Source organism: Asticcacaulis sp. DW145 (assembly GCF_037101385.1).
Lineage (GTDB): Bacteria > Pseudomonadota > Alphaproteobacteria > Caulobacterales > Caulobacteraceae > Asticcacaulis > Asticcacaulis currens.
Window position 1 is genome coordinate 47,501 of sequence record NZ_AP029025.1, and the last position, 57,671, is coordinate 105,171.

The window sequence follows — 57,671 nt, forward strand, 5'->3', positions numbered from 1 at the left end:
AAGTAGTGGCGAGCGAAATCGGACCAGGCCAGTGATCTTGTGATATAAAGCCGAACAGCCTGGAAAGGCTGACCATAGCGGGTGATAGTCCCGTAGGCGTCAACTAGCAAGATCCTCGAGTAGGGCGGGACACGTGCAATCCTGTCTGAATATGGGGGGACCACCCTCCAAGCCTAAGTACTCCTCTGCGACCGATAGTGAACAAGTACCGTGAGGGAAAGGTGAAAAGCACCCCGACAAGGGGAGTGAAACAGAACCTGAAATTGGAAGCCTACAAGCAGTCGGAGCCCCCAAGCGGGGTGACGGCGTACCTTTTGTATAATGGGTCAGCGACTTCATGTGCCGAGCAAGCTTAAGCCGATAGGTGTAGGCGTAGCGAAAGCGAGTTTGAACAGAGCGTTAAGTTCGTCGCATGACGACCCGAAACCAGGTGATCTATCCATGAGCAGGATGAAGGTAGGGTAACACCTACTGGAGGTCCGAACCGGTGTCTGTTGAAAAAGACTCGGATGACTTGTGGATAGGGGTGAAAGGCCAATCAAACCTGGACATAGCTGGTTCTCCGCGAAATCTATTTAGGTAGAGCGTCGGATGTATTCCTTGGGGGGTAGAGCACTGGATGGATGCGGGCGGCGCGAGCTGTACCAATTCTAACCAAACTCCGAATACCCAAGAGAACTGTCCGGCAGACACACGGCGGGTGCTAACGTCCGTCGTGAAAAGGGAAACAACCCTAACCATCATCTAAGGCCCCCAAGTTATGGCTAAGTGGGAAACGATGTGGGATTGCATTGACAATCAGGAGGTTGGCTTAGAAGCAGCCATCCTTTAAAGAAAGCGTAACAGCTCACTGATCAAGCGATCCTGCGCGGAAAATGTAACGGGGCTCAAGCCATACGCCGAAGATATGGGTTCACGTAAGTGAGCGGTAGCGGAGCGTTCCGTAAGCCTGAGAAGGTCAATCGTGAGGTTGGCTGGAGGTATCGGAAGTGAGAATGCTGACATGAGTAGCGATAAAGAGTGTGAGAGACACTCTCGCCGAAAGACCAAGGGTTCCTGCGTAAAGCTAATCTGCGCAGGGTTAGCCAGCCCCTAAGGCGAGGCCGAAAGGCGTAGTCGATGGGAATCCGGTGAATATTCCGGAGCCAGTATGAAGTGACGGATGGTGTAAGTTGTACGTGCTTATTGGATTGTACGTGCAGCGAAGCTGTCCCTGGAAATAACTCATACATAGACTGTACCCGAAACCGACACAGGTGGTCAGGTAGAGCATACCAAGGCGCTTGAGAGAACTATGCTGAAGGAACTCGGCAAATTACACGCGTAACTTCGGGATAAGCGTGACTCACCTTGCGCAAGCAGGACTGAGTGGCACAAGCCAGGGGGTAGCGACTGTTTATCAAAAACACAGGGCTCTGCGAAGCTGTAAAGCGACGTATAGGGTCTGACGCCTGCCCGGTGCCGGAAGGTTAAAAGGAGGGGTGCAAGCTCCGAATTGAAGCCCCGGTAAACGGCGGCCGTAACTATAACGGTCCTAAGGTAGCGAAATTCCTTGTCGGGTAAGTTCCGACCTGCACGAATGGCGTAACGACTTCCCCACTGTCTCCAGCATAGGCTCAGCGAAATTGAATTCCCCGTGAAGATGCGGGGTTCCCGCGGTCAGACGGAAAGACCCTATGAACCTTTACTATAGCTTCGCCTTGGCGTTAGCAGCAACATGTGTAGGATAGGTGGGAGGCTATGAAGCAGGGGCGCCAGTCTCTGTGGAGCCATCCTTGAAATACCACCCTTATTGCTGTTGGCGTCTAACCGCGGCCCGTCTATCCGGGTCCGGGACATGGCGTGGTGGGTAGTTTGACTGGGGCGGTCGCCTCCCAAAGTGTAACGGAGGCGCGCGATGGTGGGCTCAGAACGGTCGGAAATCGTTCGCTGAGTGCAATGGCATAAGCCCGCCTGACTGCGAGACTGACAAGTCGAGCAGAGACGAAAGTCGGCCATAGTGATCCGGTGGTCCTGCGTGGAAGGGCCATCGCTCAACGGATAAAAGGTACTCTAGGGATAACAGGCTGATTTTGCCCAAGAGTCCATATCGACGGCAAAGTTTGGCACCTCGATGTCGGCTCATCACATCCTGGGGCTGGAGCAGGTCCCAAGGGTATGGCTGTTCGCCATTTAAAGTGGTACGTGAGCTGGGTTCAGAACGTCGTGAGACAGTTTGGTCCCTATCTGCCGTGGGTGTTCGAGACTTGAGAGGATCTGTCCCTAGTACGAGAGGACCGGGATGGACATACCTCTGGTGGACCTGTCGTGGCGCCAGCCGCGCAGCAGGGTAGCTAAGTATGGAATAGATAACCGCTGAAAGCATCTAAGCGGGAAACTAACCTCAAAACAAGGTCTCGCTGAGGATCGTGGTAGACGACCACGTTGATAGGCTGGGTGTGGAAGCTCCGTGAGGAGTGAAGCTAACCAGTACTAATAATCCGATCGGCTTGATCGTTCCCTCAAATAAACGCACCCTACAGTGCTCGTTCTTCATACAATGTCTTCTCAGCTTGAACGTTATTGACCTGGTGGCTATGCCGGCCGGTCCCCACCCGATCCCATTCCGAACTCGGTCGTTAAGCCTGCCTGGGCCAATGGTACTTCGTCTTAAGGCGCGGGAGAGTAGGTCGCCGCCAGGTCTATAACGTTCAAGTAACCAAACCCTTCATGCACATCACTCAACACAAAGACCGGTCCACACACTCAGGCCGGTCTTTCGTTTAACCAGACCCCTCTGGTTATCACGTGTCGCGGGATGGAGCAGCCCGGTAGCTCGTCAGGCTCATAACCTGAAGGTCGTCAGTTCAAATCTGGCTCCCGCACCCATTCTTCACTTACACGAAAGCCCGCCACAAAACGGCGGGCTTTCGTGCGTATGGCGCTCAGAATAGACACAAAAAAAGCCCACCCAACCGGTGGGCCTTCTTCGATAGTCAGGAGAGGTGTCTTCTTCCCTGTAGCGGGATGATTTTAAGCCGCGACGGTTTTGAGGAAGTCGTCGATCGTCTCCACCAACCCGGCCTTTTCATCTTCCAGTTCCTGAGTGCTCTGACCCACGCGGGAGGCGGAGTGTTTGGTGCGTTCGACGGATTGCGCCATCATCTGCACGCTTTGCTGGGCATTGGCGGTGCAGCCCGCGGCCTTGGCGACATTTACCGCGATTTCCTGCGTCGCCCGGCTTTGTTCCTCTACGGCGGCCGAGATGGCGACGGTAAAGTGCTGCACCTCCTCCATCTTGCCGGCGATGGCCTTGATCGAGTCCACAGCGGTCTGGGTTTCCGACTGGATCTCCGCGATCTGCGCCGAAATATCCTGCGTCGCGCGGCTCGTCTGATCCGCCAGCGCCTTGACCTCGGTGGCCACCACCGCGAAGCCCTTACCGGCGTCTCCGGCACGGGCGGCTTCGATGGTGGCGTTGAGGGCCAGCAGATTGGTCTGAGAGGCGATGTTCTGGATCAGGTTGACGACGTCGCCGATCCGTTCCGAAGAACGGGCCAGACGGTCGATTTTTTCCTGACTTTCGGCGCTGACGCGCGTCGTGTCCTGTACGACGGTCTGCGACAGCGAAATCTTTTCGCTGATGTCGGCAATCGACGCCGCCAGTTCTTCGGCGGCAGCGGCCACGATCTGCACATTGTCCGTGGCTTCGAGCGTCGCGGCCGAGGCGCTTTGCGATTGTTCCGCCGTCTGGGAAGAAATGTCCTCGAGGGTGGCGCTGACATCCTGCATCCCGCGCGTGCTGTGGTGCAGGGCGGACAGGGCCTGATCTATGCGCGCCTTGAACCTCTGGATCGCATTTTCAAGGCTTTCGCGGCGCGTGCGTCGTTCGATACGACCGGCTTCGGCCTGGGCTTCGGCGGTTTCGCGGTCGCGCTGAGCCAGACGGAACCCGTCTATCGCCCGCGCAATGGCACCGATCTCGTTCTGCTTTTGTGTATGGCCCACCTGCGTATCGAGGGCGCCGCCGGCAATACGGCCCAACTGGTCGCTGAAGTCGCTCAGGGGGCGGATGATGAAGCGCAGCACAAACCACAGGCCGCCCGCCACCAGCAGGGTCAGGAGCGCGCCCGCCAGCAGCATATAGAGTTGGGTCGCATGGGCGCTGCGCACGCTGGTCTCGCTGGCGACCCTGGCCGTGTTTGAGATGGACTGGTTCTCGGTGTCAACGAGGCTCAGAACTGTATTGAGGGCCTCATATTCGGCCTTGGCCGTTCCGTCGAACGTCCCCATGAAGGCATTGCCCGCCGATGTGCCGCCCTGAATATAGGCGTCGGCCATGGCCTGCCCCGTCTGATAATAGGCCGGGAACTTCTGTTCCACGGCCTCCAGAGCCGACTGGATATCTGCGAGATGGAGGTCCCTGGCCAGCGCCTTGGCGTGGGCGATGCGCTCTTTGAACTCGGTGGCATTTTTGGCGGCCTCACCCGGCCCGTCGTCCAGTCCGTCCAGTCCCCGCGTTGCGGACACATCAGTCAGGAACTGCTGGACCTGAACCACATTGACCTGAATCTGCTTGGCGGTGAGGGACAACTCGCCCATCAGGGCCTTGCGAGCATTCGCTTCCTGCGCGATTCGCGCCAGCCGGATTTCGTGCTGGAGCGAAAAGAAGAGCAGGGCGCAAAACAGGCCCAGACTGCCGATCAGCAAGGCCCCCGCAATTTTTATCTGTGACGACAGCAAACGCAAACTACTCTCCCCATGGTTGATAAGCCATTGTTATTTGGTTTATTTTCTAGGAGACACCGGTTAATCCCGAATTAAATCGATTTCATGCCGCGTTATTTTTGCAAATAAGGGGCTCAGCCTGCGGCTGTTTATGTTCTCGTTTAAATTGAAATTGTGAGACTTGACGCGTTTTTACTTTTTTGATTTTCGGGCCAATATTTCTGAGACATTTCCTTTTTCGTGTAATTCGTGCGTATTCATTTTCAGAGGCATGTTTAAGTGCGCCTGATTTGGGTTTTTTGGGGGGTTAATCTGCATCAAGAGTTGTGAACTGGACTGAGGGGGAAGGGTTTTGTTTTCTGCGTCGCTTGTTGATGAAATTTATGAGGCCAGTATTTGCAGCGATAAGTGGCCGATGGTGCTGGATGCACTGGCGAAAAGCTGTGAGGCCCAACTCGCCGTCATCGCGTCGTTTCACGGGGGGCACCTGAACCGCCTTGTCGGCAATCCGAAGGGCGTGGCAATGGTCAATGCGTGCTACGAGCAATACGAACGTATGCCGGTCAAGCCGCCACCGCGTAACATCCGGGCGCTCAGGCTGTTTGAGCGCCGGCATTTCGGCTTCGTTGCCGAACCGGACTTTTTACCCGAGGCCGAGGCACTGGAGGATTTCGAACTCCGCACCTTCGTCATTCCGCAAGGCCGCTATCCGGGGGTGGGTACCTTTATCGACGGGTTTGTCGATCATAATGTGCTGATTTCGGTTGAGGGCTTTGAGGATCCGGCGCACTGCTACCGGCTGGTTTCGCCTCTGGACGTCCTCCGACCCCATCTGTGTCGCGCGGCCGCCCTGTCCACCCGTCTTCAGATGGAGCGGGCAGGGGGCATGACCGAGGCCCTGGAGCGGATCGGATTGTCTGCGGCGGTCGTGACCCGGTCAGGGAAGGCGCTCAGCGTCAATGCGGGCTTTAATGTCCGCATGGGGCCTTATCTCGATGATGTTCAGGGGCGGATCAGGCTCCGGGATGCGGAGATGGACGGGGTGTTCCGGACCAATCTCACGGCCTTGCTGGACCATTCACCGCGCGCGAAGTCCGTTCCCCTGCTGTCGGACAAGGACGAGCGCCCGCTGATCATGCACCTGTTTCCGGTGACGGGCGATGTGCGCGACCTTTTCGCCTCGGACACGGTTCTGATCGTCATCGCCGGTGAAGCGCGCGAACAGTTGACGGCGCCTCTGGTGCAGCAACTGTTCGATCTGACGCCGGCGGAGGCGGGGCTGGCCCTGCGCATTGCGGGGGGCGACTCGCTGGAAGAGATTGCGGTCGAAAGCGGTAAAAGCATTCATACGGTGCGCAATCAGACCAAATCCATCCTGATGAAAACAGGCATCCAGTCTCAGAAAAAGTTGGTTTCGGTTCAGAGGGATCTGTCGATCTGAGGGCGTGACCGGAGACGCAAAAGACCCCGGCAGCGACTGGTTCCGCTGCCGGGGTCTGCCGCTTCGTCTGGATCAGGGCACGAAGCTGGGGTTCACGACGGCCCAGAAGGCCGATTTCGGCTTACCCGTCGTATCGAACAGCAGAGGATGGTTCAGCCGGTTGACGGGGTAAGAGGTCAGCCAGGTATGATTGTCGGCCACGCCCCAGGTGGTGACAGACTTGACGCTCGGCTGGCTGGCGAACAGGTCGTACATGGCCCGGTATTGCGCTGCCTGCGCTCGGATGCTGTCCCAGTAGGCGGTCGTGCCTTCGGTCAGGCTCGGGGCGCAGCCGGTGGCGGGCGTACCGTAGCAACTGCCGGGGTCAGAGCCGTAGAGCGACACATCCAGCTCCGTGACATGGTTGATCAGGCCGCGGGTTTCTACGGCCTGAAACGCGGCGCGGACATTGGCCACCGGCGGCCAGGTCGTGGTGATGTGCAACTGATGACCGATGCCGTCGAGCGGCGCTCCGCGCGTCAGCAGCGTGTCCACAATGCTCATCAGGCGCGCCAGCTTGTCTGTATTTTCGGTGCTGTAGTCATTGATAAACAGCTTGACCGTCGGATCGGCGGCGCGGGCGGCCCGCAAGGCGATTTCGATATAGTCGGCCCCCAGCACCTGATACCAGCGGCTGTTGCGATAGGGGCTGCCGGCCGAGTCGCTGGTCGGTTCATTGACCACGTCCCACGCATAGACCTTGCCTTTGAAATAGGTCACCACGTCGGCGATATAGCGCTCAAGCCGCGCCTGCACCGTCGCCCTGTAGGTGGCGCTGGTGCTGTCGCCCGCAAAGAACCAGTCCGGGGCTGACTGATGCCACAGCAGGGTGTGGCCGCGCACGGCGATATTGTTGGCGCTGGCAAAGGCGATGACCTGATCGGCGAGGGTGTAGTTATAGACCCCGGCGCTGGTACCGATGGCCAGCGGCTTCATGCAGTTTTCGGCGGTCATCGAATTGGCGTGCGTTTTCAGCACGGGCTGTGAAATCGCATTGTTGATCTCGCTCGGTTCCGCCGTCATGCCGACCAGAAACTTGCCGTTGAAATAGGTCTTGAGCGCCGGGGCCGTGGCCGGGTCGGGCAGGGTGGGGCCGCTGGCGGAGGCGGTGCTGGAACTGGAGGAGGCAGAGCCGGACGATACGGGGGAAGAGACGCCGCCGCCCCCTCCGCCGCCACCGCCACAACTGGCCAGTGCCGACGCACCGGCCACCCCCATCAGCAGGCCGCGCCTGCTGAGCTGTGCAGAGATATTCATGTTCACTCCCGGTATATCTTTTTGTTTTTGTTGAAGACAGGACGCGCTTGCCTCCACATGATGAGAATGACACAGAATATTTGATAGCGGTACCATAAAAAATGAAGGCCGGAGGGGTTGCCTCCGGCCTGTGATGTTTCTGCCCTGAGGTTACCGTGTGCGGGCTATTTCAGCAGGGCCGCGTCCCCCCAGGTGACGGCAGCGGGAGTGGCGCTCGGGCTGGCGCTGGTGGCCACCAGTTCGACAAGGCGGACCCCTTTCAGATCGGCGGAAAGCGCCTGCGGGGCCTGCCCGAAGCGCAGCGGCTGAGACTTTACCAGCAGCTTGCCATCGCCATAGACGGCGAAGGTCACGGCCTCAGTGGTGTTGAGCGTGGAATCGTCCACCCCGACACGGGCTTTGAAGCGGCGATCGGACGGTTGCACCCGCACCTCCAGCCGCGAATTGGCAAGGATGCCGATACCGCTGCGGAAGGCCTTGCCGGCGACCTGAAGCTGGCGACCATAGGGGGAGGCATCGGCCTGCGCCCCGCCCCAGCCGGTGTAGGCCGGAATGTCGCCGCGCCCGCGCGTGCCGTTCCACGGGCTTTTCATGCGATAGATGAAGGGGTCGGCCTGCGGCACCACGACGCCATCGACCGCCGGGTTGACGCGGCCGGGCAGGTCGGAGAGATATTGCCCGTTGCTCAGCACAGGCGTTCCGCTGGCCATGAAGATCAGGGTCTGATGCGGAGCGAGGTGAAATTTGGCCTCGCCGGTGAAGGGGGCCTGATCGGCCTGCGTCCACAGATCGCGCAGTTTGACCGGCTGAGTGCCCAGATATTTCAGGTGCTCGGCGGTCAGGATGACGTCCTTGCCCTCCGCCGTGCGGTTGAACAGGGCCACGGCCTTGCGCGTCGGGTCTGTGCCCACGGTCTTGATCAGGATCTGCACATCGTCACTGTCATAAGCCAGGACCGCCTGATGGCCGCCCGCATCCTGATTGAGCGCGATGATCGCCTCATTGCCAAAAATCTGCATCAGCTCCGGCGAGGCCTGACTGAGGTCGTAACCGATCAGCAGAGGCGCGTTGATCATGGCCCACAGGGCGAAGTGTGAGCGCGCTTCGACCAGGTGGTTCGCATCGAACTCACCATGGCCGATAAACAGCATGTCCGGGTCGTTCCAGCTTCCCGGATGGGCATAGAGGGCGCGGGTGGCCGCCGAATCGAAATTGGTCAGCAGGCGCGACCAGGAGGGGGTCAGGTCGTCGCTGGTGCGCGACAGATTGCCGACATCCTTGCCCCAGGCGCGCACATCGGCGGAGCCCCAGGCGCACAGCGAAAACACATAGTCGCCGTCCGGATTGCTGGCCTTCAGGCTGGTGCCGATTTGCTTATACAGCGCTTTGACGGCCGGAATATTGGTGCGGCTGATCGACTGGAAATCAATCAGCGGCGGCAATTCGCGATAGGTGCCGGCCTTGACGCGCTCGGAGTCGGCCCCGAAGGCGCGCACGCCGCAGCCATCGACCTTGATAAAGTCGAAGCCCCAGTCCTTGAAATAGAGCGAAATGTCCTGCTCGATATGGCCGTAAAGCCCGACTTCGCGCTCCAGCACCGTGCCTTCGGGCAGGTTCGGGGTGTTGGGGCCGCCAAAGGCCTGAGAACAGGCATTGCGGCCAAGATCGGAATAAATACCCGCCTTCAGGCCCATCTTGTGGATGCGGTCGGTAAAGGGGCGCAGGCTGGTTTCTTCGGCGCCACCGACGGCGGCGGAGGGAAAGAGCTGGCTGCGCACCTGCATCCGGCCGTCCGACTGACGCCGCTTCAGCCACCAGCCGTCGTCTATATTGATGTAGCGGTAGCCCTTGGCCGCCAGCCCACTCTCGACAATGATCCGGGCGGAATCGAGCACCCGCGCCTCGGTCAGGTCGGTGCCAAAGGCGTTCCACGAACTCCAGCCCATGGGCGGGGTCGCGGCGCGCCCTTCGCTATAGGCGCTCCACTTACCCGTGGCGGCCAGAGGGTCGGCCGCAGTCTCGGCGTGAGCGGCGGCGGTCAGGGCAAGACCAACGGCCAGCGCCACGGGGGCGGCGTGTCTCGCAAGGCGACGAAGTGCAGGCGTCATGGAAAACCTTTCGGGCGCAAAATCTGGGACGGTATGGCTTGAGCGGCCTGATCCCGGCGGAATCCGTCCGTTCAAGCCGCCAGTGAGGCGGCGGCCAGGGTGACGGGCAGGGACATGCCGGCGCGGTAATAAGCGCAAGGCGAAGAAGATGGCTGTCCCTGATCGTCGCAGGCTTATTATCAAGCGCGAATATCGCGTTTTGGCCGCCTGTTGCCCCAAGGCTATTATATCAGACAATTTCCGTCAATCGCCCAGAGGCCTATCGACCTTTTGACAGGTCTGGCCTCACACCATGCCCCATGCACCCGCTGAACGGCGTTTTTTGGCTTGATTCCCGCGCCTATTTGTCAGAGGTTTTAGTCTATAAACACACAACAACAGGGTGAGAGAGATGCGACAGTTCGGTATAGCGCTGGGGGCTTTGGCGCTGGTTTTCATGGCGGGTTCCGCAGCGGCACAAGCGGTCAGGACGGAACAGATCACCGTCCATAGCCGCGCTCTGGAAGGCAATCTGGAGGGCAATTCGGCGGACCGCAAGGTGACGGTTTACCTGCCGCCCGATTACGATTCTCATCCCAAAAAGCGGTATCCGGTCATCTATGCCCTGCACGGCTATTCGATCAATAACGAGATCTGGTCGAAGGAAATCCGCACCCCGCAGACGATCGACGGCGCCTATGCGGCGGGCGTCAAGGGCATGATTATAGTCCTGCCCAGCTCGCAGACCCTGCACAACGGCTCGATGTATTCCAGTTCGGCGACGACCGGCGACTGGGAAGGCTTTATTGCTAAAGACCTTGTGGCCTATATCGACAGCCACTACCGCACGCTGGCCACTCGTGACAGCCGCGGTCTGGCCGGGCATTCGATGGGCGGCTACGGCACGGTGCGTATCGGCATGAAGCACCCGGAAGTGTTCAGCGCCCTCTATGTGATGAGCCCGTGCTGCCTGTCGGCGCGCGGCAGTTTGCCGCCGGAAGAGGGACGCAAGCTGGAGGCTGTCAAAACCCCCGAAGAGGCGCAGAGCCTCGGCTTTATGGGACGCGCCACCTTCGCCGTGGCCTCGGCCTGGTCGCCCAACCCCAAAAAGCCACCCTTCTATGTCGATCTGCCGACGAAGGACGGCGAGACCCAGCCCGATGTGATTGCCCGCTGGGCCGCCAATGCGCCCCTGTCGATGGTGCACCAGTACATCCCCAATATGCGGCAGTACAAGGCCATTGCCTTCGATGTCGGTAATCGCGACGGGCTGAAGACCGATACGGAGGCGCTGCACGTCACGCTGGAAAACTACGGCGTGGCCAACAGTTTCACGCTCTATGACGGCGATCACGTCAGTGGCGTCGCCGACCGCTTCCAGAACCACGTCCTGCCGTTCTTCGCCAAGACCCTGTCCTTTGCACCCGCGAAAAAATGAGGGGGTTGCGCCGCACCGGTTTAGGTGCGGCGCAATAGTCTGACATTTGTTTTGACATTATGCGGTTTCGTGTTAGCGGTATCATAATGGCCGGATAAAAGGTCAAAACACCGCGCACGGCGCACGCCGTCCGCACCTAAAAATGACAGGGAGATATAATGAAACCGCTCGTTCTGACAGGCGTATTGTCTCTGCTTGCCCTGACCCTGCCTGCCGCTGCGCAGGAGCGGGTGTCGGTGACGGTGGACGCCACCAAGCCGGGAGCCAAGATCGACCGCCGCATCTTCGGTCAGTTTGCCGAACACCTCGGCAGCGGCATCTATGAAGGCGTGTGGGTCGGTAAGGACTCCGCCATTCCCAATACGCGCGGCATCCGCAATGACGTGGTGGCGGCGCTGAAAGCCATCAAGGTCCCGGTCGTGCGCTGGCCCGGCGGGTGCTTTGCCGACGAATACCACTGGCGGCGCGGCATCGGTCCGGAGCGCAAGCCGATGATGAACGCCAACTGGGGCGGCGTGATCGAGCCCAACACCTTTGGCACCGACGAATTTATGGACTTCGCCACTCAGGTGGGGGCCGAGGCCTATATCTCGGTCAATGTCGGCTCCGGCACGGTGGGCGAGGCGGCCGAATGGCTGGAATATATGACCTCCAGCACGCAAGACGGCATCGGGGCGGAACGCGCCCGGAACGGCCATGCGGAGCCCTATAAGGTGGCCTTTGTTGGGCTGGGCAACGAAAGCTGGGACTGCGGCGGCGCCATGACGCCGGACTTCTACGTCAGCCAGATGAAGATGTATGCGCGCTTTGTGCGCAACTATAACAAGGCCCAGCCGATGCAGCGCATCGCGGTCGGCCCCAGCGGTCCGGACACCGCCTATACCGAGGCGGTGATGAAGTCCTACAAGGGCCGCAGCTGGGCCTGGGATATCGAAGGCCTGTCTTTGCACTACTACACGACCGGCGGCGGTTTCCCCGTGTCGCAGAAGGCTACGGGCTTCGGCGAAAAGGAATATGCCGTCATCCTTCAGGATACGCTGAAGATGGACGAGCTGGTCAAGACCCACTCCGCCATCATGGACAAGTACGACCCGGAAAAGAAGGTGTCGCTGGTCGTCGATGAGTGGGGCGCGTGGTACGTGGCGACCCCCGGCACCGATCCCGGCTTCCTGATGCAGCAGAATACGCAGCGCGACGCCGTGCTGTCGGCGCTGAACCTCAACATCTTCGCCCGCCACGCCGACCGCGTGCGCATGGCCAATATCGCCCAGATGGTCAATGTCCTTCAGGCCATGATCCTGACGGACAAGGAAAAGATGCTGCTGACGCCGACCTATCACGTCTTCCGCATGTACGTGCCGTTTCAGGACGCCACCTTTATCCCGGTAACGCTGAATGCCGGCACCTACAGCTTTGGTGACATCAGCCTGCCGCGCGTCGATGCGCTGGCGGCGCGCGGGACGGACGGGAAGATCTATCTCTCCCTGACCAATCTCGACCCCAGGACGCCGGTGGATATCGACGTGGCCAGCCTGAACATCAAGGTGAAGACCGCGACCGGTGAGACCCTGTCGGCGGCGAAGTTCGACGCCTACAACACCTTCTCGGACCCGGAGACAGTGGCCCCCAAGCCGGTCACGGCGAAGATGAAGGATGGCAAGGTGATGGTCCGCCTGTCCCCCGCCTCGGTCACCGTACTGACCCTGCAACCCTGATCCTCTCCGCGCCGCATCAGTCAGACCCTGATGCGGCGCAACGGTTTTCAGTGCGTTTTCGCGTCCCCGGCCACGCCTGCCGTGGCCTGTCTTTGCACGCATCTCTATACTTTCAGAGGCTCCCATGTCCCACCCAACTCCCCCCTCCGTCTCGCGCCGGCAGGCTCTGGCCGCCTCGGTCGCCACCGGCCTGCTGACCGCCGCCCCTGTTCTGGCGCAAACCGCCAAGCCCATTGCCTCGACCCTGAGGGCCGGGCAGGAACGCCCCCCTATCAACCCGTTCATCTATGGGGGCTTCCTTGAGCATATCGGCGACCTCATCAACCACAGCCTGTGGAGCGAGGTGCTGGACGACCGCAAATTCTATAACCCCATCACCGCGACGCCGCCCGCCAAACCCGAAGGCCGGCCGGGCCGCAACCGCGACAGCAACCGCTGGGTACCCGTCGGCCCGGAGTCAGCGCTGAGCATGGACCGCAAGACGCCGTGGGTCGGCGCACAGTCGCCGGTCGTGCAGCTGAGCGCGACGGAGCCGCGCGGTATCGCCCAGTCGGGTCTGGCGGTCGCTGCCAAGGACTATGTGGGGCGAGTCGTCATCGCTGCCTACGGCAGGGCGGAAGTGGCCGCCACCCTGATCTGGGGCAGCGGCCCGGCGGAGCGTCAGACGGTCCGGGTCGAGGCGGGCGCGGACTGGCGCAAGGTGCCCTTGCGCTTTAGCTGTCAAGCGGCCACGACCGAAGCGCGGCTGGAAATTACGGGCACGGGCACCGGCACGTTCCGCGTCGGGGCGGTGTCGCTGATGCCCGCCGACAATGTCAAAGGCTTCCGCGCCGATACGCTGGCCCTGATGCGCGAGATCGACTGCAAGATCCTGCGTATCCCCGGCGGCAACTTCATCTCGGCCTATGACTGGAAAGACACGATCGGCGATCCGGATACCCGCCCGCCCGTCTGGGACCCGGTTTGGAGCTTCGCTCAGCCGAATGATGTCGGCGTCGATGAGCTGCTGCAAATGTGCCAGATGATCAATGCCGAGCCGTCGTGGTCGGTCAGCACCGGCTTCGACGGGCCGCGTTCGGGGGCCGAGCAGGTCGAATACATCAACGGCAGCGCCGACACGCCGTGGGGCGCCAAACGCGCCGCCAATGGCCATCCGGAACCTTACCGCGTCAAATACTGGAACATCGGCAATGAGATGTACGGCAACTGGCAGATGGGGCACATCCCCCTGAAGCAGTATGTCATCAAGCACAACCAGTTCGCCGACGCCATGCGCAAGGTCGATCCGTCCATCTACATCATCGCGCCCGGCGGCTTCGTGGATGAGATGACGACGGGGCAGGGCATCTTCGTGGCCGGTCAGCCCAATGTCGAGTTCGGCTCAGACCGCGACTGGGCCAATGGCATGATGACGCACGCCTGGGGGCGCTTCGATGCGCTGGCCACCCACGCCTATCCGCCGGAAAACAAAAAGTTCGACATGGCGACGGGCAAGCTGTTCGACGTGCAACGCCCGCTGGTCGAATGGGCGCGTCAGCCCGCCAACCGCGTCCTGACCATGGTCGAATGCTGGGAAGAGTATAAGCGCCGCCATCCGGCGCTGAACGACGGCAAGGTCAAGGTTTTCTTCGATGAATATGCCTACAGCTTCCGTCAGAACCTGAAGACCTGTCTGGCGCTGGGCATGTGCCTGCACGAATTCTTCCGCCACACCGACTTTATCGACATGGCCGGTTATACCATGGCGACGGGCTGGCTGGATTTCGACCGCACGCGCTCGGTCATCAGCGCCACCGGCCGCATGTACCAGATGTACAATCAGCATTTCGGCACGATCCCTGTCGAGGTCACGGGCGCTTCGCCCGTACCGAAGCCCGACTTCCCTGCGGGCGGGGATCAGCCCCGTGTCAATGCGGGCAGCGCCACCTATCCGCTCGACGTTTCCGCAGCCCTGACGGCGGACCGCAAGGCGCTGATTGTCGCTGTTGTGAATGCCACGGAGCAAGCCCAGAGCCTTGACCTCAAGATCGACGGCTTCAAGGCGCGCAAGGGCGGCCGCTGCTGGAAACTGACCGGCCCCGACCTTGAGGCGCAAAACGCGGTGGGTAAGCCGGAGCAGGTGGCGGTCGTCGCGGGCCGTTTCCCCGCCGGGCCGCTGCGCATCGCCCCCATCAGCATCGAACTGTATGAATTCGTCCGCGCGTAAGCCAAGGGAGGACACCATGACACCCAATCGCTATTTTACCGCAGCCGTACTGGCGGCCCTGATGTCCGCCGGGGCGCTGCAACCGGCGGCGGCACAAAACCCGCTCGATGCGCCCGGCTATCAGGATGCCTCCAAACCGCCTGAGGCGCGGGCCGCCGACCTTGTGTCGCGCATGACGCTGGAAGAAAAGACGGCGCAGCTGATCAACGATGCCCCGGCCATTCCGCGCCTCAATGTGCGCGAATACAACTGGTGGAACGAAGGCCTGCACGGGGTGGCCGCTGCCGGTTACGCCACCGTCTTCCCGCAGGCCGTGGGTCTGGCCGCCACCTGGGATGAGCCGCTGATCCACCGCGTCGCGGAGACGATCAGCGTCGAGTTTCGCGCCAAATACCTGAAGGAGCGCCACCGGTTCGGCGGTTCGGACTGGTTCGGCGGCCTGACCGTGTGGTCGCCCAATATCAACATCTTCCGCGATCCGCGCTGGGGCCGGGGTCAGGAAACCTATGGCGAAGACCCTTACCTGACGGCGCGCATGGGCGTCGCCTTCGTCAGGGGGCTTCAGGGCGATGATCCGGTCTATTACCGCACCGTGGCGACGCCCAAACACTATGCCGTCCATTCGGGCCCGGAAGCCGGTCGTCACCGCGATAATGTCAATCCGTCGCCCTATGACCTTGCTGACACCTATCTGCCGGCCTTCAGGGCCACCATCACCGAAGGGCAGGCCGGTTCGATCATGTGCGCCTATAACGCCATCAATGGTCAGCCCGCCTGCGCCAACGAAGACCTGCTGGTCAAATATCTGCGCAAGGACTGGGGCTTTAAGGGCTATGTCGTGTCCGACTGCGACGCCGTGGGCGATATCTATTACAAGACTTCGCACGCCTATCGCCCGACCCCCGAAGAAGGGGTAACGGCGGCCTATCAGGTGGGCACGGACCTCATCTGCGGTAATGCCAATGAGGCCGACCACCTGACGCGCGCCGTGCGTCAGGGCCTGCTGCCGGAAAAGACGCTCGATACGGCGCTGATTCGCCTGTTTACCGCGCGCTTCAAACTGGGGCAGTTCGATCCGCCCGCAAAAGTTTTCCCGAAGATCACAGCCGAGGATTACGACACGCCCGCCAATCGCGATTTCTCGCAAAGGGTCGCGGAGTCGGCCATGGTCCTGCTCAAGAACGAAAACAACCTGCTGCCGCTGAAGGGTGAGCCGCGCCATATCGCCGTCATCGGGCCCAATGCCGATTCGATGGACTCGCTGGTCGGCAACTACAATGGCGATCCCTCGCACCCGGTAACGGTGCTGTCCGGCATCCGCGCCCGTTTCCCCAAGGCGACCGTCACCTATGCGCCGGGATCGGGCCTGATCGACCCGGTGATGGCGGCCGTACCCGACAACGCCTTCTGCCGCGACGAGGCCTGCACCCAAACCGGCGTGACGGTCAGCCATTTCGCTACCCCCGATATGGGCGGCGCGCCGCAGACGACTGGCAGCGAAGGCGGGATGCGTCAGGTCTGGGCCGGTGAAAACCGCAGCGGGGCCGTGCGCTATGACGGCTATCTGACCGCACCGGAGACAGGCGAATACCGCTTCCGTTACGACGCGCACGGCGGCTATCGCATCTGGGTCAATGACAAGATGATCGTCGATGCCTGGCGGGTGGACTGGCGGCCTTCCATCGCCACCGGGACCGTGCGGCTTGAGGCCGGGTCGCGCAACCGCATCCGCGTCGAATCCTTCCAGCGCCAGCCGAAGGGCGAGGAGACGCTGATGTGGAGCCTGCCGTCGGATACGGGCGCGCAGGCGGCCGTGGCCGCTGCAAAAGAGGCCGATCTGGTGGTCTTTGTGGCGGGCCTGTCGCAGCGCGTCGAAGGCGAAGAGATGCGCGTCGAAACCGAAGGCTTTTCGGGCGGCGACCGCACCAGCCTCAACCTGCCGCCTGCCCAACAAAAGGTGCTGGAGCAGGTCAGCGCCGCCGGTAAGCCGGTGGTTCTGGTCCTGATCAATGGCAGCGCGCTGGGGATCAACTGGGCGGACAAAAACGTCCCGGCCATTGTCGAAGCCTGGTATCCGGGCGGGCAGGGCGGGGCCGCCGTGGCGCGTCTGATCGCCGGGGACTACAGCCCCGCCGGTCGTCTGCCCGTCACCTTCTACCGCTCGGTCGATCAGCTTCCGGCCTTCAACGACTACAGCATGAAGGGGCGCACCTATCGCTACTTCCAAGGCGAGGCCCTCTATCCGTTCGGCTACGGCCTGTCCTACACCACCTTCCGCTACGCGCCGCTGACCCTGTCGGCGCGTCAGGTGGCCGGTGACGGTCAGGTCAGCGTCTCGGCCGATGTGACCAATAGCGGGTCGCGCGACAGCGATGAGGTGGTGCAGCTCTATGTCAGCTATCCGGGCCAGAAGCTGGCGCCCATCCGGGCGCTCGCGCGCTTCGAGCGTATTCATCTGAAGGCGGGGGAGACGAAAACCGTGCGCTTCACGCTCGACCCGCAGGCGCTCAGCACCGTCAATGCCGATGGCTCGCGCTCGGTCAAGCCGGGCAAGGTCGAGCTGTGGCTCGGCGGCGGGCAACCCGTGACGCGCAAGGGGCTGCCGGCAGCCGCCGGCGTCAAGGGCACCCTGACCGTCACCTCGTCCCACCTCATCAAACCCTGATTCGGAGATCGTCCATGACACGCTTTCTGGCCCTGACCCTCGGCGTGGCTGCCGCCGCTCTGGCCTTCGCCGCCGCCGCCGAAGAGACGGGCACGGGGCCCTATCCGGCCGTGTTCGAAGAAGACCCGACTCTTCCGGCACACGTCGTCTATCACCCGCAGACCCTGTCGGCCCTGAAGGGAGAAAAGCTCGGTCTCTACGTCTTTGGCAACGGGGCGTGCAGCCGCGACGGCACCAGTTCCAAAAACCATCTGCTGGAAATCGCCTCGCACGGCTATCTGGCCATTGCGCCGGGCACCATACCCGGCCCCAAACCCGCGGAGGCCCCGCAAGGGCCGCTGCCGGGGGGCCTGAAGGCTGCGACCTCACCCGACGCCCTGACCGAGGCCATCGACTGGGCGCTGAAGGAAAATGCACGCAAGGGCAGCCCCTATTACCAGCGGCTTGATCCCAAAAAGATTGCCGTATCGGGCTTTAGCTGCGGCGGGCTTCAGGCCATCGCCATCGCCAAAGACCCGCGCATTGCCACACTGGTGGTGATGAACAGCGGCGTTTTCAATGCGGGCAATCCCATCGCAGGCCTGAACGTCGATAAGTCGATGCTCAATGACATCCACGGCTCGGTGCTCTACGTCCTCGGCGGGCCGACCGACATCGCCTATGCCAATGGCAGCGACGACTATAGGCGCATCACCCATATTCCGGCGGCGCATATCGACATTCCGGTCGGGCACGGCGGCACCTACATGGACCCGCACGGCGGCATCGGGGCCGAGGTGGTGACCCACTGGCTGAACTGGAAGCTGAGGGGCGACAAGGTATCTGCGGCCAAATTCGTGGGCGAGGCCTGCGGCTATTGCCAGGACAGCCGCCTGACCTACGCCCGCAAGAATTTCTAACCCCCTCAGAGCGGGATGATTTCTGACGGAGTCCTTCCGCTCTAGCGCAGGCGCACGCGCAGGGACTCCCCTGAATAGCTGACCTCCGTCCCTTTCCCCGGTGCCAGAGGCGGCTGATCCGGGGAGAGGAGATGCAGGCGTAACCGTTTGCGCTCGGCCATACCGTTGAAGCGGCCCTGCCGTGCCCCGATGTGCAATTCGCCGCGCCGGTCGTCCCAGCGCAGAGCGATCAGGCTGCGCGCCCCACCCTCATAGTCATAGGTCACGCCGTCATCCTCATAAAGGTCAAACCCGCCGTCGCGGCCGGGGAAGACGAGAATATCCAGCACCTCCCCGGTCAGGTCAGCCGTGGACTGCGCGACAGGCCCTAAGGGCAGGACGCTGCCCGCCCGTACATGCACCGGGATCTGCGTCAGGGGCGCGGGGACGCTGTGCGTCTTTCCGCCGGCGCGGTGCGCGCCGCTCCACAGGTCGAACCAGCCGCCGTCCGACTGTGGCAGATAGACCGGCCACGCACTGACGCCCGGTTCGACGACCGGTGCCACCAGCAGATGGTCGCCGAACATGTAGCTGTGCCCCTGATCGAGCGCCTGCGCGTCGCGGCGGAAATCGAACACCAGCGGACGAATCAGCGGCATCCCCGCCCGGTGGGCCTGCGCCGCCAGACTGTAGATATAGGGGAAAAGGCGGTAGCGCAGGTTGAGATAGGTGCGCGCCGCGCCTTCGACGGTTTCGCCATAGCGCCAGAATTCGGTATCGGTCATGTAGCCGTGCACGCGCTGCAACGGCAGGAAGGTGGCGTACTGGAACCAGCGGATAAAGCGCTCGTGATAGGCCGGGTCGGTATATTGCGACGGCCCCGGACGGAAGAAGCCGCCCGCATCGACCGTCCAGTAGGGATAACCGGCGGCGGCCATGTTGAGACCGGCAGGAATCTGCCGCTTCAGTGTCTCCCAGTCATTGCCGATATCGCCCGACCAGGTGGCGGCGGCATAGCGCTGCTGACCCACAAAGGCCGAGCGCGTCAGGATGAAGACGCGGCGATCCGGATAGTCGCGCCTTTGCCCCTCATAGACGGTGCGCGAGACCTGAAGCGGGTAGCTGAGTCGTACCCGCTCACCGGCCCCGGCATGGGTTTGCCGCCCGACCAGATCGTCATTTTCCGGCTCCGTCGCGTCCTGCCACCAAGCGTCAATGCCCAGCGACGCCAGACGCTGGCTCTGGTTCTGCCAGTAAAAGGCGGCCGCCTTCGGGTTGAAAAAGTCGATCCAGTCGGTGTCGGGGATATAGAAGCCCTTATCGGCCATAAGCTGCCCCAGTTCGGCCTTGCGATCGACCTTCGACCACACCGACAGCATCAGGCGCAGGTCCATGCCGTGCAGGGTGTTTATCAGCGCTGCCGGATCGGGGTAGTGCGCTTCGTCAAAGCGCATGGCGTTCCAGCCATACTTCCCCCAGTACTGCCAGTCCTGCACCATGACATCGACGGGCAACTGCCGACGGCGGAAGTCTTGCGCCGTTTCGAGGATCTCCTGCGAAGAGTGGAAGCGCTCCCGACAATGGAGGTAACCATAGGCCCATTTGGGCAGAATCGGGGTCGTTCCGACCAGTTTTCCATAGGTTTTGAATATGTCTGCGGAATCGGGCCCGGCAATGACCACATATTCGATGGCGTCGGCCACGTCGGCGCTGAGGACGGTGGTGTCCTGCGCGCGCTCATAAAGAAGGGTGGGGGCGTCTTCGGCATTGGCCTTTACGCGGAGGGTATGCGGACCGGCACTGAGATCGGCCAGGAAGCTGGTCGTCGGCGGCAACCACAGATTGGTCAGGTCCGTATAGGGCTTGCCGTCAATTTCGACATAATGACGCGAAGCCATCTTGCGCCCGATATCGAGCTGAAAGGCATAGCGCCCGGCCGCGCTCAGGTGGATGTGCGCTTCGAAGAGCGCCTCGGTACGTGCCTGCCGCGCATTGCCGCTGCCGGTGGTGACATCGACCATCTGACCCTGTGCCGCCACATCCACCTTCTGCAGGGCGACGCTTTGCGACGGCGGGTTCAGTTCGCACTTGCCGCTGTTCAGCCAAAGCAGGCCGTAGCCGCGGCTGGACAGCAAAAAAGGCAGGCTGATCTGTGTGTTGACCTGAGTCAGGCGGCGCGGAAGCTGGCGCAGATTGAGCGCGCCGTCCTGAAAACAGCCTGTACCGTAGAGATGTTCATCAGCGGGGGATTCGAAGGCCTGACGGGCGATCAACACCGTTTCCGCCCCCAGTTTCGACGGCGTCAGGCGGCGCGCCTGCGCCGTTTCGCTGAGCAAAGGGGTGTCCTGACCATCGAAGAATCGCAGGCGGCCGTTCGCGTCGATATCGCAGCGGATGCCGGGCAGGCGCAGGCTGACCCGCCCCGCGATTCGCTGCTGACGCGGCTTAGGACGGTGGCTTTGCGGCAGAAGCAGAGGGTGGGGATCGCTGGTCAGGCTCTGATTCGCCCGCGCAAAACGCACATGAAAGGCCCGGTCGCTCAGGGCCGTGAGTGACAGCGTCCCCTCTCGCGTCACAGCCATGTAATCCGCCCGTCGCCGGGGGGCGCTCAGGGCCGATCCGGCGGTTGCAGACAAGGCCGTAGCCGCTATTCCTCCGACTAATAGCTGTCGGCGGTCGTAAAGGCGCTCGGACAGATTTACTTTTTTCATAGGGCATCCTTTGAGACTGAGGGAGCGGAAAAATCATACGCGCGGCACTTGTCTTGCGGGGTGCACTCAACCCAATGGCACGGCACCCTTGCCCCCAGAAGGCGAAAATGCAGTCAGATAATTTAATTTAATCAGATACTTATACGCACATTACAGAAAATTTACATACGGGTCGCTCTGGGGATAGCCCACCCCGAAGTCGCATGATAAGGTTGTCATTGCGGTAAAGGTGGACATTCAGGGACTACGTCAAAGTGTCGCAATCTGGCAACTCACGTAATATTTGATAAGTTGTCCGACCTTTCCCATTGAAAAAATGGGACCGCTATCATACCGTCGTTACGTTCATACGTATCGGGTGCCAACACGGGGCAACTGGAAAGGGGCACAGCCCGGCACGTCAGAGTACACCAGAAGAAGTCAAAAAATCGCATCCCGTTCTACCGGGGCACAAAATACCTCGCGACCAAAGTAGTCAGTCGAGGCAGGGAGAGTTTAAAACATGAAACCAGTGAGCGGCACTATTGCCCGTAATCAATCCGTCGTGTCCGGACGTCAGGGCCTGAATGGCAAACTGCTCGGTTCCACGGCGCTGGCCGTGGCGCTTCTGTCGTCGCCGGCCTTTGCTCAGGACGCGGCCAAGACGCCCGCTCCGGAAGCGGCCAAGGATGATGTGCAGACCGTCGTCGTGACCGGTATCCGCGGCGCTCTGCAATCCGCCGCCCAGATCAAGCGCAAGTCGGCCACCTTCGTCGATTCCATCACCGCCTCGGACGTGTCCGCCCTGCCGGACCTGTCGGTCGCCGAAGCGCTGCAACGCGTCCCCGGCGTGACCGTGACCCGCTTCACGCTCGGCGGCAGCCCCGACTTCCCGTCGCCCGAAGGTCGCGGTAACCTGATCCGTGGTCTGGGCTTCGTGCGTTCGGAGTTTAACGGTCGTGATGCCTTCTCGGCCAATGGGGGCCGCGCGCTCGACTGGTCCAGCATCCCGCCGCAGCTCGTCGGCGCGGTCGATGTGTTCAAGAACTCTTCGGCGGACCTGATCGAAGGCGGCATCGGCGGCACGATCAATCTGCGCACGCTGGAACCCTTTGACCGTAAGGGCTATTTTGCTTCGGTTTCGGCGGACTTCAACTATGGCGATCTCGCCAAGAAGTGGTCGCCCTCCTACAATGCCGTGGTCAGCAACCGCTGGCAGACGTCGAATGGTGAATTCGGCCTGATGGGGTCGTATTCGACCTCGAACCTGAAGTCGATGATCCACGGCTGGCAGCAGCCGGCGCCGATCCCGCGCGGCCCGAATACCGGTAACGTGCTGGAATCGAACGAACCGGCCAGCGTCACCACCATCGTGCCGGGCAAGACCGTCGGGGCCATTCTCGGCTTCCAGATGCGTACCAACGAGGTCGAGCGTGATCGCTCGAGCACCTACCTGGCGGCGCAGTGGAAAAACGACACCATGCGCCTGACCGGTAAGTACATCCGGGTCATCAATGAGAGCCAGGGCCTGGAATATACGCTGGAATCCTTCCCGGATGGCGGCAATAACCAGCGCTATTCGGTCACCAACGCCACCTTCGATAATACGACTCTGTCGGGTCTGAATCGCTGTAACGTGCCGGCGGCCAGTGCAACCCGTCCTGTGGACTATTGCGAAACCCAGTTCCCGATCAATGGCGGCCTGATGACTTCGGGGCTGGTCACCAACGATTTTGACAGCTGGACCGGTGCCTATGGTCTGGGTGTCGCCGTTCTGGGGATCGGCAAGACCGAGCGCACCACGACGGACGATATCAGCCTGAACTTCAAGTGGCGTCCGTCTGATCGTCTGTATGTCGAAATCGACGCGCACAAGACGACGGCCAGCGCCACCTCCAATGAAATGTGGGGTGGTTCGCAAACCTATGCCAACGCCTTCATTGTGCCGGGCCTCGACAATCCGCAAGTGACTCTGACGGCCGATCCGCGCACCAAGATCAATGCGGGCCAGATTGCGGGCAATACCGTTGTCGGTACGGACGGCAGTGGCAATTCGGTCTATCGCATCATGCCCGGCTTCCAGAAAGGTATGAACGACCCGAACGCCGCCTTCTGGCTCTATGCCGGTGAAGGTCACCGCGACGGTGACGGTGAGCTGACCGCCGTGCGCGCAGACGTACAGTACGACTTCGAAGCCGATTCGTGGTTCAAGTCGGTGAAGTTCGGCGTCCGTCACTCGGAACGTTCGCAAACCAACAAGGAAATGGATGTCAACTGGGGCAGTATCGCTCCGGCGTGGGAGGGCACTGGCCTCGGCGTCTTCTCGTCGCAAAAGACGCCCGCCTATGATCAGAAGGATTTCAGCGACTTCTATCGGGGCGGCGTTCTGCAAGGACCGAACACCCAGTTCTTGGTTATTCGCTCCGACCTGCTGCTCGACCCGGTTGCCATGCGCAACTACGTCTATAACGAGCCGACCTTCGTCAATGCCGATGGCAGCCGCAAGTCGGGCTGGCGCACCCAGCTCGGCGCCGATGGCAAGCCAAACTACGATCCGGCGCGCGTTTCGGACATCGTGGAAACCACGAACAATGCCTACCTGATGCTGAACTTCGGTAAGGAGTTCGACAACGGCATGTCGGTTGATGGTAACTTTGGCGTCCGCTACACGACCACGAACCTCGATTCGAGCGGCTTCATGGCCTATCGCTCGATTGACGCCGATGCGCAAACCGCCTCAACCACGGCGGCTCCTCGCACAGCCGACGCTGAATCGCGTGACTCGGTTCAGGACTTCCTGCCCGAAACGACTCGCTATCTGTGTCCCGGTCTGCCGGCTACGGCGACACCGGCCTACTTCGCGGCTTGTCCGGCAGGTCAGATCGGCAAGTCTGAAGCCCGCACGGTGTCGGTAAAGGATGACGCTTACTGGCTGCCGTCCTTCAACATGAAGTGGAACCTGAACAGGGACATGCTGATCCGCTTCGGCGCCAGCAAGAATCTGAGCCGTCCGAACGTTCAGGACATGCGTGCGGCTCAACAGACGAGTGCGGTGACAACGCGTGTCGCGTTCCCGACCATCACGGACACGACCGACCCGCTGTATCGCGTGGACCGCGGGGCGCAAAACATCACACTTGACCAGATCCGGGTCACGGGGGGTAACCCGCTCCTGAAGCCGACGACCGCGATCAACTATGACCTGTCCTTCGAATGGTACTTCCAGGGCGGTACGGTCTCCGCAGCCGTCTTCAAAAAGGACCTGAAGAATATCATTCAGGGCGGTGACTACACCCTCGGCTCCATCAAGCTGGACGGCAAGACGGTGAACGTCGTTTACGGTGGTCCGGTCAATGCTGACCAGGCCAAGCTGCAAGGGATCGAACTGGCCTATCAGCAGTTCTATGACTTCCTGCCGGGCTGGATGTCGCACCTCGGTCTGCAGACCAACTTCACCTATATCGACTCCAGTGCCACCCCGCCGCCGGCCTATATCGACGCCAACGGCGATGGTGTGCCGGATGACTTTGGCACCATCTATCGCTTCGGCGTCGATGATCTGCTGGGTCAGTCCAAGTACATCTTCAACGTGGTCGGTATCTATCAGGACAGCAAGTGGGAAGGCCGTCTGGCTTACAACTGGCGTTCGGAAAACCTGACCTCCTATCGTGACTACATCACCGGCGACCCCATCTATAATTCGGATGTCGGTTTCCTTGACGGTTCGATCAAGTACAATGTCAACCGTCAGTTCCAGGTCAGCCTGAACGCCTCCAACCTGCTCGATACCAAGAACAAGGCGGAAGCACAGGTTAACAAGAACGGGGACCGCGTCGATCGCTTCAGCTTCCTGAACGACCGTCGCTTCGTTCTGAGCCTGCGTTACCAGTACTAAGGGTCGCAGCCCGAAACCCCGATACGGGCAAGGGGCGGAGTGTCTCCGCCCCTTGTTCGGGCAGGGCGTAAGGGGATGTAACCGTATGGATCATGACGGTGCAGTGCGTGCCCATATCAGCCCCCATAGGGTGGCGAACCGTTTTCAGTTCGTCCGTATGTCCACGCCGCACATCGCTCAGAGCGAAAGGGAGCTTCTCATGAAACTACTGGCCAAACTGGCTGTTGTCCTCGCCCTGGGCACGGTGGCTGTCGTGCCCGGTGTGGTGGCGGCCAAACCGCCGGTTTACAAGGCGGCCGGACCCAATGGCGGTCTGGGCTATACCAATACCAAGGTCGAAGAAAACCGCTACGTCATCACCTATACGGGGGATGCGCGGATGAAGGCCGATGTGGTGGCGAATTATGCCCTGTTGCGGGCGGCTGAGTTTACCACTGAGGCGGGCCATGAGTGGTTTGCCGTTCTGACGACCTCGGTGAAGGAAATCGAAGTCGGCAGCGCTGAAGACGTGGCGTCGCGCACGGGGGCCTTTATCGGCAATGTGACCGCCAGCAGCGGCGCGGGATCAAACCAGAGCGCGGGGAGTGACAGCAGTATTCCGATGGGCCCGTCCACGGGCGGCTTCGGCGGGGGCGATGTGCCGCCGGCGGTGCTGGAACGCTGGAAACCGAGAAAGGTCTCTCAGGCCGTTCTGCTGATTCAGGTCGGCAGCGGCGATCAGGCCAGCTTCCCCGGGGCGACCAAGCAACCGGAAATCTTCGAAGCCAAGAAGACGGCCGAAGAAATCCGCGCCTCGGTCAAGTAATGGCTCGGCTTGTCTTGAGGCGCAAGCGGGCTTTGACTTGAAGCGATGCGCGCCACCTTGCCTTGGACTTGAAAGGCCAAGCCGGTGATATCTGCCATCTGATTTCAGTGTTTATCCTGCGCGTGCGTTCGATTTAAAATATTATAAAAGTAACGCGTTTAACATTGAAAATATTTACGGTGCTTGTTATGTAATTATTGGCAGCAATTTGCCTCCCAAATTGACATGCCGCTCTTTCATACTGCGCCGCGCTCCCACAAGCGCGGCGCTTTTTTTTGTATATTTGCGCCGTTTCGACAAATGACCTGTTGAAATCCTGTATTCCGCGAATATGTTTCTTTAAAAAGAAAGACGTTCGGGCGTGCGGGTCACGCGTATCCGGAGGGCGAAAAGCAGGTTTCTCTGTTTGCCGCCGGGCCTGAGCGTCTTCGGGAGGTAGAGTAGGCATGGACGTAAGTGTGCAGCATATCGGGCAGTCCGGGGCGCGGGTGGTCGTTATCGACGACTTTCTCAATGAAGCGTCGCGCGTTGTCGATATGGCGGCGGCGTCCACGCCCTTTCCGCCCGAAGGTCAGACCGCCTATCCGGGCCGGCGGCGTCAGATCGGCCCCGAAGATCCTGCCTCGCCCTACGTGATGGGCGTGCTGCAGAAGGTGGCGCCCGTCATCGGTCAGGCCTTTGGCGTCAGCGGTTTTGGCATAGTCGAAGCCAGTTTTTCGATGGTCACCACGCCGCCTGACGCCCTGAGTCCCGTTCAGCGCCTGCCGCATTTCGACTGGGCCGATCCGCGTATGGTGGCGGTGCTGCATCATCTGCATCATCTGCCTGATACCGGCACGGCCTTTTATCGCCATATCGCCAGCGGCATAGAGCGCGTCGATGCCGAGAGCGCGCCGCGTTTGCGTCAGGCCATGCGCGATGAAGATGAGCGGCTGGGCGTGTCGTCCGGCTTCACCGCCGAGACCAATGACCGGTACGAAAAGATTTTCCACGTCGAAGGCCGCTTCAACCGCCTCGTTATTTATCAGGGGGCGCTGCTGCACTCCGGCTATATCCCGCCGGATTTCGCCTTCAGCGACGATCCGCGCACCGGGCGTCTGACCGGTAATATTTTCGTGCGGCTCAATGACACATAGCTCGTGCGGCCACTGCACACGTACCAATCGTTTTTCAGACCCGGAAACCCCCTGATCTCTCAGCCTCCACAGGACCCTGCGATGCGTGAAAACCCGGAAGCGATCAAAAGCGTCTGTATCCTTGGCGGAGGGACGGCGGGCTGGATGGCGGCGTCGGCTCTGGCGCACAAGCTACAGGGCCTGCCGGTGTCCGTGACCCTGATCGAGTCCGAAGAGATCGGCACGGTCGGGGTTGGTGAGGCCACCCTGCCGCATATCCGCAGTTTCAACGCGGCGCTCAATATAGACGAAGTGACCTTCATGAAGGCCACGGAAGCGACCTTCAAGCTGGGGATCGAATTCTGCAACTGGGGGCGTATCGGCGACCGCTATATCCACCCCTTCGGCGACTACGGCACGCCGATCGACGGCATCCCCTTCTATCAGTACTGGCTGCGCCTCAAACAGATGGGCGAAGCGGGCCGCCTTGATACCTATGCCTATCCCATCGCTATCGCCGAAGCCAATCGCTTTCGCCATCCCGCCAGCGACCCGGCCCAGATCGAATCCACCTTCGGCTATGCCTATCAGTTTGACGCCGGTCGCTATGCGGCGTTCCTGCGTCGCTTCGCCGAAGGGCACGGCGTGATCCGCCACGAAGGCAAGGTCGTCGATTGCCAGTTGAACCCTGACAATGGCCATGTCGCCGCGCTGAAACTCGATAATGGTGCGGTGATCGCGGCCGACCTGTTTGTCGATTGTTCGGGGTTTCGGGGCCTGTTGATCGAGCAGGCGCTGAAGACCGGCTATGACGACTGGAGCCAGTGGCTGCCGTGCAATCGCGCCGTCGCGGTGCCTACGGAATCCCGCGGCGGCCTGACGCCCTTCACCCGCGCCACCGCACTGGAAGCCGGCTGGCAGTGGCGCATCCCGTTGCAACACCGCACCGGCAATGGTCACGTCTATTGCAGCAGCTTCATCAGCGATGAGGCCGCCCATGCGCGTCTGCTGGGTAATCTCGACGCGCCCACCCTGGCCGATCCGCGTCAGCTCTATTTCACCACGGGCCGTCGCCGCCAGTTCTGGAACCGCAATGTCGTGGCCATTGGTCTGGCCGCCGGCTTTCTGGAGCCGTTGGAATCGACCTCGATCCACCTGATTCAGGAAGGCATTACCGAGCTTCTGCAAATCTTCCCGGACAAGCATTTCCGGCAATCGGACATCGACGAATACAACCGCCGCATGGGCGTCAATTTCGAGCGGGTGCGCGACTTCCTGCTGCTGCACTACGTGGCGACGCAGCGCGACGATACGGAGATGTGGCGGTATTTCCGCAACATGACCTTGCCCGACAGTCTGGAGGAAAAGATTCAGGCCTGGCTGACGCGCGGCCACCTCATTCGCTATGAGTTCGGCGTCTTCCTGCCGCCGAGCTGGGTGGCGGTGATGCTGGGGCAAAACCTGATCCCGCGCCATTACGATCCGCGCGTCGATCGCCTGTCGTCGGACGAGGTGCGTCGCGCGGGGGACGCCCTGAAACAGCGCGTGTCGGCGGCTGCGACGGCCACACCGGATCATGGGGCCTATATCCGCAAGATGGGTGCGGCCTCCGACACCGGCCCGCTTCTGGCGAAAGGCGCGTAAGACCATGACGACTGCAAACCTGCATGTGGTGGTCTGTGGCGGCGGACTGGCCGGTCAGATGACGGCGGCGGCGCTGGGGGCCTATGCCTGTCCGACCCTGACGATAAGCTGGCTGAGTGAGGGCAAAGACCCCGACACGGACCTGTTTTACGGCCATCTGGCCCCGCCCGATGCCTACCGCTTCAATCTGGCGTGCCGGGTGGCAGAGCCGGACCTGATCCTGCACAGCCAGACGGCCCTGTCCTTCGGCACGCACTACCGCCACTGGGGGGCGCAAGGGCTCGACTGGGTGCAGGCCTTTCATCAGCCGTTGCCGGTGCTGGAGGGCGTGCCGTTTCATCACTATCTGACGCAGCAGGGGCAGGGCGCGCTCGAACCCTATCTGGTTTCGGCGCTGGCGGCGCGGCGCGGCGTCTTCGCCCATCCGCCCGAAGACCGTAACCACCCCCTGTCGCGCGCGGAGTATGGCTATCACTTCGAAGCGGCCGATTACGGTCGGCGTTTTGAGCGTGCGGCCCTGAGCGCCGGGGTGCGACGGATTGAGGCCGCCATCGCCGCCGTGGAGGCCGCAGACGGCCATATCCGCGCCGTGCACCTGAGTGACGGTCAGAGTCTGACGGCGGATGTATGGATCGACGCCAGCGGGCCGCACGCCGCCCTGTTGTCACGCCTCGTCCCCGAAACCCTGGGGCATAGGCGGCTGACGGCGCGGCAGGTGCGATCCGACGCGCCGCCGGCGGGCGGTGGGGTGACGGTGGTGACCGGGATGCCTGAGGGCTGGCAGGCCCAGACCCCGCTGCGCGCCGCTCTGCTGACCCTGACCGTTAGCGAGGCCGACAGCGCCACGCCCGCAGACGCTTCGGCGCGCACGGCCACGCTCACCGTGGGGCAGCGTCGTGCCGCCTGGGCGGGCAATTGCGTCGGTATCGGTCAGGCGGCCTGCGTCGCGGAACCTCTGACGCCCGCCCCGATGATCCTGTTGCAGCGGGATATCGAGCGGCTGCTGGCCCTGTTGCCCGTGACAGCGGACCTGTCGGTCGAGCGCCGGGAGTTCAATCGTCAGGCCGAGGTCGACTACGCCCACGCCGGCCTCTTTATGCGCGCCCTGTTCACCGCCGCGCCGCTGGACGGCTCGGCCTACTGGCAGGCCGCGACGGCGGAGCCCGAGGATGCGCGGCTTCGCCTCAAGATCGAGCAGTTCGAAAGTCGGGGCCTGCCCGTCGCCTTCGACCTCGAACCCTTCAGCCGCGAAGACTGGCTGATCCTGCACTATGGCATGGGCCGCCGGCCCGCCCGCTATGACCGCACCGCCGACCGCGCCGATCCGGCCCGCGTCGAGGCCTATCTGGCCGCTCAGCGCCGCGACATCGACGGTGTGGCCCGCGCCTTACCGCCCCACCATCAGTATCTGGACGGCCTGACCGGCTATCTGCGTCAACAACAGGGACAAACCGCGTGACCTCGTACCTCAAGGAGATCGTGATTCTGGGTGGCGGGTCCGCCGGGTGGATGACGGCGGCGGCCCTGTCCAGTCTGGTCGATTCGCAGAAAGTCTCGGTCGTTCTGGTCGAATCCGATCAGATCGGCACCATCGGCGTCGGCGAAGCCACCATACCCGACATCATCAACTTCAACCGGATGCTGGGGATTAGCGAAGACGCGTTCATGAAGGCGACCCATGCGACCTTCAAGCTGGGGATCGAATTTGTCGATTGGGGGCGCAAGGGGCAGGCCTATATCCACCCCTTCGGCACCCACGGCGTCGATATGAACGGCTTTGACTTCCACCAGTACTGGCTGCGGGCGCGGCAGGGGGGCCATACCCACCCGATCGACGACTACAGCATGAGCGCCGTCGCCGCGCGTCAGGCGCGCTTCGACCTGCCCCCCGCGGGGCAGAATTCCCCGCGCGCCCACATCCGCTACGCCTATCATTTCGACGCCACCCTCTATGCCCGCTTTCTGCGCAGCTACGCCGAACAGCGCGGGGTGCGCCGCGTCGAAGGCAAGGTCGAGCGCGTCGTTCAGAACCCCGACAGCGGCGATATCGAGGCCCTCGCGCTCGACAATGGCCAGACCCTCACCGGTGAGCTGTTCTTCGACTGCACGGGGTTCAGCGCCCTGTTGCTGGGTAACACTCTGGGTGTCGGCTATCACGACTGGAGCCACTGGCTGCCCTGCGATGCGGCGCAGGCTGTCGCCTGCACCCATGCCGGGCCGCTTCTGCCCTATACGCGCTCGACCGCCCGTCCGTCCGGCTGGCAGTGGCGCATCCCCACCCAGTCGCGCACCGGCAATGGCCATATCTACAGCCGCGCCTTCATGGACGATGGTGAAGCGACGGAGATATTGCTGGCCAATCTCGACGGCGAGGTGATGGGCACGCCGCGTCAGATTCGCTTCACTGCCGGGCACCGCCACACCTTCTGGAAAAACAACTGCATTGCGATCGGCCTGTCCGCCGGGTTCCTTGAGCCGCTGGAATCGACCTCCATCTATCTGATTCAGGAGGGGATCAGCCGCTTCATCGCCCTGTTCCCAGATGCCTCCCTGCCGGCGGTGGTGCGCGACGAATATAACCGCCACATGCGCACCGAGTTCGAGCAGGTGCGTGACTTCATCATCCTGCACTACAAGGCGACCGAACGCGACGACACGCCCTTCTGGGACTATTGCCGCACTATGAGCATCCCCGACAGTCTGACGCACAAGATCGAGCTGTTCCGCACGGCGGGCCGCACCTTCCGGTACGAAGAGGAGCTGTTTGCGCGCACAAGCTGGGTGGCCGTCTTCCTGGGGCAGGGCATCGTGCCGCAAACCTGCGATCCGGTCATTGCCCATCTGCCGTATGACACGGTGGTCCGCAGTCTGGAGTCGATGCGCGCCGCCATGGCCGCCGAGGCCGCGCGTATGCCCACACACGCCGCCTTCCTGCAATCCTACTGCCCCGCTGTGCGGGCCTGATCGTGCCGAACCCCGAAGAGACCATGCAAGACCTGAGAATACGCAAGATTGTGATTGTGGGCGGCGGCACCGCCGGATGGATGGCCGCTGCGGGCATGTCCAAGCTGATGCCGTCGCGCGAAGTGGCCATCCGCGTCATCGAATCCGACGCCATCGGCACGGTCGGGGTGGGCGAAGCGACCATCCCGCACATCCATTATTTCAACCGCCTGCTGGGGCTGGATGAGAACGAATTTATCCGCAAGACCAATGCCACCTTCAAGCTGGGGATCGAGTTCGTCAACTGGGGCGGGCTGGGGCAGAGCTATATCCACCCGTTCGGTGCCTATGGCGCCAATATGGACGGCATCCACTTCCACCATTTCTGGCTGCGCTATGCAAAGATGGACAAGGCCCCGTCTCTGGATGCCTACAATCTGATGATCCGTGCCGCGAAGGCGCACAAGTTTCAGCGCCCGGACCCGACGCGCCTTAATGCGGCGCTGAACGGCATCTCCTATGCCTTCCATTTCGACGCCAGCCTCTATGCGCGTCTGATGCGCGAACTGGCCGAAAAGCGCGGTGTCACCCGCACCGAAGGCCGGATCACCCGCGTCGTGCAGGACCCGCAGTCCGGCCATATCGACAGCGTCGTGCTGGAAAGCGGTGAGACGGTCGAGGGCGACCTGTTTATCGACTGCTCCGGCTTCCGCGGGCTTTTGATCGAGCAGACTCTTAAGGCCGGCTATGACGACTGGAGCCATTGGCTGCCCTGCGACCGTGCCGTGGCCCGTGCCTGTGCCAGGGTCGCCGACCCTATCCCCTATACGCGCTCGACCGCCAAGACGGCGGGCTGGCAGTGGCGCATCCCGCTTCAGTCGCGCACCGGCAACGGCCACGTCTATGCCAGCGCCTATATCTCCGATGAGGCGGCGCTCGACAGCCTCAACAGCGATCTGGACGGTGCGCCGCTGAGTGAGCCCAACTTTCTGCGCTTTACCGCCGGCATCCGCCGCGCGCCGTGGACAAAGAATGTCGTTTCGATCGGTCTGGCTTCGGGCTTCCTTGAGCCGCTTGAATCGACCTCCATCCACCTGATCCAGACGGCCATTGCGCGCCTGATGGCCAACTTCCCGGACAAGAGCTTCAATCAGCCGGATATCGACTATTACAATGCGCGCACGCGGCTGGAGTTCGAGCAGATCCGCGACTTCATCATTCTGCATTATAAGGCGACCGAGCGCGATGACACGCCGTTCTGGGCCTATTGCCGCCATATGGAGATACCGGACACCCTGCGCGAGCGGCTGGCCATCTATCAGGAAAATGCCCGTCAGTACCGCCACGACAATGAGCTGTTCAGCGAGGTGAGCTGGCTGGCGGTCATGCACGGTCAGAATGTCCGCCCCAAACGCTACCACCCCATTGCCGACATGATTCCGGACGAGGAACTGATCCGGCGCATGACGCACCTCGAAGACGAGGTGACGCGGGCTCTGGCCCTGATGCCCGATCATCAGGCCTTTATCGACCGCCATTGCCGCGCAGCGGTGTAAGGGCGGGTTCCCGAAGGTAAGGCCAGGCTGTGATCACTTACCGCTTGACAGGTCCGGCCCGACACCTTCAGCCTGAGCCTGAAAACGGCGGAGGTGCCTGTGCGCGTGCTTTTATGTCTGGCCTGGGGGCTCATGGCCTCTTCGGCGGTGGCGGCGGCCCCTGTGGCGCAAACCGTCTTCGTCAATGGCAAGGTTCTGACTCTCGATGCCGCCGATACGGTGGCCGAAGCCGTGGCGGTGCGCGACGGGCGCATCGTGTTTGTGGGCACCTCCGCCGCCGCCAGGGCCCATATAGGCCGCCGCACCGAGGTCATCGACCTCAAGGGGCGCACCCTGATGCCGGGGCTGGTGGACGGGCACATGCACCCGCAATCGGGTGGCCTGCGCACGCTGGGCTGCAATCTCAACTATGAGCGCCTGAGCCGGGAGGCGTTTCTGGCCCGGATTCAGGCCTGCCTCGATGCCGAAGCAGACGCGCCCGATGACCGCTGGCTGGTGGTGATCAACTGGTTCCAGCAGGACATGATCCCGACCGGCTATGCCCCGACGCGCGCCGAACTCGACACGCGGCGCACCGCTCGTCCGATCATGGTGCGCTCGTCCTTCGGCCATTCGGCTCTGGTCAACAGCCGCGCGCTTGGCGTGGCGCAGATCACGCGCGACACCCCCGACCCCAAGGACGGCCGGATCGTGCGCGACGCGCAGGGCGAGGCGACCGGTCTGCTCGAAGACGCGGCCCAGTCGAGGGTGCAGACCCTGATCCCGACGCCCGACGCAGCCACGAATCTGAAAGCCGCGCGCATTGCCCTCGGCCTGATGGCCGAACAGGGGATAACCACCTTCCTTGACGCCTATACGGATATCGAAACCCTGACCGCCTATCAGACGCTCTACAGGCGCGGCGACCTGACGGCGCGCGGGCATTTTGCCGTGCTGATCGACGCCGGCGAGACCTATGACGCCAAAGCCGCTGTCGCCGAGGTGGTGCGTCAGCGCGGTCTTTACGACACAGGAGATCAGGGGGCGAGGCCTGCCTTGCGCATCCATACGGCCAAGCTGTTTCTCGATGGCGTGATCACCGCCCCGGCCTTTACCGGCGTCATGGTCGCCCCCTATTTCGAAAACAGCGGTACCGAGGCCGACCCGCACTGGCGGCCCGGTCACAATCGCGGCCCCAGGCCCTATTTCACGCCGGCGCAACTGAGCGACACTCTGGGCCTGCTGGCCGAGGCGGGGATAGACCCGCACATGCATGCCGATGGCGACGGGGCGGTGCGGCAGGCGCTCGATGCCGTGGCCTTTCTGCGCCGTACCCATCCGGACAAGGACATCCGTCCGGCCATCGCCCATGCCGAGATTGTCGATCCGGCGGACTATACGCGCTTTGCCGAACTGAACGCGCTGCCCGTCCTGTCGTTTCAGTGGGGCAAGCCTGCCGCCGACACCATCGAAGGTGCGCGCGAGCCGCTGGGGCCCTATCGCCACGCCCTGATCGAGCCTTCGGGCCTGCTGGATATTTACGGGGCGCGTCTGACCTTTGGCAGCGACTGGCCGGTCGATCCTCTGGACGAATGGTTCGCGCTGAAGGTGGCGGTCACCCGCACGGCGGCGAAGGCCGATCAGGGCAAATATCCGGGGCGGCTGGGCGTCGATCCGGGCCTCCCCCTGCGCACGGCCCTGCGCGCCATGACGCTGGGCTCGGCCTATGCCCTGCACGTCGAGGATCGCGTCGGGTCGGTGGAGGTGGGCAAGTGGGCCGACCTGATCGTGCTCGACCGCGACCTGACCGCGGCCGATCCCGAAGCGCTGGGCGACACAAAGGTCGTCCTGACCCTGCTGGGCGGCCGGACGGTGTACCGGCGGCCCTGAACGTAAAAAAGCCGGAGGGCTTACCTCAGGCTTTTCTGTCTTACATCTTGTAGGTCAGGCGGATCGTGCCTTCGCGCCCGATGCCGTCAAACCAGCTATGGTTATAGTAGGGGTAGCCCGTCCAGGTCGGGTCATAGACCGGCTTGGTATCGAACAGATTGCGCACCGAGAAGGACACGGTGGCCTTATCCGTCACATCGTACTGGATCGAGCCGTTGGCGATCGAATAGCTGCTGACATAGGCGTCTTCGTCATAGTTCGGCGTGCGATCCACGTAACGGCCGCTCAGGGTCGCCTTGAACGGCCCGTTGCGCAGGCTGACGCTCAGGTTCGACTTGTTGCGCGGCAGTTCGTAGCCGCTGGTCGGGGTCAGCATGCTGAAATAGGTGTCCCCGGCGTAGCGCTGATAGTCTTGCTTGATCACATAGGTGTGGCCGCCCGACACGTCGATCTGACCGATCGGGGTGTCGAAGCCGAAGCGCAGGCTGAGATCGAGGCCGGAGGTCTGCTGGCTGGCCACATTGATCGGGTTGATGAAGATCGACATGATATCGCCGCCGCTGTTGCGCTTGACGCGGCTGAGGGCGTCCTTACAGGTGGGCGAGTTGGGGTCCACCGTGGCGCCGGTGGTGGTCGAACCGAAGCGGCAGTCGGACTCGGTCTTTAGCACCGTGGCCATTTCCAGATCTTCGACCTGATCCTTCATCTCGATCTTGTAATAGTCGAGCGAAACGTCGAAGCGGCGCGACGGAGCCCAGACGAAGCCCGCCGTGAACGAGGTGCCCGTTTCCGACTTCAGGTCGCGGTTGCCGACGCGGCTTTTGATGATGCGTTCGGAATCGAGCGAACAATCGCCCAGCGGCACGCCGGGCTCTTCGGTGCGGCATTTGAACTGATCGACGACGCTGGGGTGTTCGTTGCCCGGACCGGTATAGATATAGTGCAGGTCCGGCGCACGGAAGGCCGTGCCATAGGTGGCGCGCAGCAGCAGCGACTTCACCGGGCGGTATTCCAGTCCCGTATTATAGGTCACCTTGTCCGTGTCGCGCCCGGCGAAGCCGAACTGGTCATAGCGGGTGGCGAGGCTGAGCGACAAGTTGGACAGAAGCGGGATCTGGAATTCGGCGCCGATGGCCTTGTTGCTGCGGCCGCCCTTGCCGTCGGCATCCTTCCAGCCCCAGTAATAGTACTGCGTCGCCAGCGGGTCGGGTGAGAGGTCATAGCCCTGACGACCGGCTTCGGCCACGACGGCAAAGCCCACCGGGCCCGCCGGCATCTGGAACAGTTCGCCGGTCGAGAGCACGGCCTTGAAGCTGTTGGTCCAGGAAGACGGCTTATAGATGCTCTTGACCACCAGCGAGTCGTATTCGGCCGGCGTCAGCGGTGTATAGAAGCGGTCATAGCTGGGGGCAAAGATGGGATAGCCGTCGGCGTCCGTCCCCAGCTGGTCACCGAGGAAGAACTTGGTCGCTTTGGCATTGATCAGCAGCGGGAAGGCGATTTTCGACTCGAAACGGCTGAAGTTGAAGGCGAGGTCATAGGACCACTTGTTGCCTTCGCCGAACGTCCCGCGGATGCCGGGGCTGAGGGTGAAGGTTTGCGAATCGACCTGACGCATCCCCTTTTCCAGCCCGCCCATTTCTTCCGGGGTAAAGGTGCGGTTCCAGTCTTCCAGTTGACCGCTATTGGCGTTGTAGAAATAGCTGTCTTCGTTGTCGCTGCCCGGCTGATAGTACCAGGTCAGGCGCGGCCGCATCAGCTTGACCTTGCTCTTGGCCGCCTGAATATCGGCAAACAGGGTGGTGGTGTCGTTCAGCTCATAGGTGAGGGAGGCCAGACCGGATAGCTGTACGCGCTCGGATACCACGGTGCGGTAGGCGACACCGGCGGTCGAGCCGCAGTAATAGCCGTAACGCGGACGCAGGGCGTACTGCATGGTGCCGCCGCTCAGGCCGGACAGGGCGTCGCAGGTGGCCTTGCCCGGATCCAGATAATCCTCGTTTTCGTCCTGAATCATGAAGTTACGCTCAGGCAGTTGCGAGCGGGCGGTCGGTGCGTCCAGCGTCGAATCCTGACGCTCGCGCTGATAGCCCCACAGCGGACGCTGATTGCGCACCTCGACACCGAATACGGCGTGAAAGCGGTCGGCGTCGAAGCCCGACGAGACGCTCATCTCCAGCGACTTGCCGCCGCCCTGTTCGGTAAAGCCGTGCGAAATATCGAAGGTGGTGCCGTCCGCCTTCTTCTTCAGCTTGAAATTGACGACGCCCGCAATGGCGTCAGACCCGTAGATGGCCGAGGCCGAACCGGACAGGATTTCCACGCTATCGACCATGCCCATCGGGATGTTCGACACGTCGGTGAAGTTGCTCTTGCCGTTGAACGGCATGGGATAGTCGGCGATGCGGCGGCCATTGACCAGCACCAGGGTGTGGTTGGGACCAAGGCCGCGCAGATTGACCTGCTGACCGCCGGGCGAGAAGTCCGCCCCGTTGTTCGACTGCTGCCCCTGCACCAGACCGGTGTTCTGCGTCACCGAGGCCAGCAGGTCCGGCACGTCCTTGAACGCCTTGTCCTTGATGGCCTGAGCGGTGATGGTGGTCACCGGAGCCGGGCCTTCCTTCTGGGTGCGCGGAATGTTGGAGCCGATCACCGTGACGGTGGTGATTTCCGGTTCTCCCGAAGCCTCTTGCGCTGCGGCACAGACCGGTATCAGGCTAGTGCCTGCCAGCAGGGCGATCTTGAGCATGGCGGGTAGATGTGATCTCGACATGGGGCAATCCACAGCTCTGGGGCTAAAGTAACGGGGTTATGGGCGCGCGGTGCCACGCGCCGCATTTCTGTCGGAATGTGATCTCAGAATGTAAATTTCTGCAATCAGATTGTCTTAATGGCTTCACAAACCCGCATATGTGACACATTAATGTAACGCTGCGTCAATATCGTTACGGAGGCAATCATGTCGCGTCGCCTGCCTATCCTGTTGTTTGTGATCGCAATTTTGTGCACTGCGGTATCGCCCGTGGCGGCGCAGGGGTTTTGGGGGGCGAAAGGCTATAAGGCCTTCCTGATCGGCGACCCGCAAAAGCCGCGCGAAAAGGCCCCTCAACCCGGTCTGATGATGGCCGGAGGGGGCGAATGGCCGGTGGACGCCTTCCATTGGTTCGCCGACAAGACGGGGCATGGCCACGTCGTCGTGCTGCGCGCCTCGGGCACGACCAGCACGGCGGATGAGATGTATAAGCAGATCGGCGGTTTTGCCTCGATCCGCACCTTCGTCTTTACCGACCGCAAGGCGTCAAGCGATCCGGAACTGCTCGACGCACTGAAAAAGGCCGATGGCATCTTTCTGGCCGGCGGGGATCAGGCGAACTATGTGCGCTTCTGGAAGGGCACGCCGGTCGAGGCGGCGCTCAATGCCCACGTGGCGGCGGGCAAGCCTTTGGGCGGCACCTCGGCGGGTCTGGCCGTGCAGGGGGAGTATGTGTATGGCGCCATGGACGGCGGCAGTATCGGATCCGAAGAGGCGCTGAAAGACCCGCTGGGCGCGGCAGTGACTATGGAAACCGACCTCCTCCGCTTCGACCTTTTGAAAGGCATCGTCACCGACACCCATTTCAAGGAGCGCAAGCGTCAGGGGCGGCTGGTCGCGTTTCTGGCCAAGGCGCAGCACATGGCCGGGCGGTCTCTGACGGGCATCGGCGTGGACGAGCAGACCGTGCTGGCGGTCAATGGCGACGGTTCGACGCAGGTCTATAGCAATATCGGCGGCTATGCCTGGGTGTTCGAAGGCGTCACCCCCCGGGACCTCAAGGCAGGCACGCCGCTTTCCGTGGACAATATCAAGGTCACGGGCCTTGATAAGGACAGCACCTTTAACGTCCTGACGCGGCAGATCGGGCATCCGGCCTTCGTCAAACGCTATACGGTCAGCCATGGCGTCATGCGCGAAAAGAAGCGCTGGGCGCTGGCCATTCATGGCGGGGCCGGGGTCATCGAACGCGAAAAGCTGTCGCCGGAGAAGGAAGCGCAGTATCGCGCCGGGCTCAGCGCGGCGCTGAGCAGCGGTCAGGCCGTCCTCGACAAGGGCGGCACGGCGGTCGATGCGGTCGAAGCGACGCTGCGCGTACTGGAGGACAATCCGCTGTTCAATGCCGGAAAGGGAGCGGTCTTTACCGCCGACGGCGTCAATGAGCTGGACGCGGCCATCATGGACGGGGCAACGCAAAAGGCCGGGGCGGTGGCCGGTGTCACGCGCACCAAAAACCCGGTGTCACTGGCCCGCGCGGTGATGGAAAAGTCGCCGCACGTCCTGCTGGCGCGCGACGGGGCCGATCGCTTCTCGGTCGAAAAGGGACTGGAACAGGTTGATCCCAAATACTTCTTCACCCAACCGCGCTGGGACCAGCTTCAGGCGTGGAAGGCGAGGAATCTGGCAGAGGTGGATCAGACACATCTGTTCGGCACGGTGGGCGCGGTGGCGCTCGATCAGGACGGGCATCTGGCGGCGGCCACCTCGACCGGCGGCACGACGGGCAAGCGCTGGGGCCGGGTCGGGGATTCGCCGATCATCGGCGCGGGTACCTATGCGAAGGATGGGGCCTGCGCGGTATCGGCCACGGGGACAGGTGAGTATTTCATCCGCGAATCCGCCGCGCGTCAGGTCTGCGACCGCGTACTGTGGAAGGGCCAGACCATAGCCGAGGCCGCACAGGACACCATCATGGCGGTTGGCGCCATCGGCGGCGACGGCGGCCTGATCGCCATGGACGCAGCGGGCGAGGTAGCGTTCGGTCTCAACGATCTGGGAATGTACCGCGGCACGGTATCGGCCGAAACCCCGGTGAAAACGGCTATTTTCGCGGACGAAAAATAGTGTAACGTCTGTTAAAGCCGTGTGCCGGAAAATGGACACCCCTTGTCGGCACGAGGCTTTACGAAAGTGAAGAGCGAGGCGGCGGTTCAACGGGGCCGCTGAGGGCTCAGACGCCATGTTTCAGAAAGCGCTTGAATGGGGACGCGCAAGGCCACGCCTGACATCGACGCCACCGACCGCCGCTTGCTGGCGGCGCTGCGCGAGGACTCGCGCCTGACCGTCTCGCATCTGGCCAAACAGCTCGAAATTCCGCGCACCCAGGTCTATGCGCGGCTGGCGCGGCTGGAGGCGGAAAAGATCATTGCCGGCTATACGCTGCGCATGGGGCAGGCCTTTTCGCGCACGCGGATGCGGGCTCATGTGATGATCAAATGCCTGCCGCGCTTCAATCTGGAGGTCGAGACCGAGCTGGCGCGGCTCAGCGAGGTGTCGGCCATCTACGCCATCAGCGGGGAGTACGATATCATCGCCCTGCTCGAAGCGGCCAATGGCGAGGAGGTCAACGACCTCATCGACCGTATCGGCCTGCTCGAAGGGGTGGAACGCACCACCACCTCGGTCCTTCTGGCGACCAAGCTGGAGCGCTAATCGCCTCAGAGTTTGTCGAAGACCGACCCCATTCGCGGGGCGAACAAACGCTCATAGGTGCGCAGCAGATAGTTGTCGGTCATGCCCGACACGTAATCGCAGATGACGCGCGGATCGTCCGAGGCGGCGGCGTAGCGGGCGTACTGATCGCGCGGCAACAGGCGTTTGGGGTCCGATTGCAGGGCTTCGAACACCGCCACTACCATGGCCTGCCCCTTGAACTCCAGATGCTGTACGCTGGGGGAACGGATCACCTCGTCAAACACAAACCCTTTGAGCGCTTTCAGAAACCGCGCCGGCCCGTCGGGCAGTTCGACGCGGTAGCGCAACAGCGGTTCGGCAAAGGCGTCGTCTTCGGCAAAACGCGCGTGGGTGATGAAATGCCCGACCAGCCGGTTGACATAGTGCTTGCGCGACCCCGAACCGCCGAACAGGGCGCTGACCATGCCTTCATAGACATTGTTGCCGCTTTCGTGCGGATAGCGGGCCTTGAGCGCATCGAGAAACGAGGTGCAGACGCTTTCGGGCACGGCTCGGCGAAAAGCGCTTTCGCTGACCAGAGTGAGCGCAATGGCGTCTTCGAGGTCGTGCACGCCATAGGCAATGTCATCGGCCACGTCCATCAGGCTGCAATCGAGCGATTTGTGCCGCGTGGCGTGGTGGCTGTCGGGTTGGGTGTCGAGCGCCTGAAACCGCGCCCGGTCGTCGTCGGACAGCAACTCCAGCACCCAGTCCACCACATCCGCCTCGCTGTCGAGATAACCCTTGGGTGGCTTTGAGGCGCGGCAGTCGATAATGTCGATCGTGGTCGGCCCGCGCATCAAAGCGGGTTTGCGCGCCGGGTGGGCCGCCTTCGACAGGGCAACCGGGTATTTCAGCACACCCAGAAGCGTCCGCCGCGTCAGATTGGCTCCGGCGTTTTTGGAGAAGGTCTCAAGCCGCGACAGGATGCGCAGGGTCTGGCCATTGCCCTCAAAGCCGCCGTCGTCGCGCATACAGTAGTGCAAGGCCACTTCGCCGCCGTGACCGAAGGGCGGATGGCCGAGGTCGTGGGTACAGCCGATCGCCTGAATCAGCGCCCGGTCGGGCAGGCGGGCGGCGGCGGGATGCTCAGAATGGTGGGTCTTGAGCTGCTTGTTGAGGCTGCCGCAAATCTGCGCCACCTCCAGCGAATGGGTCAGCCGCGTGCGGTAAAAGTCGCTGTCCCCCAGATTGAGGATCTGCGTCTTGCCCTGAAGGCGACGGAAGGAGGCGGAATGGATGATGCGGGCATAGTCGATATCCCCGGCATCGCGGGCGTCATCGGCTTTGGCGGACCAGTTTTCGCGGCGGGCGTACCAAGACATCAGATTCGTTCACGGCTTCGGAAAATACCACCTTTAAGGGGCGCGACGCCTCACCGCCAGTGACGAATCCACCGCAACACGCTAAACACACCAAAACTCAGAGGATTCCCCCATGCCCCGCCGTTTCTGCTTTGCCCTCGACCTGCACGACGATGCCGACCTGATCACCCGTTACAAGGCCTGGCACGCGCCCGGTAAGGTGCCGGGCCCCATCATCCGCAGCATCCGCGAGGCCGATATCCAGTCCATGGAAATCTGGCAGGCGCATGATCGCATGTTCATGATCATGGAGGTCGGCGACACCTTCGCGCCGGACGCCAAGGCCGCCGCCGATGCGGCTTCGGAAGACGTGCAGGCGTGGGAGCGCCTGATGTGGGAATTCCAGAAGCCCCTGCCCAAGGCGCAGCCGGGCGAAAAGTGGGTGCCCATGACCCGTATCTTCGATCTGGGCGAACAGCCTTAAATGTAAGGTCTGAGGGCCGCCGCCAGAACCGGCACCTGCGCGGTGGCCAGCCCGGCCAGATTGACTCGTCCTGACGCCGCCATGTAGATGCCGTGCTGGGTGCGCAGGCTCAGCACCTCTTCCGGGCTGAGCGGCAGGGTCGAAAACAGGCCGTTCTGCCGCGTCAGAAAGCCCAGACCCGGATGCGCCGCCGCCAGCGCCGCGCGCAGGCTGTGGACACGCAGACGCATGGCGTCGAGTTCATCGGACCACATTTTCGCAAGCGCCGCGTCGCCGAGGATCAGCCGCACCACCGCCGCCCCGTGATCGGGCGGCATGGACCACAGGGTGCGCGCGAGGTTGATCAGATTGCCGCGCAGCCGCTCACGCCGGGCCGCATCGCGGCACTGATAGAAGAGGGCGCCGACGCGATCGCGGTAAAGGGCGAAATTCTTGTTGCACGAATAGGCGATCAGGGCTTCGGGCACCTGTTTCAGCAGATCACGCATCGGCGCGGCATCGGCTTCGAGGCCCTGCCCCAATCCCTGATAGGCGAGGTCGATCAGCGGCAGCAGGCCGCGTTCGGCGCACAGGCCGGCCACCTCACGCCACTGCTCCGGGCTGAGATCGGCCCCGGTCGGGTTGTGACAGCAGGCGTGCAGCAGAACGATGTCGCCGGGTGCCGCACCTTCCAGCGCCTTGCGTAAGGCAGGGAAGATCACCGACTGCGTGTCGCGGTCGAAAGAGCGGTATTCACGGATCGTCAGCCCGGCGTCTTCCAGCAGGGGGAAGTGGTTGATCCAGGTCGGCGTCCCCACCCACACCGTTGCGCCGGGCCGGGCGCGGTTGAGCAGCTCCGCCGCCAGCCGCAGCGCCCCGGTGCCACCGGGCGTCTGCACGCCGCTCAGTGCCGTATCACCGCGCCGCGCCTCACCGAACACCACCGGGATCAACGCTTCGACAAAGCCCATATCGCCGGCCGTTCCCAGATAGCTCTTGGAGGTTTGGCTGTGCAGCAGGGCGGCTTCGGCCTGTTTGACGGCGGCCATGACCGGGGTATGGCCCTGTTCGTCCTTATAGACGCCGACGCCGAGGTCGATCTTGTCGACGCGCGGATCGGCCCGATGCAACTGGATGAGTTCCAGCAGGCTGTCGGCCGGCTGATCCGTCAGGGCGGCGAAGAGGGGGGAGGCGGTCAGGGTCGCGGTCACATCGAAGTCCAGTTCAGGCGGTAAAAATCTGCCCGTCGCGCACGGCGACCGGCCAGGGGGTGAGGGACGCGCCGGGGCAGGGACCGCCGACGCACACACCGTTCGCGATGTCGAACAGCGCGCCGTGCCACTGACAGCGGATCAGGCCGCCATCGGGCGTCAGATAGTCGTCCAGCGTCTGACAGAGCTGCAAACCCGCGTGTGGGCAGGCATCGACATAGCCGTGTACCGCCTGGCCCCGCCGCACGACAAAGCCGTGAAAACGCGCCTCGCCCACCTGAAGCACATAGTTGCGCGCGGTGCCGTCGGGTATGCGCTCAAGCGGCCCCAGCGCAATACCGGGGCGGACTTCCATTAGGCGGGGCAAGGTGCCGGTCATGGGGCCACAGCTGGGAGGATGCGCGCCGTGCAGGGACCAAAGCCGATAGAGACAAATCCCTCGGCCTCGGCGCGGGCAAACAGGTCGAGCTCGTCGCCGTCCTCGAGGAAACGGCGCGTTTCGCCCGACGCCAGGGTGAGGGGGGACTTGCCCCCTTCGGTCAGTTCCAGCAGGCTGCCTGCTTCGTGCGGCTGCGGTCCGGACAGGGTGCCGGTCCCCAGAAGGTCGCCGGGGCGCAGATTGCAGCCGCCGCTGGCGTGGTGGGCGATGATCTGCGCCACGGTCCAGTACATGGCCTCTTCGGCGCGCGATTGCGCCAGTTCAACCGCTGTGCTCAGGCCCGGCGTGCGCAAGCGGGCCCCCAGACGGATGCGATAGCCGCCCTGTGCCTGATCCTCAGCGTCGATCAGATAGGGCAGGGGGGCCGGATCATTGCTGACGCGAGGCAAGGGCACGGTACGGAAGGGGGCCAGCGCCTCGGCCGTGATCACCCAAGGCGATATCGTGGTATGGAAATTCTTGGCCAGAAACGGCCCCAGAGGCTGATACTCCCACGCCTGCACGTCGCGCGCCGACCAGTCGTTGAGCAGGCAAAACCCGGCGATCCGCTCAGAGGCTTCGCAGATCGGCACGGGCTGCCCCAGCGCGTTTTCGCCGCCGATAAAGACACCCAGCTCCAACTCGTAATCAAGGCGCTGCGTGGGGGCAAAGCGCGGGGTCTCGGCGTCCGGGGCCTTGATTTGACCGTATGGGCGCGTCACCGGCTCACCCGACACGCGCACCGAAGAGGCGCGGCCGTGATAGCCGATGGGGACATGCTTGTAATTGGGCAGCAGGGGGTTGTCGGGCCGGAACAGCTTGCCCACCGCGGTGGCGTGGTGGATGCCGACATAGAAGTCGGTGTAGTCACCGATCTCGGTGGGGAGATACAGGGTGCAGGTCTGAGCCGCATAGAGGTGCGGTGACACGGCCGCCTGATGCGACACTTCGCTGAGAAGGGACGAAAGACGCTGACGCAGGGCGCGGCGCTCAGGGGCCGGGCGACCAAACAGGGCATTAAGCGTGCGCGCGCCCAGCGCCGCCGCGTCGCCCTCGATCAGTCCCGCTTCAAAGAGGCCGCGCAAGTCGAGGATATGTTCGCCAATGGCGGCCCCCACGCGGCGGTCATCCGACCCGCCCGGCGCAAACACGCCCAGCGGCAGGTTCTGGATCGGAAACTCGGCGTGGCTGTTGGCGTCAGGGAGCCAGCTTTTGCGGTCCGCGTCGTGGGTAAAGTCGATCATGGCAGTCGGGCCTTTCCAAAGCCGCCCCATCCGGCGTCGTAATCGCCTTGCAGGCCTGGCAGAGTGAGGGCCTGAGGGGTGGGGCGCAGCACAAAGCGCGTTTCAAACATGAAGGCCATGGTGCCTTCGTACTTATGGGGTTTCAGGTCCGCCGATACCCCCGCATCATAGCTGGCGCGATCCGGGCCGTGGGCGTTCATGCAATTGTGCAAGGACGCGCCACCGGGGGCGAAGCCTTCGGCCTTGGCGTCATAGATGCCTTCGATCAGGCCCATAAATTCGCTCATGATATTGCGGTGGAACCACGGCGGGCGGAAGGTATGTTCGGCCACCATCCAACGCGGCGGGAAGATCACAAAGTCGCAGTTGGCCGTGCCGGGCGTGTCAGAAGGCGCGGTCAGGACGGTAAAAATCGACGGGTCGGGGTGGTCGAAACTGACCGTATTGATCGTGTTGAAGCGCCGCAGATCGTAGCGGTAAGGACACAGATTGCCGTGCCACGCCACTACATCGAACGGCGAATGATCGAGCGTCGTGGTCCACAACTGGCCCTGAAATTTCTGGATCAGTTGATGCGGCGACTCTTCGTCTTCAAAGGTGGCCACCGGGGCTTCGAAATCGCGCGGATTGGCCAACCCGTTGGCCCCGATGGGCCCCAGATCGGGCAGGCGGAAGGCCGCGCCGTGGTTTTCGCAGATATAGCCGCGCGCTGTCCCTTCCGGCAGTTCGACTCGGAATTTCAGCCCGCGCGGGATCAGGACGACGCTGAGCGGTGCCGCCTCGATCACCCCGCATTCGGTGAGGATTTTCAGAGCCCCGTCCTGCGGCACGATCAGCCATTCGCCATCGGCATTGAAAAAGGCGCGCCGCGTCATGCTGGCCGTGGCGGCATAAAGATAAATCGTCACGCCGGTCTGGGTCGCCACATCGCCATTGGCGGCATAGGCCGTCATCCCGTCGATAAAATCGACCGAATCGTGAGGCGTCGTCAGCGGCGACCAGCGCAGGCGGTTGGGCGAGGGGGGCGGCCCGTCCGTGCGCCAGCCGGGGGCGTCTAACGGCGCAAAGGCCGCGTGCTGCGCCGATGGCCGCAGACGATAGAACCAGGTGCGGCGGTTTTCACTGCGCGGGGCGGTAAACGCCGTACCCGAAAACTGCTCGGCATAGAGGCCGAACGGCACGGCCTGCGGCGCGTTCTGGCCCACGGGCAGGGCACCGGGCACGGCCTCGGTGGCGAAATGATTGCCAAATCCGCTGAGATACGCGCGCATCACGCATCGACCGAGATGACGCCGCGGCGGATCTGATCGAGTTCGATCGACTCGAACAGGGCCTGAAAATTGCCGTTGCCGAAGCCCTCATTGCCCTTGCGCTGGATGATCTCAAAGAAGATCGGTCCGAACAGGTTTTCGGTGAAGATTTGCAGCAGGATACCCTCTTCGCCGACATTGCCGTCGATCAGGATGCGGTTGCGGCGCAGCCGTTCAAGGTCTTCGCCGTGGCCGGGCACGCGCTTGTCCACCAGCTCGTAATAGGTCTCGATCGTGTCCTGAAGCCGCACGCCGCGCGCCCGCAGCTTTTCCACCGTGGTGTAGATGTCGTCGGTGGTCAGCGCCAGATGCTGGATGCCTTCGCCCTTGTATTCTCTTAGATATTCCTCGATCTGGCTCTTGTCGTCCTGCGACTCGTTGAGCGGGATGCGGATGGCCTTGTCCGGGGCGATCATGGCCTGAGAAAAGAGGCCGGTGGCCTGCCCCTTGATGTCGAAATACTTCTGCTCCTCGAAGCCAAAGATGCGCGAATAAAAGTCCGACCACACGCGCATCTGACCGCGATGCACATTGTGCGTGAGGTGGTCGAGCAGGTCGAGCCCGACGCTGTGCTCGCGCTCGGCAGCCTCCGCCCCCGGTACGGCGAACCAGTCGGCATAGAGCTGATCTGTGTCGGGGGTCAGATAAAGGTAGGAGCCGCCGATGCCCTGAAGGACAAAACTGCCGTCGCCCAGCGTACCAGCGGCGGCGTCGGCGGCCTTGGCTCCGCGCGACAATGCGGCCTCAAAGGCGGTTTTTGGATCGGCGACGCGGAAAGCCATGCCCGACGCCGAAGGGCCATGCCCCTGACGGAAGTCGGCCGCCTGACCGGTCGCCTCTTCGTTGAGCAGCAGGTTGATACGGCCCTGTTTGTAACGTGTCACGGCCTTGGACGGATGACGCGAGGCGGCGACAAAACCCAGGCGCTCGAAATGGGCGCGCATGGCGGCGGGGTCGGGGCTGGTGAACTCGACAAACTCAAAGCCGTTCAGACCCATCGGGTTGTGCGGAGTGATGGACATGGCGACCTCCTGTTTGTTTCCTTTGATATAGTATCTATTGCAACAATTTAAAAAAATCCAGTCTCTTTTTCGTGAGGTGGCTGGAAGGGACGCGACGTGAGGCCTAGTCTTCCGTCATGCGCGCCCTTATCCTCCTGCCGCTTGTGGCAGCCTCTCTGATGCTGTCTGGCCTGTCCCGGCCACAGGTCAGCCATGCCCCGTTCGGCGTGACGGCGGGCGGTGAGGCGGTGGAACGCTTCACCCTGCGCAACGGACGCGGTTCCGAGGTGTCGGTCCTGACCTATGGGGCCATTCTCGATGCGGTGCGGGTGCGCGACCGGCGCGGGTATTTGGATAATGTGGTGCTCGATCTGGCCGACCTGAAGGCGCATGAGGCGCGCGCCAATTTCAGTGCCTTGGTCGGACGCTTCGCCAATCGCATCTCCGGAGGTGGCTTTACGCTGGACGGGCAGCGGGTGGTGCTCGACCTCAAGGGCGGGATCGTCTCGCACGGCGGCAGGCCGGGCTTTTCCGGGCGGGTGTGGACCGCTGAGCCCTGTACGACGCCGGGGTGCCGCGCCGTGACACTGCGCTATGTCAGCCCCGATGGCGAGAATGGCTTTCCGGGGACGTTGCACGTCTCGGTGACCTATAGCCTGTCCGACGACGACACCCTGACGCTGGATTATCGCGCCACGACGGACAAGCCGACCGTGATCAACTTGACGAACCACGCCTATTTCAATCTGGGCGGGGCGGCATCGGGTTCGACCGACGGCCACTATCTGCAACTGAAGGCCGAGGCTATCACCGCCTTGTCGGACAAGAAGCTGCCGACGGGGGCCTTGCGCCCGGTCGCGGGCACGCCGTTTGATTTCCGTCGGCCCGCTCAGATCGGTACGCAGATCGTCAGGGCCGACCCGCAACTGAAGATCGGCGGCGGTTTTGACCATAATTTTGTGCTGAACAAACCCCAACCCGGCGCGCTGAGCGTGGCGGCGCGGGCCTGGGACCCGAAAAGCGGGCGGACGCTGGAAATGAAGACCACCGAGCCGGGGTTACAGCTTTTCACCGGCAACGGCTTCAATGGCACGCTGAAAGGGCGGGCGGGCAATCGCATCTGGCCGCGCGACGGCTTTGCGCTGGAAACCCAGCATTTTCCCGACAGTCCCAACCGCCCTGAATTTCCTTCGACCGTGCTGCGGCCGGGCGAGGTCTTTCATTCGGTGACGACGATCCGCTTCGGCACGGCGAAGACGCTGAAACAGGCGTTTCCGGATTAAAAAACCCCGATCTTGCGACCGGGGCCTTTTTATCATCCGATTTTGGCCGGTTCGAGCTTCGGCATCAAAAGATGCACCGCCAGAAGCGCCAGAAAATAGCCCGTCGCCGCATAGACGAAGATGGGCGTGTAGGAGCCGATCTTGTCGAGCACGAAGCCCGCATATTTGGCCATGGCCATGCCGCCAAAGGCCCCGAACATACCGCCGATCCCTACGACGGAACCCACAGCGCCATTGGGGAAGACGTCCGACGGCAGGGTGTAGAGATTGGCCGAAAAGCCCTGATGCGCGGCGGTCGCTACACCAATGATGGCCACGGCGACCCACAGATTGTCGGCCATGGCCGCGACGCCCACCGGCAGGGCCAGAGCGGCGCAGATCAGCATGGTGACCTTGCGCGCGGCATTGACGCTCCAGCCGCGCTTGATGAACTGCGACGACAGCCAGCCGCCGCCCACCGAACCGATGTCGGAGAGGAGGTAGATGGCCACCAGCGGCGGGCCAAAGGTCTTGAGATCAAGGCCATAGCGCTTGTGCAGGAAATCCGGCAGCCAGAAGAGGAACATCCACCAGATGGGGTCGATCAGAAACTTGCCCAGCGCATAGCCCCAGGTTTCCCGGGCACGGATGACCCTGCCCCACGAGACCTTTTCGACCGTGACCACCGGGTCATGTTCGATATGGCTGAGTTCCAGCGCATTGACTTTTTTATGTTCGCGCGGGCGGCGATAGACCAGCCACCAGACGGGCAGCCACAGAAGGCCGACAGCGCCGGTAAAGATAAAGGCCGCCTGCCAGCCGAATGTCAGGGTAATGGCCGGAATGACCAGCGGCGTGACAATGGCGCCGATATTGGTCCCGGCGTTGAACAGGCCGACCGCAAAGGCGCGTTCGGACTTGGGGAACCACTCAGATACCGCCTTGACGCCGCCGGGGAAGGCCCCGCCTTCGCCGATGCCGAGGAAGACGCGGGCGATGATGGCGTCTTTCAGCGATGACATGGCCGCGTGGCAGATATGCGCCGCCTGCCAGATGACAAAGGCCAGAGAGAAGCCGATGCGCGCCCCGAAGCGATCCACGATCTTGCCAAAGGCCAGATAGGAGAGGGCGTAGGCGAACTGGAACCAGAAGACCAGATCGGCATAGTCCAGCTCGCTCCAGCCGAATGCCGCTTGCAGGGTCGGCTTGAGCAGGCTGACCGTCTGACGGTCCACATAGTTGATGACCATGGCCGTGAACAGCAATGTCACGACCAGCCAGCGATAGCGCGTCGCGCCCGCCGGGGCGTGCGTGCCCGAAGGTGGCTGCATGGCGGTTTCCTTTTATTTTGTCTTGTTTTCGTGAGTGTCTTTGGCGTTCAGGGCCCCGATCAGCGCTTTCATATTGTCGATATAGGCGCTGGTCGAAATGCCGATGACGGGTTTATCGGCGAGGTAGGGCGAGGTGTCGGTCTTGTCGCCGACGTGCGTCGAGCGGTAATCGCCCTCGGCCGGCGTCGGCGAACCATCCCCGATATACGGGTTGGAGGTCGATTTCAGCTCGGTCGGCCACCAGCCGTCCTTGTTCAGCGACTTGACCAGCTGATCGGCGGTTTCGGCGACGCGGCTGTGGTTGAGGTCGGAATCACTGTGTTCCTCGATCAGGAAATAACGCGGCAGCGGCTTGGCCACGCCGTATTTCAGCGGCGAACCTTTGGAGGCCTCTTCCGGCGGGGTGGCTTTCAGCTTTTCATAGTCCTGACGCAGCTTGGCAACATTGATCGAGCGCGTCGAGCTGTAGTGGCGCAGTGTATGCTCCGGAGTGTAGTCGGCATAGTAGTGGCCATTGATAACGTTAGAGCCTTCGCGGTGCGTATAGAGCGCCTTGTTGGTGCCCAGTTCGACAAAGGACGGATAGAGGGGCTTTTCGCCGGGCAAACGCACCGAGTCGAGCCAGTCGAGCGCTGCCGGGATGGGCGCCAGATATTTGCTGTCGCCGGTGAGCTTATAGAAGTCCATCAACTGCCGGATGGCGCTGGCGGTGGTGTGCGCCGACAGGGATTTCGGCTCATAGGTCCGCGCCCCGGCGGGCTTGAGATCGGGCGTATATTGCAGCGCCCAGCCGGCCTGGGGCGCGCCGTTTTGCGCCAGAATATAGATGTTCATGCCGCGGTTTATGGCATCGAGCACGCGCGTTTCGCCCAGCGCCTGATAGCAGAGGATCAGGAAGTGGACATTACCGGCGGCCACATCGTCATTGAAGGTGATGTACGACGTGTAGTCCGGCTGACCGTGGTGCGAAAACTCGTATTTCAGCGGATACCGCTGCGGCCAGCCGCCATTGGGGTACTGGCTCTTGAGCACGAAGTCGATCGCCTTTTCGAGCGAGGGTTTGTACTTCGGGTCGTGCTTTTCGAGGTAGAGACGCAGGATGAAGGTCATCGCCTCCACCGTGCCGTCGTCGTCATAGGTGGCATTGCCCCAGTAGTGCTGGAACTCTTCCATGCGCCAGGCGTTCTTGCCGATGGTGTCGTACCACTGCTTCGTCGAGGCCTCGCCGCCGAAGTCGATGAAATAGTGCCAGCCGCCATTGTCCTGCTGACCGAAGATCAGGGCGGCAGCGGCCTTTTCGGCGGCGGTGTAGTAATACTCATCGCCCGTGGCATGGTAGGCATCGAGGAACAGTTGGCCCATGGTCGCCGTGCCCGGCGGCTGCACCCAGATCATGCTGGGGCGCGCCTCAAGCTCCCCCCAGCGGCGCGACATGTCCGGCAGATAGGACCACACATAGCCGCCGTTGGTCGAAACGGTTTCGACCATGAACGTCGTGGCCTTGCGCATGGTCTTTTTGATCGCGCTGTCCGACGGCTGAGGGGCGGCGTCGGCGAGAGGGCTGCACAGAGCCAGACACAGGCCCGCGAGGCCTGCAATCGATTTAACAAGGGGGCGCATGAAGGTCCCGTCTTTCCCGAATGTTTCCGTATGTTCTTGGTCTTTTGCCCAGCTTATACGGTAATGACACCGGTTTCCAGCGCGTCCGCACAAATTTTTTTCCTGTGCGCGGGGTACCGCTCAGTTGGGCAGGGGATAGGGCGAAAGGGCGGCGCTGAGGCGGCCGATGCTGACGGGCTTTGACAGGTTGCCGTCCATGCCGGCGTCGAGGCAAAGCTGACGCTCGTCGATCAGGCCCTGCGGCGTCAGGCCGATGACAACCACGGGCGGGATCAGGCGGCGGCGTTCCAGATCGCGGATCTGTCGCGTCGCCCGTACACCGTCCATATCGGGCAGGTCGATACTGAGCAGGACCACCGGCCCCCGGCCCGACAACAGGGATTCCAGCAGGGCCTGCCCGCTGGTCACCACCTCGGTCTTCAGCCCCAGATCGTCGAGCAGCGTCACGATGAGATCGGCGCTGGGGGCGTGCGGTTCGGCCAGAAGGATGACAGGGGCGTCGGACGCCATGAACAAGCGGACCTTTCGGGGGGAGGCGCAGGCTTATCGAAACCTTGCGCCCCTGTGCCTAGCCCGATATGGCGGCATTGTATGTGCACTCGTACACATAAGGGGTAAAGGTAATGAGGCCCCCGATGGACACGCTCCACCCCGAACTTCTGAGCAGCAATTTGCTGATGGCGCTGCGCCCGGCCGACCGGATGCGGCTTCAGGCGCGCATGGAGACGATCACCGCGCCGCGCGGCATGGTCCTGTTCAATGCCGGGGACGTGGTGCGCCACGCCTGGTTTCCGCTGGGCAGCACACTGGTCGGGTTCCGGGTGCTGCTTGATGACGGGCGCGGGGTCGAAACGGCGCTGGTCGGGCGCGAAGGCGCGGTCGGCGGCATCGTCAGTCAGGGACGGCTGCCCGCCTTTTCCTGCGCCGAAGTGCAGTTTCCGGGCAAGCTGCTGCGCATTGATCTTCAGGCTCTGGAGGCGCTGAAAAGCGAGTCCCTCACCCTGCGCTACTTCTTTGCCCGCTATTCCGACTGTCTGCTGGCGCAGGTGTTTCAGTCGGTGGCCTGTAATGCCACCCACACGATCGAACAGCGCGCGGCGCGCTGGCTCAGTCTGGCGCTCGACCGCACCGAAAGCGCGACAATTCCGCTGACGCAGGATCAGTTGTCGTCTATGCTCGGCGTCGGACGGGCCTATGTCAGCCGCGTCATGGGCGTGATGCAGCGCGACGGTCTGCTGGCCACGGTGCGCGGGCGGGTCGAAATCCGCGATCCGGCGGGGCTCCGGCAACGCGCCTGTGGTTGCGGGGCGCAGGTGCGGGCCCATTTCGACGAGGTGCTGGCGGGTGTCTATCCCGCCGCCGAAGACAGTGAGATCACCGCCAAATGAAACTGCATGGCTATTTCCGCTCCTCCGCCGCCTGGCGTGTGCGTATCGCTCTGGCGCTGAAAGGCCTCGACTACGATCAGGTGTTTGTCCATCTGCGCCATGGCGACCAGCGCGCGCCCACCTATCTGAAAGTCAATCCGCAGGGGCTGGTTCCGGCGCTGGAGGTGGAGGACGGGGCGGTGCTGACCCAGTCTCTGGCTATCTGCGAATATCTGGATGAGGTCTATCCGCAATCGCCCCTGCTGCCGGGCACGGCGCTGGCGCGGGCGCGCATCCGCGCCTTTGCCTACGCCATTGCCTGCGAAATCCACCCGTTGCAGAACCTGCGTGTGCTCAACCGACTGAAGGCGCTGGGGCAGGACGAGGCGGGCGTCAGGGCGTGGGCGCAGGAAACGATAGCCACGGGCTTTGATGCCTGCGAAGCCCTGCTGGACGGACAGGCCGGACCTTTTTGCTTTGGAACTGAGGTGACTCTGGCCGATATTTTTCTGGTGCCGCAGATGGCCAATGCCCGCCGCTTCGGCGTCGAACTGCGCTGGCCGCGTCTGACAGAGATCGAAGCCGCCTGCCTCCGCCATCCGGCCTTTGAGGCCACGCGACCTGAACGGCAACCCGACGCCGAGTGATTGGGTTTGGACCCTAGACCGGGTTGCGGTATAGCCGACCCTTTTCGACCACCAGAATGATGCTGATGGCTGTCAGGCCCAGCCCCATGGCGGCCAGCGGCAGAAGCCACACGCCGCCGGACCAGAACTGACCGATCCACGCCCCGATCAGACCGCCGCCGACCATCGACAGCACCCCCTGAAGCGAGGCCGCCGTACCCGCGACGTGGCCGACCTTTTCCATGGCAATCGCTGTGAAGTTGGAGGTGCACATGGCCATGCACATCATGGTCAGGCCTTGCAGAAGCGTGAAACTGATCAGGGTCTCATAGCCCAACAGCGCCCACACCACGTGGATGGCCGACAGGATGATCAGGGCGGTCAGCGAGCGGTGCGACATGACGCGCGTCCCCAGTCGCTCGACCAGCCGGATATTGGTGAAGGCCCCGACCGCCATGGCGCCGGCGCACAGGGCGAAGACCAGCCCCAGATAGCCCGGCTGATGAAACACCTCTTCGAAAATCTGCGGCATCATCGACAGATAGCACAGGATCATCGACGTCATCACCATCACCGCCAGCCCATAGCCAAGCGAGGTGGGCTCAGAGGCGATATAGCGCGCCACGCGGAGGAACTTGCCGGGAGACGGGGCGAAGCGCTGTTCCACCGGCAGGGTTTCCGGCAGGCGCAGGCCCACCCACACAAAGACCAGCAGACCGGCAATGGTCAGGGCAAAGAAGATGCCGCGCCACGGAAAGCCCAGCATGATCAGCTGACCGAGGCTGGGGGCCATGATCGGCACGGCCATGAAGATGACGTGCGAGGTCGAGAGCACCTTGGCCATGCGCGCGCCGGAATAGAGGTCGCGGATGGCCGACCGCGGAATGACATTGGCCGAGGCCGCGGCTATGCCCTGAAAGAAACGCAGCAGGATCATGTGTTCCAGATCGGTGACCAGCGACACGGTCAGCGACAGAAGCACATAGACGATCAGGCCGCCCAGCAGCACACGGCGGCGTCCCAGCCAGTCCGACAGGGTGCCGCACAGAAACTGACCTATGCCCATCCCCATGAAGAAGACCGAGATGATCAACTGCATAGGGTTGGCATTGTCGATGCCGAAATCCGCCGCCATGTGCGGCAGGGCGGGCAGCATGGTGTCCACGCTCAGCGCCGTCGCGGCCATGCAGGCGGCGATAATGGCGACAAATTCGGGAAAGGGCGGGATGTCCCTGGGGGGCAGCTTCAACATGACGCGCTCCCTATAGCCGGGTGACGCTGCGAAAGAAATTATGAGTTTGAGAAAAAGCACACGTCCGGCAAGCTGAGCCGATGAACAGCGAAGACATGGCTCTGATCCTGCTGGCTGCCGGCCATTCCCGGCGCTTTGGCGATGAAGACAAGCTGATGGCCGATCTCGACGGCCGGCCGCTGGGTGTGCATATGGCGGAGCGCCTTTGCGCCCTGAACTGGCGGCAGAAACTGGCCGTTGTCGTGTCGGATGAGCTGCGGAACACCCTGACCGGGCTTGGGTTTGAGACTCTGACTCCGCTACCGCTGGCAGGCATGGGCGACAATCTGGCGCTGGCGGCGCGTCAGGTGGGCGGGGCCGCCGGGGTGGTGGTCTGTCTCGCCGATATGCCCTTTGTGCCCCTGACGCACATCTCGGCTCTGGTGAGCGCGCTCGGTGAAGGTATCACCATTGCCGTCAGTACCGTCGGTGAGGCGAAAGGGCCGCCTGTGGCCTTCTCTGCAAACCATATCGGGGCCCTGCGCGCCCTCAGCGGCGATGCAGGGGCGCGACGGATACTGATCTCAGCCGCCGTTCAAACCGTAAGCATAGAGGCTTCATGTGACGCGTTATCTGACATCGACACCCCGGACGATCTGGAGCGGGCGCGCGGACGGTTTGGATAAAGCAAATGTCACTTTGCGGGCGGACCAAATCCGCTAAGCTGGCCGGATAACAAAGAGATATCAGGGGAGGCTGTGTTGAAATTCACCATCAATGGTAAGGCCTACGATCAGGACGTGCCCGAGGATATGCCGCTCCTGTGGGCGCTGCGCGACACGTTCGGGCTGGTCGGCACCAAGTTCGGCTGCGGTATTGCCCAGTGCGGGGCGTGCACGGTCCACGTCGATGGCACGCCGGTGCGCGCCTGTATCACGCCGGTCGGCGCCGTCGAAGGCGAGGCGGTGACCACCATCGAGGGCATTGGCCAGACCAAGGAAGGCAAGGCGCTTCAGGCGGCCTGGCTTGAGGTCGATGTCATGCAGTGCGGCTATTGTCAGGCCGGGCAGATCATGACCGCCGCAGCCCTGCTGAAAGAAACGCCGAAGCCCACCGATGCCGATATCGACGTGGCCATGGACGGCAATCTGTGCCGTTGCGCCACCTATACCCGCATCCGCGCGGCGATCAAAAAGGCCGCCGGTGTGGCGCTGGCCGATACGCGGGAGGCCTGAGCATGGACGATGTGAAGATTTCGCGCCGCCTGTTTGTCTCTGCGGCTGTGTTGGCGGGCGGGGGGTTTGTCATGGGCTTCGGGGCCTCGCCGTCCGAAGCGCAGTCGGCCGCCGCGCGCCTGACCGACTACGTCGCCGTCGCCCCTGACGGGACCGTCACCATCCGCGCCAAGAACCCGGAGGTGGGACAGGGCGTCAAGACCATGCTGCCCATGATCATCGCCGAAGAGATGGACGTCGATTGGGCGCAGGTGCGCGTCGAAACCGCACCGGTCGATGAAAAAACCTATGGCCCGCAATTCGCGGGGGGCTCGCTGACCACGCCGATGAATTACGAGACCATGCGCCGGGCCGGGGCGGCCGCGCGCGCCATGTTTCTTCAGGCCGGGGCCGAGGCGCTGAAGGTGCCGGTGGCGGAGCTGAGCGCCGTGAAAGGCACGGTCGTGCACAAGGCCAGCGGCAAAAAGCTGAGCTACGGGACGCTGGCGACGGCGGCCGCGAAGGTCCCCGTACCGGACCTCAAGACCGTCGCGCTGAAAGACCCCAAAACCTTCACCCTGATCGGGCAGTTCAAGGGTGGCGTCGATAGCCCGAAGATCGTCAGGGGCGCGCCCATCTTCGGCATCGACACGGTGGTGCCGGGGATGAAGTACGCCATACTGGCCAAGCCGCCGGTCTATGGCGCGAAGCTCAAATCCGCCAATCTCGATGACATCCGCAAGCTGCCCGGGGTGGCGCAGGTCTTCACGCTGGAGGGTAAGGGGGATTTCCACGGGATTCAGGACTGTGTCGCCATCGTCGCCGATCAATGGTGGTACGCCAAATCGGCGCGCGACCAGCTTGATATCGTCTGGGACGAGGCCATCGGTGTGCCGCACGATACGGCGACCTATGCGGCGCAGGCAGAAACCCTGCTGACCGGCAGCGGCGAGCCCATCCGTGACAAGGGCGATGTCCGGACGGCGCTGGCGGCGGCGGCCAAAACCGTCGAGGCTGTCTATGAGACGCCCTTCATCCCGCACGTGCCGCTGGAACCGCAGAACTGTACGGCGAGAGTAACGGCGGACGGCATCGAAATCTGGGCCCCGACCCAGTCGCCCGGCGGGGGCCGGCGACTGGTGGCTCAGACCCTGGGCGTGCCGGAAGAGAAGGTCACGGTGCACATGGTGCGGGGCGGCGGCGGCTTCGGGCGGCGGCTGGAAAACGACTATATGGTCGAAGCGGCGGCGGTGGCGCAAAAGGCCGGGGTGCCGGTCAAGCTGTTGTGGACGCGCGAAGACGACATCGCCTACGACTACTTCCGGCCCGGCAATTATCACCGTCTGCGCGCCGGTCTGGATGGTGCGGGCGGCCTCAGCGCCTATCAGGCGCACGGCGTGACCTTTGCGCGCGGCGGCAAGACTGCGCAGGGGGCTGGCATAACCCCGGACGGTTTTGCACAGATCACCGTGCCCAACTACCGGCTGGAGCAATCGCTGATCGAGACGCTTGTCCCCACAGGCTATTTGCGCGCGCCGTCGTCCAATTCTCTGGCCTATGTGCACGAATGTTTCCTCGATGAGGTGGCGCACGCGGCGGGCAAGGACCCGTTCGACTTCCGCCTGCACCTGATT

Annotated in this window: 38 protein-coding genes, 1 tRNA gene and 2 rRNA genes (2 of these 41 running past the window's edge); 26 read left to right on the top strand and 15 right to left on the bottom strand. The window is 62.6% G+C overall.

The window, feature by feature from the left end; translation table 11 throughout:
- The 3 genes from AACH73_RS11515 to AACH73_RS11525 all read left to right on the top strand — a co-directional run.
- Positions 1 to 2,497, top strand: a 23S ribosomal RNA gene (locus tag AACH73_RS11515) (it extends 281 nt beyond the left edge of the window).
- A 69-nt stretch (positions 2,498 to 2,566) separates the two neighbouring features.
- Positions 2,567 to 2,681, top strand: a 5S ribosomal RNA gene (gene rrf, locus AACH73_RS11520).
- Positions 2,682 to 2,791: 110 nt separating this feature from the next.
- Positions 2,792 to 2,868, top strand: a tRNA-Met gene (locus AACH73_RS11525).
- A gap of 144 nt (positions 2,869 to 3,012) precedes the next feature.
- On the opposite strand, the gene AACH73_RS11530 is transcribed toward AACH73_RS11525, so the two are convergent.
- Positions 3,013 to 4,728 (bottom strand): methyl-accepting chemotaxis protein, encoded by a 1,716-nt coding sequence (locus AACH73_RS11530; protein ID WP_272742342.1) that lies wholly within the window; start codon positions 4,726 to 4,728, stop codon positions 3,013 to 3,015.
- A gap of 331 nt (positions 4,729 to 5,059) precedes the next feature.
- Between AACH73_RS11530 and AACH73_RS11535 the strand changes: the two genes are divergently transcribed.
- The gene (locus AACH73_RS11535) at positions 5,060 to 6,148 is read left to right on the top strand and encodes a helix-turn-helix transcriptional regulator (RefSeq protein WP_272742341.1); all 1,089 of its coding nucleotides are present in this window, start codon (positions 5,060 to 5,062) and stop codon (positions 6,146 to 6,148) included.
- Between the two features lie 72 nt (positions 6,149 to 6,220).
- Here the strand turns inward: AACH73_RS11535 and AACH73_RS11540 are convergent, their stop codons facing one another.
- The gene (locus AACH73_RS11540) at positions 6,221 to 7,444 is read right to left on the bottom strand and encodes an endo-1,4-beta-xylanase (protein ID WP_272742340.1); all 1,224 of its coding nucleotides are present in this window, start codon (positions 7,442 to 7,444) and stop codon (positions 6,221 to 6,223) included.
- Between the two features lie 164 nt (positions 7,445 to 7,608).
- The gene (locus AACH73_RS11545; RefSeq protein ID WP_338736007.1) at positions 7,609 to 9,552 is read right to left on the bottom strand and encodes an NPCBM/NEW2 domain-containing protein; all 1,944 of its coding nucleotides are present in this window, start codon (positions 9,550 to 9,552) and stop codon (positions 7,609 to 7,611) included.
- 391 nt (positions 9,553 to 9,943) lie between these two features.
- Here AACH73_RS11545 and AACH73_RS11550 point away from each other — a divergent pair, with 391 nt between their 5' ends.
- From AACH73_RS11550 to AACH73_RS11570, 5 genes are all read left to right on the top strand, one after another.
- Complete coding sequence (locus AACH73_RS11550) at positions 9,944 to 10,969, top strand: alpha/beta hydrolase-fold protein (protein ID WP_272742338.1); 1,026 nt, start codon at positions 9,944 to 9,946, stop codon at positions 10,967 to 10,969.
- A gap of 158 nt (positions 10,970 to 11,127) precedes the next feature.
- A complete protein-coding gene (locus AACH73_RS11555; protein ID WP_272742337.1) occupies positions 11,128 to 12,684 on the top strand; it encodes an alpha-L-arabinofuranosidase C-terminal domain-containing protein in 1,557 nt (518 codons plus the stop codon).
- Positions 12,685 to 12,808: 124 nt separating this feature from the next.
- Positions 12,809 to 14,890, top strand: coding sequence for an alpha-L-arabinofuranosidase C-terminal domain-containing protein (locus tag AACH73_RS11560; RefSeq protein ID WP_272742336.1), 2,082 nt, complete (start codon positions 12,809 to 12,811; stop codon positions 14,888 to 14,890).
- Between the two features lie 16 nt (positions 14,891 to 14,906).
- Positions 14,907 to 17,555 (top strand): glycoside hydrolase family 3 protein, encoded by a 2,649-nt coding sequence (locus AACH73_RS11565; protein WP_272742335.1) that lies wholly within the window; start codon positions 14,907 to 14,909, stop codon positions 17,553 to 17,555.
- Between the two features lie 14 nt (positions 17,556 to 17,569).
- On the top strand, positions 17,570 to 18,454 hold the full coding sequence (locus AACH73_RS11570) for a hypothetical protein (protein ID WP_272742334.1): 885 nt from the start codon (positions 17,570 to 17,572) through the stop codon (positions 18,452 to 18,454).
- Between the two features lie 41 nt (positions 18,455 to 18,495).
- On the opposite strand, the gene AACH73_RS11575 is transcribed toward AACH73_RS11570, so the two are convergent.
- Positions 18,496 to 21,144, bottom strand: a complete 2,649-nt coding sequence (locus AACH73_RS11575) for a TIM-barrel domain-containing protein (protein ID WP_272742333.1) — start codon at positions 21,142 to 21,144, stop codon at positions 18,496 to 18,498.
- Between the two features lie 502 nt (positions 21,145 to 21,646).
- Between AACH73_RS11575 and AACH73_RS11580 the strand changes: the two genes are divergently transcribed.
- The 8 genes from AACH73_RS11580 (at position 21,647) to AACH73_RS11615 (ending at position 34,950) form a co-directional block, all read left to right on the top strand.
- Complete coding sequence (locus AACH73_RS11580) at positions 21,647 to 25,018, top strand: TonB-dependent receptor (protein ID WP_272742332.1); 3,372 nt, start codon at positions 21,647 to 21,649, stop codon at positions 25,016 to 25,018.
- A gap of 199 nt (positions 25,019 to 25,217) precedes the next feature.
- The gene (locus tag AACH73_RS11585) at positions 25,218 to 25,823 is read left to right on the top strand and encodes a hypothetical protein (RefSeq protein ID WP_272742331.1); all 606 of its coding nucleotides are present in this window, start codon (positions 25,218 to 25,220) and stop codon (positions 25,821 to 25,823) included.
- Positions 25,824 to 26,269: 446 nt separating this feature from the next.
- Entirely contained in the window at positions 26,270 to 26,959 is a 690-nt protein-coding gene (locus AACH73_RS11590; RefSeq protein WP_272742330.1) for a DUF6445 family protein, read from the top strand.
- An 81-nt stretch (positions 26,960 to 27,040) separates the two neighbouring features.
- The gene (locus tag AACH73_RS11595; RefSeq protein WP_338736008.1) at positions 27,041 to 28,582 is read left to right on the top strand and encodes a tryptophan halogenase family protein; all 1,542 of its coding nucleotides are present in this window, start codon (positions 27,041 to 27,043) and stop codon (positions 28,580 to 28,582) included.
- 4 nt (positions 28,583 to 28,586) lie between these two features.
- Positions 28,587 to 30,041, top strand: a complete 1,455-nt coding sequence (locus tag AACH73_RS11600; RefSeq protein ID WP_272742328.1) for a tryptophan 7-halogenase — start codon at positions 28,587 to 28,589, stop codon at positions 30,039 to 30,041.
- A complete protein-coding gene (locus AACH73_RS11605) occupies positions 30,038 to 31,546 on the top strand; it encodes a tryptophan halogenase family protein (protein ID WP_338736010.1) in 1,509 nt (502 codons plus the stop codon). Before AACH73_RS11600 ends, AACH73_RS11605 begins: the two co-directional genes overlap by 4 nt.
- A gap of 23 nt (positions 31,547 to 31,569) precedes the next feature.
- Positions 31,570 to 33,081, top strand: a complete 1,512-nt coding sequence (locus AACH73_RS11610; RefSeq protein WP_338736011.1) for a tryptophan halogenase family protein — start codon at positions 31,570 to 31,572, stop codon at positions 33,079 to 33,081.
- 99 nt (positions 33,082 to 33,180) lie between these two features.
- Positions 33,181 to 34,950: an amidohydrolase gene (locus tag AACH73_RS11615; protein WP_338736012.1), complete on the top strand. Its 1,770-nt coding sequence runs from the start codon at positions 33,181 to 33,183 to the stop codon at positions 34,948 to 34,950.
- A 40-nt stretch (positions 34,951 to 34,990) separates the two neighbouring features.
- On the opposite strand, the gene AACH73_RS11620 is transcribed toward AACH73_RS11615, so the two are convergent.
- Entirely contained in the window at positions 34,991 to 37,723 is a 2,733-nt protein-coding gene (locus AACH73_RS11620; RefSeq protein ID WP_272742324.1) for a TonB-dependent receptor, read from the bottom strand.
- A 186-nt stretch (positions 37,724 to 37,909) separates the two neighbouring features.
- Between AACH73_RS11620 and AACH73_RS11625 the strand changes: the two genes are divergently transcribed.
- Positions 37,910 to 39,826, top strand: a complete 1,917-nt coding sequence (locus AACH73_RS11625; RefSeq protein WP_338736013.1) for an isoaspartyl peptidase/L-asparaginase — start codon at positions 37,910 to 37,912, stop codon at positions 39,824 to 39,826.
- Positions 39,827 to 39,961: 135 nt separating this feature from the next.
- Complete coding sequence (locus AACH73_RS11630) at positions 39,962 to 40,414, top strand: Lrp/AsnC family transcriptional regulator (RefSeq protein WP_272742323.1); 453 nt, start codon at positions 39,962 to 39,964, stop codon at positions 40,412 to 40,414.
- Between the two features lie 5 nt (positions 40,415 to 40,419).
- Here AACH73_RS11630 and AACH73_RS11635 read toward each other — a convergent pair whose 3' ends face one another.
- On the bottom strand, positions 40,420 to 41,760 hold the full coding sequence (locus tag AACH73_RS11635; RefSeq protein ID WP_338736014.1) for an anti-phage deoxyguanosine triphosphatase: 1,341 nt from the start codon (positions 41,758 to 41,760) through the stop codon (positions 40,420 to 40,422).
- 112 nt (positions 41,761 to 41,872) lie between these two features.
- Between AACH73_RS11635 and AACH73_RS11640 the strand changes: the two genes are divergently transcribed.
- Positions 41,873 to 42,223, top strand: a complete 351-nt coding sequence (locus AACH73_RS11640) for an L-rhamnose mutarotase (RefSeq protein ID WP_338736015.1) — start codon at positions 41,873 to 41,875, stop codon at positions 42,221 to 42,223.
- On the opposite strand, the gene AACH73_RS11645 is transcribed toward AACH73_RS11640, so the two are convergent.
- The 5 genes from AACH73_RS11645 to hppD are packed head-to-tail and all read right to left on the bottom strand — an operon-like array spanning position 42,220 to position 47,407.
- Positions 42,220 to 43,413, bottom strand: coding sequence for an amino acid aminotransferase (locus AACH73_RS11645; RefSeq protein ID WP_338736016.1), 1,194 nt, complete (start codon positions 43,411 to 43,413; stop codon positions 42,220 to 42,222). The two genes, AACH73_RS11640 and AACH73_RS11645, sit on opposite strands and share 4 nt — an antisense overlap.
- Positions 43,414 to 43,426: 13 nt before the next feature.
- Entirely contained in the window at positions 43,427 to 43,792 is a 366-nt protein-coding gene (locus AACH73_RS11650; RefSeq protein WP_338736017.1) for a Rieske (2Fe-2S) protein, read from the bottom strand.
- Entirely contained in the window at positions 43,789 to 45,075 is a 1,287-nt protein-coding gene (fahA, locus tag AACH73_RS11655) for a fumarylacetoacetase (protein WP_338736018.1), read from the bottom strand. The genes AACH73_RS11650 and fahA overlap by 4 nt, the downstream gene beginning before the upstream one ends.
- Entirely contained in the window at positions 45,072 to 46,346 is a 1,275-nt protein-coding gene (hmgA, locus tag AACH73_RS11660; RefSeq protein WP_338736019.1) for a homogentisate 1,2-dioxygenase, read from the bottom strand. The genes fahA and hmgA overlap by 4 nt, the downstream gene beginning before the upstream one ends.
- Entirely contained in the window at positions 46,346 to 47,407 is a 1,062-nt protein-coding gene (gene hppD / locus AACH73_RS11665; RefSeq protein ID WP_338736021.1) for a 4-hydroxyphenylpyruvate dioxygenase, read from the bottom strand. The genes hmgA and hppD overlap by 1 nt, the downstream gene beginning before the upstream one ends.
- A 116-nt stretch (positions 47,408 to 47,523) precedes the next feature.
- On the opposite strand from hppD, the gene AACH73_RS11670 reads away from it, so the two are divergent.
- Positions 47,524 to 48,669, top strand: coding sequence for an aldose epimerase family protein (locus AACH73_RS11670; RefSeq protein WP_338736022.1), 1,146 nt, complete (start codon positions 47,524 to 47,526; stop codon positions 48,667 to 48,669).
- 32 nt (positions 48,670 to 48,701) lie between these two features.
- On the opposite strand, the gene AACH73_RS11675 is transcribed toward AACH73_RS11670, so the two are convergent.
- The 3 genes from AACH73_RS11675 to AACH73_RS11685 all read right to left on the bottom strand — a co-directional run bounded on the left by AACH73_RS11675 (position 48,702) and on the right by AACH73_RS11685 (position 52,109).
- Positions 48,702 to 49,979, bottom strand: coding sequence for an MFS transporter (locus tag AACH73_RS11675; RefSeq protein WP_338736023.1), 1,278 nt, complete (start codon positions 49,977 to 49,979; stop codon positions 48,702 to 48,704).
- 12 nt (positions 49,980 to 49,991) lie between these two features.
- On the bottom strand, positions 49,992 to 51,599 hold the full coding sequence (locus AACH73_RS11680) for a pectate lyase (protein ID WP_338736024.1): 1,608 nt from the start codon (positions 51,597 to 51,599) through the stop codon (positions 49,992 to 49,994).
- Between the two features lie 120 nt (positions 51,600 to 51,719).
- Positions 51,720 to 52,109 carry a response regulator gene (locus AACH73_RS11685; protein WP_338736025.1) on the bottom strand — a complete coding sequence of 130 codons (390 nt, stop codon included), beginning with the start codon at positions 52,107 to 52,109 and terminating at the stop codon, positions 51,720 to 51,722.
- Between the two features lie 125 nt (positions 52,110 to 52,234).
- On the opposite strand from AACH73_RS11685, the gene AACH73_RS11690 reads away from it, so the two are divergent.
- Together AACH73_RS11690 and maiA are read left to right on the top strand one after the other, a co-directional pair.
- The gene (locus AACH73_RS11690; RefSeq protein WP_272742311.1) at positions 52,235 to 52,987 is read left to right on the top strand and encodes a Crp/Fnr family transcriptional regulator; all 753 of its coding nucleotides are present in this window, start codon (positions 52,235 to 52,237) and stop codon (positions 52,985 to 52,987) included.
- Complete coding sequence (maiA, locus tag AACH73_RS11695) at positions 52,984 to 53,613, top strand: maleylacetoacetate isomerase (RefSeq protein WP_272742310.1); 630 nt, start codon at positions 52,984 to 52,986, stop codon at positions 53,611 to 53,613. The genes AACH73_RS11690 and maiA overlap by 4 nt, the downstream gene beginning before the upstream one ends.
- Positions 53,614 to 53,626: 13 nt before the next feature.
- Here maiA and AACH73_RS11700 read toward each other — a convergent pair whose 3' ends face one another.
- The gene (locus tag AACH73_RS11700) at positions 53,627 to 54,844 is read right to left on the bottom strand and encodes a multidrug effflux MFS transporter (RefSeq protein ID WP_338736026.1); all 1,218 of its coding nucleotides are present in this window, start codon (positions 54,842 to 54,844) and stop codon (positions 53,627 to 53,629) included.
- A gap of 80 nt (positions 54,845 to 54,924) precedes the next feature.
- On the opposite strand from AACH73_RS11700, the gene AACH73_RS11705 reads away from it, so the two are divergent.
- The 3 genes from AACH73_RS11705 to AACH73_RS11715 all read left to right on the top strand — a co-directional run.
- Positions 54,925 to 55,509: a nucleotidyltransferase family protein gene (locus AACH73_RS11705; protein ID WP_272742308.1), complete on the top strand. Its 585-nt coding sequence runs from the start codon at positions 54,925 to 54,927 to the stop codon at positions 55,507 to 55,509.
- Between the two features lie 75 nt (positions 55,510 to 55,584).
- Positions 55,585 to 56,058, top strand: a complete 474-nt coding sequence (locus tag AACH73_RS11710) for a (2Fe-2S)-binding protein (RefSeq protein ID WP_272742307.1) — start codon at positions 55,585 to 55,587, stop codon at positions 56,056 to 56,058.
- A 2-nt stretch (positions 56,059 to 56,060) separates the two neighbouring features.
- Positions 56,061 to 57,671: the 5' portion of a molybdopterin cofactor-binding domain-containing protein gene (locus AACH73_RS11715; protein ID WP_272742306.1), read on the top strand. 570 nt of this gene lie beyond the right edge of the window; only the first 1,611 of its 2,181 coding nucleotides appear in the window; its start codon is at positions 56,061 to 56,063; its stop codon lies off the right edge, out of view.

Excerpts from the sequence above, each read along its gene's own strand:
- AACH73_RS11545 (WP_338736007.1), bottom strand. The coding sequence starts at position 9,552 with ATGACGCCTGCACTTCGTCGCCTTGCGAGACACGCCGCCCCCGTGGCG.
- AACH73_RS11575 (WP_272742333.1), bottom strand. The coding sequence starts at position 21,144 with ATGAAAAAAGTAAATCTGTCCGAGCGCCTTTACGACCGCCGACAGCTA.
- AACH73_RS11560 (WP_272742336.1), top strand. The coding sequence starts at position 12,809 with ATGTCCCACCCAACTCCCCCCTCCGTCTCGCGCCGGCAGGCTCTGGCC.
- AACH73_RS11680 (WP_338736024.1), bottom strand. The coding sequence starts at position 51,599 with ATGCGCCCCCTTGTTAAATCGATTGCAGGCCTCGCGGGCCTGTGTCTG.
- maiA (WP_272742310.1), top strand. The coding sequence starts at position 52,984 with ATGAAACTGCATGGCTATTTCCGCTCCTCCGCCGCCTGGCGTGTGCGT.
- AACH73_RS11670 (WP_338736022.1), top strand. The coding sequence starts at position 47,524 with ATGCGCGCCCTTATCCTCCTGCCGCTTGTGGCAGCCTCTCTGATGCTG.
- AACH73_RS11675 (WP_338736023.1), bottom strand. The coding sequence starts at position 49,979 with ATGCAGCCACCTTCGGGCACGCACGCCCCGGCGGGCGCGACGCGCTAT.
- AACH73_RS11570 (WP_272742334.1), top strand. The coding sequence starts at position 17,570 with ATGACACGCTTTCTGGCCCTGACCCTCGGCGTGGCTGCCGCCGCTCTG.
- AACH73_RS11610 (WP_338736011.1), top strand. The coding sequence starts at position 31,570 with ATGCAAGACCTGAGAATACGCAAGATTGTGATTGTGGGCGGCGGCACC.
- AACH73_RS11620 (WP_272742324.1), bottom strand. The coding sequence starts at position 37,723 with ATGTCGAGATCACATCTACCCGCCATGCTCAAGATCGCCCTGCTGGCA.
- AACH73_RS11705 (WP_272742308.1), top strand. The coding sequence starts at position 54,925 with ATGAACAGCGAAGACATGGCTCTGATCCTGCTGGCTGCCGGCCATTCC.
- AACH73_RS11625 (WP_338736013.1), top strand. The coding sequence starts at position 37,910 with ATGTCGCGTCGCCTGCCTATCCTGTTGTTTGTGATCGCAATTTTGTGC.
- AACH73_RS11590 (WP_272742330.1), top strand. The coding sequence starts at position 26,270 with ATGGACGTAAGTGTGCAGCATATCGGGCAGTCCGGGGCGCGGGTGGTC.
- hmgA (WP_338736019.1), bottom strand. The coding sequence starts at position 46,346 with ATGCGCGCGTATCTCAGCGGATTTGGCAATCATTTCGCCACCGAGGCC.
- hppD (WP_338736021.1), bottom strand. The coding sequence starts at position 47,407 with ATGTCCATCACTCCGCACAACCCGATGGGTCTGAACGGCTTTGAGTTT.
- AACH73_RS11565 (WP_272742335.1), top strand. The coding sequence starts at position 14,907 with ATGACACCCAATCGCTATTTTACCGCAGCCGTACTGGCGGCCCTGATG.
- AACH73_RS11600 (WP_272742328.1), top strand. The coding sequence starts at position 28,587 with ATGACGACTGCAAACCTGCATGTGGTGGTCTGTGGCGGCGGACTGGCC.
- AACH73_RS11650 (WP_338736017.1), bottom strand. The coding sequence starts at position 43,792 with ATGACCGGCACCTTGCCCCGCCTAATGGAAGTCCGCCCCGGTATTGCG.
- fahA (WP_338736018.1), bottom strand. The coding sequence starts at position 45,075 with ATGATCGACTTTACCCACGACGCGGACCGCAAAAGCTGGCTCCCTGAC.
- AACH73_RS11640 (WP_338736015.1), top strand. The coding sequence starts at position 41,873 with ATGCCCCGCCGTTTCTGCTTTGCCCTCGACCTGCACGACGATGCCGAC.
- AACH73_RS11630 (WP_272742323.1), top strand. The coding sequence starts at position 39,962 with ATGGGGACGCGCAAGGCCACGCCTGACATCGACGCCACCGACCGCCGC.
- AACH73_RS11690 (WP_272742311.1), top strand. The coding sequence starts at position 52,235 with ATGGACACGCTCCACCCCGAACTTCTGAGCAGCAATTTGCTGATGGCG.
- AACH73_RS11700 (WP_338736026.1), bottom strand. The coding sequence starts at position 54,844 with ATGTTGAAGCTGCCCCCCAGGGACATCCCGCCCTTTCCCGAATTTGTC.
- AACH73_RS11585 (WP_272742331.1), top strand. The coding sequence starts at position 25,218 with ATGAAACTACTGGCCAAACTGGCTGTTGTCCTCGCCCTGGGCACGGTG.
- AACH73_RS11635 (WP_338736014.1), bottom strand. The coding sequence starts at position 41,760 with ATGTCTTGGTACGCCCGCCGCGAAAACTGGTCCGCCAAAGCCGATGAC.
- AACH73_RS11580 (WP_272742332.1), top strand. The coding sequence starts at position 21,647 with ATGAAACCAGTGAGCGGCACTATTGCCCGTAATCAATCCGTCGTGTCC.
- AACH73_RS11550 (WP_272742338.1), top strand. The coding sequence starts at position 9,944 with ATGCGACAGTTCGGTATAGCGCTGGGGGCTTTGGCGCTGGTTTTCATG.
- AACH73_RS11540 (WP_272742340.1), bottom strand. The coding sequence starts at position 7,444 with ATGAATATCTCTGCACAGCTCAGCAGGCGCGGCCTGCTGATGGGGGTG.
- AACH73_RS11555 (WP_272742337.1), top strand. The coding sequence starts at position 11,128 with ATGAAACCGCTCGTTCTGACAGGCGTATTGTCTCTGCTTGCCCTGACC.
- AACH73_RS11685 (WP_338736025.1), bottom strand. The coding sequence starts at position 52,109 with ATGGCGTCCGACGCCCCTGTCATCCTTCTGGCCGAACCGCACGCCCCC.
- AACH73_RS11595 (WP_338736008.1), top strand. The coding sequence starts at position 27,041 with ATGCGTGAAAACCCGGAAGCGATCAAAAGCGTCTGTATCCTTGGCGGA.